The organism is Cellulomonas dongxiuzhuiae (genome assembly GCF_018623035.1).
GTDB lineage: Bacteria > Actinomycetota > Actinomycetes > Actinomycetales > Cellulomonadaceae > Cellulomonas > Cellulomonas dongxiuzhuiae.
Genome location: NZ_CP076023.1, coordinates 2058946 through 2115222 on the forward strand (window position 1 = coordinate 2058946; position 56277 = coordinate 2115222).

The window sequence follows — 56277 nt, forward strand, 5'->3', positions numbered from 1 at the left end:
CCGCGCTCGTGCGCCGGATCTCGGGACGCACGGGGTCGATCGCGGCCGTGTTCGACCGCATCTGCGACGTGCTGCGCACGCTCGGCTACCTCACGACGGACGAGTCCGGGGCGCTGCGCGTCACGCAGGACGGCGGCTGGTTGCGCCGCCTCTACGCCGAGAACGACCTGGTCCTGGCGGAGTGCCTGCGCCGCGGCGTGTGGGAGGAGCTCGACGCCCCCGGGCTCGCGGCCGCCGTCTCCACGATCGTGTACCGCTCGCGGCGCGACGACGACACCGAGGCACGGGTGCCCGGCGGGCCGGACGGCAGGCTGGGGCGCGCGCTCGACGCCGCGGTGCGAGCGTGGTCGGAGCTCGAGGACCTCGAGCACGGTGCGCGCCTCGAGACGATCCAGCCGCTCGACCTGGGTCTCGTCGAGCCGATCCACCGGTGGGCCGCGGGCCGCAGCCTCGACGCCGTGCTGCGGGGGTCGGACCTCGCAGCGGGCGACTTCGTACGCTGGTGCAAGCAGGTCATCGACGTCCTCGACCAGATCTCGGGGGCGGCGCCGACGGCGCGGCTGCGGACCACGGCCGACCGCGCGGTGACCGCGCTGCGGCGCGGGGTGGTGGCGTACTCGGCCGTGTGACCCGCGCTGCGCACAGCCGTGCGGCCCCGTGCGAGCCGGACACCCGTCCGGCGCCGGGGGCGTCACCCGTCCGGGGGCCCTATCGTGGACCGATGTGACCTCGACCCTCTACCGGCACGGTGTCGTGCACTCTCCCGCCGACCCCTTCGCGGAGGCGCTGCTCGTCGAGGACGGTGTCGTCGCCTGGATGGGCTCGGACGACACCGCCGACGGTCTCGTCGCCGGTGTCGACGAGGTCGTCGAGCTGCAGGGCGCCCTCGTGGCCCCGGGGTTCGTCGACGCGCACGTGCACCTGCTCGAGACGGCCCTGGCCGCCGACGGGCTCGACCTGACGCCGGCCGGCGGAGCGGTGAGCATGGCCGCGGTGCTCGACGCGGTCGCGCACGTCGCCGCGGCGCGCGGCGCGGGCGACCGCCGAATCGTGCACGGCACCGGGTGGGACGAGGGCGCGTGGCCCGAGGGACGGCCACCGACCCGTCACGAGCTCGACGCCGCGGGGCAGGGCCTGCCGGTGTACCTCGCGCGCGTCGACGTGCACTCCGCGGTGGTCTCCAGCGCACTGGCCGACCTCGCAGGCCTGCGGGACCTGCCCGGCTGGTCGGACGACGGCCGGGTGACCGGCGGCGCGCACCACGCCGCGCGCGACGTGGCCCGCGCGGTGACCGCGGGGGAGCGCACCGCCCTGTACCGCACCGCGCTGGCGAAGGCGGCCGCGGCCGGCATCGTCTCGGTGCACGAGCAGTCGGCGCCGCACGTCGACACCCGCGACGGCCTGCGCGAGCTCCTGGCCACGACCGCGGACGCCGCGTCCGGTCTGCCGCTGGTCGTCGGCTACCGCGCCGAGGCGTGCGTCACCGTGGACGACGCCCGCGCGCTGCTGGCCGACCTTCCCGGGCTGACGGGCATCGGCGGCGACCTCAACGTCGACGGCTCGATCGGCTCGCGGACCGCCGCCCTGCGCAAGCCGTACGCCGACGCACCGGGCACGTCCGGAACGCTGCACATGTCGGCCGAGCAGATCGCGAACCACGTCACGGCGGTGACACGGGCCGGGAGCCACGCGGGCTTCCACGTCATCGGCGACCGCGCCCTGGACGAGCTGCTGCTGGGCCTGCGGACCGCCGCGGACGTCGAAGGCACCGCGGCGATCGCCGCGGCGGGACACCGCGTCGAGCACGCCGAGATGGTCGACGCCCACTCGCTGGCGCAGATCGTGCTGCTCGGTCTGCGGCTGTCCGTCCAACCGGCGTTCGACATCGCCTGGGGCGGCCCCGACGGGATGTACGCCACCCGGCTGGGTCGCGGCCGCGCGGCGGCGATGAACCCCTTCGCCGACCTCGCCGCCGCCGGGGTGCCCCTCGCGCTGGGGTCCGACGCACCGGTCACGCCGTTCGACCCGTGGGCCGGTGTGCGCGGCGCGTCGGCGCACCACGAGGCCGACCAGCGCATCTCGGTGCGCGCGGCCTTCCGCGCCGCGACGCGCGGCGGGTGGCGCCTCGCGGGGCTCGACCACAGCGGCGCGGGTGAGCTGCGCGTGGGCGCACCCGCGCACCTGGCCGTGTGGCAGGCCGAGCACCTCGTCGTGCAGGCCTCGCGCACGTCGTCGTGGAGCGCCGACCCGCGCGCGGGCAGCCCTCTGCTGCCCGACCTGGGCCCCGACGAGCCCGCCCCGCGCTGCCTGCGCACCACGCGCGCGGGCGTCGTCCTGCACGACGTGCTCGGCTGAGGCGCGCCGCCCGCCGGGCGCGGGCGCGGGGGCGGGTGAAAAACGCCACGTTCCCCGCACCGCGGCGAAACGTCCAAGACGCCCCGAATCGCGACACGCGGGCGACACGCCGGGTGAGGCGATCCCTGAGCGGACGAAGCGGACGCACTGGCCTGCGTCGATCTCGCTGACCAGCCCGGACGCGCCCTTGACAGGGTGGGTGAGCGGGGTAGTTTCGCAGTGGCCCGTCGTTGCGGGCACCGGAGGGGGACCCACACGTACCGCTGACCGGTGTCGCACGGTCCGAGCTCCGACCGGGTCCGCGCGCTCAACAGAAAACGGCAGGCCTCGTCCTCGCCGGTACGAAGGGCGCGCGGGCCGGTCGGTCGGGCCGGCCGTGCGGTCCGGCGGCGACCCGGCAGCGGCGGGAGCGGTAGGTCCACCCTGCTGACGTACCCTGCTGCGGTGCCCCTCCCACCGTCCGCCCGCTGGCTGACGCTCGTCCTCGCCGCCGCGGGGGGCTGGATCACCCGGCTCGCTTTCCCCGATCCGGGGTGGTCGCCCCTGGCCCCCGTCGGCATCGCGCTGCTGTACCTCGCGCTGCGCCGCGACTCCGCCCGCTGGAACGCCCTTGTGGGGCTCGTGTGGGGCCTGACGTGCTTCGGACCCATGATCACCTGGGCCGACGACGCCGTCGGACCCGTGCCCTGGCTCGCGCTGACGGTCCTCGAGGCGTCCTACGTCGCCCTGTTCGGCGCGGCCTGGGCGTGGGCACGCCGCGGGCACGCCGTGTGGCGCAGCGGGTGGTGGCAGCTCCTCGCGTTCGTGCTGCTGTGGGTGGCGGCGGAGGAGCTGCGCTCGGCGTGGCCCTTCGGGGGGTTCCCGTGGGGCAGGCTCGCGTTCTCCCAGGCCGACTCGCCGCTCGGGGCGTTCATGTGGCTGGGCGGCACACCGCTGCTCAGCGCGGTCGTCGCAGCGCTCGGGGTGCTGCTCGCGCGGGCCGCGCTTGCAGCCCGGCAGCTGCGCCTGGGACGCACCGTGGGTGCGCTTGCCGCGGCCGGTGCGCTCGTCGTGGCGTCGCTGCTGATCCCGCTCGACACCGTCGCCCAGAACGGCACGCTGCGCGTCGGCGCCGTGCAGGGCAACGTGCCCGAGCCGGGGCAGCTCGACGCGTTCGGCGAGCGACGCCAGGTCCTCGACAACCACGTGGCCGGGACGCGCGCGCTGCTGGACCGGGTCGGGCCGGGCGAGCTGGACGTCGTCCTGTGGCCCGAGAACGGCACGGACATCGACCCGCAGGTCGACGAGGAGGCCGCCCGCCTCATCGACGGCGTCGCGCAGGAGGTCGCCGCACCGATGCTCGTGGGCACCGTGCAGTACCCGGACACCGGCGGGCGCTACAACACGGCGGTGCTGTGGCAGCCGGGTGTCGGACCGGTGGCGACGTACTCCAAGCAGCGCCCCGCGCCGTTCGCCGAGTACATCCCGATGCGCTCGCTCGTCCGGCACTTCTCCGACGCGGTCGACCTCGTCACGCGCGACATGCTGCCCGGGACGGAGCCGGGGATCGTGCCGGTGGACTCGCCACGGCTGGGCCGCACCGTCGTCCTCGGCGACGTCATCTGCTTCGAGGTGGCCTACGACGCGATCGTGCGCGAGGCGGTCGCCGAGGGCGGCGAGCTGTTGGTCGTGCAGACGAACAACGCGTCCTTCGGCTGGTCGGACGAGTCCACCCAGCAGCTCGCGATGTCACGGCTGCGTGCCATCGAGCACGGCCGGGCAACCGTCCAGATCTCGACCGTCGGTGTCAGCGCGATGATCGCGCCGAACGGGGCCGTCCTGCAGCGCACGGAGCTGTTCACGGCGGACCAGATGGTCGCGACGCTGCCGCTGCGGGAGTCCCTGACCCCGGCGACGCGCGCGGGGGAGTGGCCGGCGCTCACGGTCGACGTGCTCGCGGTGTGGATCGTCCTGGCGGGCATGGTGGGGGCGGCGCGGCGGCCCCGCGACGAGCGTCCCGACGGTCCGGCCTGAGCCGACCGGCCGGACCCGTCCGGCACCGGGCAGCACGACGCCCCGGTGGCGGACCACCAGGGCGTCGTCGCAGCACCAGGAACGTGCGGCAGGGTCAGGCGCTGCGGCGCAGCTTGCCCGCGCGCAGCAGGCCCAGACGCTCGTCCAGCAGCTCCTGCAGCTCGTTGACCGTCCGCCGCTCCAGGAGCATGTCCCAGTGCGTGCGCGGCGGCTTGCCCGCCTTGGCCTCCGGCTGCGCCGCGTCCCGCAGCAGCGCCTCGGCGCCGCACCGGCACTCCCACACCAGGGGGACGTCCGCCTCGACGGAGAACGGCAGGATGATCGTGTGCCCGTTGGGGCAGTCGTAGTGAGCCTGAAGACGAGGGGCGAAGTCGACGCCGTCCTCGGTCTCCATGCTGTGGGACCCGATGCGCATGCCGCGCAGGGACCTGTTGGCCATGGTGGACCTCCGTGCCGTGTCGTCCCGGTGGCTCGAGCGTGCGAGTCCCGCCGGATCGTGAGTCGAATCGTTACTACCTGACAGTCCAACGTGGCCGGGCACCCCGATGTTCCGGCCTGCCGTGAAGGTCTGGTGAACACACACTTTGACAGCAACGCAGGCCCGTCGCGCGCCAGGACGGGGGAGTCGCGGCCGATCCACCCGGATTTGGTCCGCACGGTGGTCCGGTCGGGTGGCGCCGCGCGTCAGGGTCATCACCCGTGCCTAGGGTGGTGCGCATGACCATGACCTTCCGCCGTCTCGGCGACAGCGGCCTGACCGTCTCGACGGCCGGCCTGGGGTGCAACACGTTCGGTGCCACGCTCGCGCCCGAGCAGGTGGGTGACGTCGTCGGGGCGGCGCTCGACGCGGGCGTCACGCTCTTCGACACCGCCGACGTGTACGGGGGAGTGCCCGGGCAGAGCGAGGAGCTCCTGGGGGCCGCGCTCAAGGGCCGGCGCGACGACGTCGTCATCGCGACCAAGTTCGGGCTGGACGTCGGTGGTCTCAACGGTGCCGACTGGGGCGCCCGCGGGTCCCGCCGCTACGTCCGACGCGCGATCGAGGGGTCGCTGCGCAGGCTCGGGACGGACCACGTCGACCTCTACCAGCTCCACAGCCCTGACCTCGCGACCCCCGTCGAGGAGACGCTCGCGGCCCTGCACGAGCTCGTCGTCGAGGGCAAGGTCCGCTACCTCGGGTCGTCCAACCTCGCCGCCTGGCAGGTCGTCGACGCCGACTGGACCGCCCGCACGGCGGGCACGTCCCCGTTCGTCTCCGCGCAGAACCGGTACAACCTGCTGGACCGGGGGATCGAGGCCGACCTCGTCCCTGCCGCCGAGCACGTGGGCGTCGGCATCCTGCCCTACGTGCCGCTCGCCTCCGGTCTGCTGACCGGCAAGTACCGGCGCGGTGCGCAGGCACCCGACGGCAGCCGGCTGTCGCGCATGCCGCACCGGCTCGCCGCCGCCGACTTCGACCGGATCGACGCCCTCGCCGCGCTGGCCGACACGTGGGGCGTCGACCTGCCCACCGTCGCCCTGGGCGGCCTGGCGGCGCAGCCCGCCGTCGCGTCGATCATCTCCGGCGCGCGCACCCCCGAGCAGGTGCGGGCCAACGTCGCGTCCGCCCTGTGGGAGCCGACGCTCGAGCAGCTCGCCGCGATCGACGACGCCGCACCGGGACCCGTCTGACAGGGCTGCGAGCACGTTCACCGCGCGAGCACACGTGCCCGGTGCTCGCCGATCGCGACGACCGCGCAGACACGCACGCCCAGGTCGTCGCACGCCACCCGCAGCGCGTGCTCCCACGCCCGTTCGAACGCACCACGGTCACCGCCCGCGGCGCGCACAACCGCTACGGCGATCGCGCCGCCCGGGGCGTCGTGCGCCAGGATGTCGCCCAGCGCGACGACCACCTGGCGCACCTGCGCCGTGTCGGGCTGCAGCGGGATCCCGACCAGCGGCAGCACGGCCGGGAGCATCATGCCCGCGGCGTCGAGCAGCACGAGCCACAGCGCCGGTGGCCCCGCGCGCTCCGGGCCCACGAGCGACAGCATGACGTCGAGGATGTCGTCGACGTCACGCAGCGGGTGCACCGGCAGCGCCGGCAGGTCGTCGTCCGGCCCCGGGGCGGCCCATCCGGAGGAGTCGTCGCTGTCCATGGTCCGAGCGTGGCGGCGAGCGCTCCGCCGGCGGCGGTCCCGCGGGCGATCTGTGGGTGATGCGTTCCGCCGTCCAGCCTGTGGTCGGCTCATCGCCGGCGACGCGGCGTCAGCGAGGTGCAGGACGCGCGCACGTGCCGGTGCGCGTCGTGCAGGACGCACCCGCGCTGGAGGTCCGACGGACCCCTTCCGGCGCACGTCCGCGGTTTGCCGATAATGTACATTATGTCAGAACACGCCTCGCGCGCCCCCCTTCCGGGTGGCGGGACGCGTGCCGCCACCCCGACGCGCACGGTCGACGCCGCGCCGGGTGAGGCACCCCGCCGACGCACGCGGTCGGCGCCCGCGCGCAGGCACGCGGGCACCGACCCGCCACTGTGGCCCCTCGCCAGGTCCACCCGTACGATCGGGCGAGGTCACGGACGATGACGACCGTCCGGCGCCTGTCAGTCGCCACCCGCACCCGAAGGAGGGCTTCATGCCTGCCCAGTGCTCCCCCGCCCCCCGAGGCCTCGGACGCCTCGCGACGACGACGTCGTCGAGGTAGCCGCCGTGGACATGCAGCACCTGCCGGCGACCGCCGTCCACGAGGGCGCGCGCGTGCGCGAGCGTGTGGTCAGCGACTTCACCGCACTGAGCCGCACCGTCGAGGCCGCGGGCCTCCTGCGACGGCGGCACGCGTACTACTGGACGCGGTTCGTCGTCCTGACGCTGCTGCTGGCGGGCCTCGTCACGGCGCTCGTCGTCGGCGGCCCGTCCTGGTGGCAGCTCGTCACCGCGGCCCTGCTCGCGTTCGTGCTGGGCCAGGTGATGTTCCTCGGTCACGACGCCGCGCACCGGCAGATCTTCGACTCCGGGCGCTGGAACGACTGGGCCAGCCTCGTGATCGCCAACCTCTACGCCGGCATGAGCTACGGCTGGTGGCAGCACAAGCACTCGCGCCACCACGCGAAGCCCAACCAGGTCGGTGCCGACCCCGACATCGGCACCGGCGCCCTGGTCTTCCACACCGAGGACCTCAAGGAGCCGCGCTCCGGGCTCGTGGGGTGGTTCACGCAGCGTCAGGGCTGGCTGTTCTTCCCGCTGCTGCTGCTCGAGGGCCTGAACCTGCACATCTCCGGCGTCAAGACCATCTTCGGGCGAGGGCCGGTCAAGCGGCGCCCGGTCGAGATCGCCTTCGTCACCGCCCGCATCGGCGGCTACCTCGCACTCGTGTTCTGGGTGCTGCCTGTCGGCATGGCGTTCGCGTTCCTCGGTGTGCAGCTCGGTCTGTTCGGCCTGTACATGGGCGCCGTCTTCGCCCCGAACCACAAGGGCATGCCGCTGGTCCCCCGCGACGCCCGCATCGACTTCCTGCGCCGGCAGGTGCTCATGAGCCGCAACGTGCGGGGCGGCCGCCTGACCGACCTGTTCATGGGCGGCCTGAACTACCAGATCGAGCACCACCTGTTCCCGAGCATGCCGCGCCCTCACCTGCGCCGCGTGCAGCCGACGGTCCGGGCGTTCTGCGCCGAGCGCGGCATCCCCTACACCGAGACCTCGCTGCTGGAGTCGTACGGCATCGTCATCCGGCACCTCAACGCCGTCGGCCTCGCGGCCCGCGACCCGTTCCAGTGCCCCCTGACGGAGCAGTACCGCTCCGCGCGATGACGCGCGGGTCGCGGCCGCGCCGACGGCGCGGCCGCGACCGCGCGCCCGGCCTCAGCCGCCGGCCAGGCCGCCGGGGTCGGTGTGGCGCACGTACCGCTCCTCGGTGCGGTCAGGGTCCCGCGGCAGCACCTGACGCTCACCGGTGCGCGTGAACCCCGCTCGCACGTAGAGGTCGACCGCTGACGCGTTGTCGTCCACGACCCACAGCGACACGGTCGCCGCGTCCTGGTCGGCTCCCCCGCGCACCACCGCGTCCAGCAGGGACCAGCCGATCCCCTGACGCCGCACCTCGGGTGCGACCCACAGGGACACGACGTGCCGGTCGTCGTCCGGCGAGCCGGGCTCCTGCACGAGCGAGACCAGGCCGCGCGGCTCCCCCGCCCCGTCCAGGGCGACCCACGTGGTGCTGGTGCGCAGCCGCATCCGCCAGTGCGACTCGGCGAAGCGCTCCTCGCGCGCGAGCGACGACCCGAAGGCGTCCGACGACTCGCGCAGCGCGCGGAGCCTCACGTCACGAACGGTCTGCCAGTCGTCCTCGTCGACACGTCGGATCAGCACCGGCTCAGCATGCCGCATCCGTACGTCGCAGCGGCGGTGGCGCGCCTCAGCCGAGGGCCGCGTCTCCCCCGTGCCCGGCGCGGTCCGGGGTGGCGCGCGCGGCGTCGGCGACCTCCTCCTCGGGGCGCGGCGGGATCGTCTCGTCGTACTCCAGCTCGGGCACCTGCGTGTCGTCGAACGACTCGGTCATCTGGGCCTCCTCACGGCGCGACCACGCTATCCGCACGACCGGCGACCGGCGACCGGTCCCGACCTGCCGGGTGCAGGTCGGGTGAGTGCGACACGGCTCGTCGGGGTGCAGATCAGGGCCCTGTCCCGGCAGCCTTGACCCGTTCGTGGGGCGGGACGCCATCGGGGGCGCGCCGTTTTCGTGACGAGCGCCTCACCCCGCTACGGTTGCCGCGTGCTGGTCCTCGGTGTGTGCAGCCTCAAGGGAGGCGTGGGCAAGACCTCCGTGACGCTGGGGCTCGCCTCGGCCGCTCTGGAGCGTGGTCTACGGACCCTCGTCGTCGATCTCGACCCCCAGGGGGACTCGACGATGGCGCTCGGCACGGTGGCCGGGCAGGGTGACGTGGCGTCCGTGCTGGATGCGCCGTCCCCGCAGTCCGTCGCCGCAGCGACGGTCCCGTCGACGTGGGCCGACCACGGGCTCGACGTGCTCGTCGGGTCCGAGCGCTCCGTGCTGCACGACCGCATCGACGACGCGGACGCCGACCGGCTGCGCTACGCGCTGTCCTGGGTCGACGGGTACGACCTCGTCCTCGTCGACTGCCCGCCGTCCCTGGGTGGGCTCACGCGCACGGGTCTGACGGCGTGCGACCGCGCGGTCGTGGTGACGGAGCCCGGACTGTTCGCCGTCATGGCGGTCGGCCGGGCGATGCGCACGATCGACGAGCTGCGCCGCGGCCCCGCGCCGGCGCTGCAGCCGCTGGGCATCGTGGTCAACCGGGTCCGCGCGCGCTCCGTCGAGCAGGCGTACCGGCTGCAGGAGCTGCAGACGCTGTACGGGCCCCTGGTCCTCACCCCGAGCGTCCCGGAGCGCGCAGCGCTGCAGCAGGCGCAGGGCGCCGCACAGCCGGTCCACGTGTGGCCCGGTGCCGCGGCCGCAGAGCTGGCCGACGTCTTCGACCAGCTGCTCGACCGTGCGGTGCGCGCACCGCGACGCTGAGGTCCCCTGCCCCACCCGCGCGTCCGGGTCGCCCACTGCGGGCGCGCGACGGCCGACCCCGAAGGGCCGCCGGGACGTGAGTCAGCCGGCGGTGCGGGCCTGGCGGCGCAGCGCGAGCTCGTCGGGCGCCGTCGAGGCGACCGGTGCGTCGTCGTCGGCGCGCTCGTTGGGAAGCGAGGCCAGCGTCCCCTCGACCTCGCGCCACACCCGGCCCACCGCGATCCCGAACACGCCCTGACCGCCCTGCACCAGGTCGATGACCTCGTCCGGGGACGTGCACTCGTACACGCTGGCGCCGTCGGACATGAGCGTGATCTGCGCGAGGTCCTCGACACCCCGCTCCCGCAGGTGGCCGACCGCCGCGCGGATCTGCTGCAACGAGACGCCCGTGTCCAGCAGCCGCTTGACGACCTTGAGGACGAGGATGTCGCGGAACGAGTAGAGGCGCTGGGTGCCGGAACCCGTCGCGGGTCGCACGGACGGCTCCACGAGCCCGGTGCGGGCCCAGTAGTCGAGCTGGCGGTACGTGATGCCCGCGGCACGGCACGCGGTCGGGCCACGGTAGCCCGTCGTGACGTCCAGGTCCGGCAGGTCGTCGTCGAACAGCAGGCCCTGCGCGTGCTGCGGGATCGTGCCGGAGTCGTCGGCACTCTCGTTGCGGATCACGGGGCCCTCCCTCGGCGTCGCCGCGAGGCGCCGCACTGTGCTGGTTCTTCCGCCACGCTAGGCCTGCGGGGTCGGGGGCGCAACGAGCGGGCCCCGGCGTGTCGCGCGCGAGCGTCTCACCTTCAGGTGGAGGTCGAGCTTCTTCACCCGATCGGCTCAGACGTCCCGCGCCCCGCCCTCCGTCCCGGGGTCGTGCCCCGTCTCGAAGTCCTCGGCCGACACGTGGTCGAGGAACTCCCGGAACTGCGAGATGTCCTCCTCGCTCGCAGCCGGCCGCATCTCGACCCCGGCCAGCGCGACCACCTCCGCCGAGCACAGCACCGGGCACGCGAAGCGCAGGGCGACCGCGATCGCGTCCGACGCGCGCGCGTCGACGTGCCGACCGGACACCAGCACCAGGGCGGCGTGGAAGACGCCGTCCTCGAGCCCGTTGATCTCGACGTGGTCCACGGGTGCGCCCGCCGCCACCAGCGCGTCGCGCAGCAGGTCGTGCGTCATGGGGCGCGGCGGCACGATCCCGGCCTGGGCCGCGGCGATCGCCGACGCCTCGGCCGGGCCGATGAGGATCGGCACGAGCAGTGCGGCATCGGGGTCGAGCAGCAGCACGACGATCTCGTCGTCGGCCAGGTGCGTACGCACGCCGACGACCTCCACCGGCACCATCTCGGGTTCGACGCCCACGTGGACACGCTACGTCGTGCTGCCCGTGACGTCTGCCCCGGACGGCACGCGTCGGTCTCGAGTGCCGCTCCGGCGTCAGGGGGCGAGGTCGTGCACCGCAGAGCGCACCAGCGCCGTGTGCATCCGGGCGCACAGCTCCCCCACCTCGGCGGCCAGTGTGCCGGCACGCGCCCGCGACGAGACGCTGCGCTGACCGCGCCAGGGGGCCACGACCTGCTCGACGAGATCGGCCTGGCGATCGGCCGCCGCTCGGAACGTCCGCAGGTGACGCGGGTCGATCCCGTGGTCGGCCAGCGAGGCCGCGACCGCGACGACCTCACGCGCCCACGGGTCGAACACGCCGCGGGGGCCGGGCCGCAGCACGCCCTGCGTGACGAGCTCGGTGATGAGCTCGACCGCGACGCCGGCCTCCTGTGCCAGGCGCTCGGCGGTGAGCCGGTCGGCCGCCGGAGCGACCCCGTCGCGCGTCGCGAGGCGCGCACGTACGGGCGACTCCTCCTCCTCACCGGCGTCCAGCGCCGCGAGGCGCTCACCGATGACCCGGAGCGGCATGTAGCGGTCGCGCTGCTGCGCCAGGACGAAGCGCAGCCGCTCGACGTCCGCCGGCGAGTACTGCCGGTACCCGGCAGGTGTGCGGACCGGGTCGACGAGTCCCTGCTCCTCGAGGAAGCGCAGCTTGGACGTGGTCACCGCGGGGAACTCGATGCGCAGGGCCGCCAGGACGTCCGAGATCCGCATCGAGGGGCGGCGCGAGATCCCCCGGGGCCAGGGCTCCGACGCGCCCGCGGCCGGAGCCTGCTCCGGCGCCGCGCTCACCGCGCGCTCAGGAGGCGTCACGGTGAGGGCTGGGGTGGAACGTCATCCGGTACTTGCCGATCTGCACCTCGTCCCCGGGGCGCAGCGTGGCGGCGTCGATGCGCGCCCGGTTCACGTAGGTGCCGTTGAGCGAGCCGATGTCGCGCACGACGAACTGCTGACCGTCACGCACGAACTCGGCGTGCTTGCGCGAGACCGTCACGTCGTCCAGGAAGATGTCGGCGCTGGTGCTGCGGCCCGCGGTCGTCCGCTCGGCGTCGAGCAGGAACCGCGCTCCCGCGCTCGGACCTCGCTGCATGAGCAGGAGGGCGGACGTGGGGGGCAGCGCGTGCACCGCAGCGGCTTCGTCCGCCGTCAGCCCGACCGGGGGCGCCTCGGGGTCGGCCGGTTCCAGCGAGCCGAAGCTGACGGTCGTGTCCGGACCGTCGCCCCGGTAGGCGGGCATGACGCCGTCCGGCGCCCGTCGATCGTCGCTCATGCGCACACCTCCCGTGTCGGTCGCGGGCACACCGTGCGAGCGCGCTCGCCGTCGACCCAGCCTTGCGGGACTCACCCTATGCGGTGTCGGCGCGCACGCGCAGCACGCGGGCAGCGCTGGTCGGGTGACAACCCGCCGCGGGACGACCGCCGGCAGCCTGGGCACCGACCGCCGCGCGGGGTCAGGACCCGTCGGCCACCGGTGAGGCGTGGACGGGCTCCGGCAGCACCCGGACGGCCGTCACCTCGACACGGTCCGACTTCTCGACCGTGCCCCGACCGCCGTCCTTGCGCACCTGAGCCATCGCCCCGCCGGGGATCTCGAGCGCCGGCGCGATCGTGTCGGGGTCGCCGATCACCGTCCACCGGTACGGCGACTCGAGAGTCGCACCGTCGAGCTCGACCGCACCGCGGGTGCCCGTGAACGCGCTGCTGGCGATGATGCGCTGGCCGTTGAGCTCCATCGCCTCCGCGCCCGCGTTCCGCAGCTCCTCAAGCACGTGGAGCATGGTCGCGGGCCGGATCTCGGCGTCCGGCTCCGTCAGGGTGATGCGCACGCCGGGACCCGTCGCCGGCAACCTCCCCGTGAGGATCCCCTGCATGGCCGCGGTGCGGCGCGCGGCGTCCAGCGCGGCCTGCTGCCGGTCCGAGCCCGACAGCAGCTCGTCACGCTCGCGCTGCAGGTCGAGCGACTCGCGCTCGAGCTCGTCGGTGCGCGTGCTCGTCTCGTCGAGCAGCCGCACCAGGTCGTTCTGGCGCAGCGCGCCCAGCTGGGTGTCCGTCGCCTGGCGGACCTGCACGACGAGCGCGAAGCCCAGCAGCGCGCACAGCCCGGCGGTGATGAGCTGGCCCTGCGTGGTCCGGGGCCGCATCGCGTGCCCGAGCCTCGCCCAGCCCGACCGCGGAGGCCGTACGGGCGGCGACCCGGCTGCGGGCGCGACGCGAGGCGCGTGGACGGCGTCGCCGTCCGGGGCCGGCACGTCCGGGGCCGCGACGGGCGACGGTGCAGGCTCGTCGGGGCTCTGCGGGTCGTCGACCTGCTCACGGTCGCCCTGCTCGTCGGCGGGCATCTCGTCGGCGCTCGCCTCGTCGGCGCTCGCCTCGTCGAGGTCCGGCTCGTGAGCCGACGTCGTGACGTCGTGCGCCCCGGCGGGTGAGCTCGCAGGCTCCAGCGCGTCCTGGTCGTCGGCGTGCGTCGGGGAGGCGTCGTCGCTTGAGGGCTCGTCCCCCTCGGGGGCGTCCAGGGGCAGGTCGCCGAGACCCAGCGGGTCGCGCGGGTCGATCTGGGGCCCGTCGTGGGGCGGACCGTCCTGGCCGGCCGGTCCGAGCGGGTCGGGGCGCGTGTCGTCCTCGTTCGTCATGCCTTGAACAGGTGCCGGCGGATCGACGCGGCGTTGGAGAAGATGCGGATGCCGAGCACGACGATCACGGCCGTCGTCATCTGCGACCCGACGCCCAGCTGGTCGCCGAGGAAGACGATGAGCGCCGCGACCACGACGTTCGACAGGAACGAGGTGAGGAACACCCGCTCGTCGAAGATGCCGTCGAGGTACGCGCGCAGTCCCCCGAACAGCGCGTCGAGCGCGGCGACGACGGCGATGGGCAGGTAGGGCTGCAGGTTGGCGGGGACCGTCGGCTCGATGAGCAGCCCCGCGAGCACGCCGAGCACGAGCCCGATCACAGCGATCACCGGGTCTCCTCTCCGCCGCGTCGCCCTGACACTGCCACATGGGCCGACCGCTCCCCAAGGCCCTGGGTCACGGATGTCGTCGTGGTGGAGGCGGACGGCTCCCAGGCGCCGGCCCCGGGACCGGCACCGAGGACGTCGGCGGAGCGCAGCACGATCTGGCCGCGCCCCTCGAGCAGGAGCTCGGGCTGCGCGGTCACGCGGACGTCGATGCCGTACTGCGACAACGACGCCAGGTGCTGCCCCGCGGGCAGCCGCGCCAGCCGCGTCTGCATCGTCGCGGCGTCCCCGATCGCCTCCACGCGGTACGGGCCGCTCAGCGCGGTGCTGTCGACGAGGACCGCTGCGCCGGCGCTGCGGATCGCGGTGGTGGTGGTCAGGCGCTCGTCGTTGACGGTCACGGCCTCGGCACCCGCTGCCCACAGGCCGTTGACGAGCACCTGCAGGTCGTGGTCCTGGACGAGCTCGCTGCCGTCGTCCGGTGCCGTCCCGGTCCCGGGGTCGCCGTCCGTCAGCTCGATGCGCAGGCCGGGGCCGGTGACGGCCACGACACCCGCCGCCACCGCGTCACGCTGCAGCTGGGCGAACAGCTCGGGGTCGTCCGTCGAGGCGGCGTCCCCCTGCAGCTGGGCGATCTCCGCGGACATCGCGGCGTTCGCGCGCCTCAGGTCGTCCGCACGGGAGGTGCCCTCGCGGATCTCCGCCTCCAGCAGGGCCCGCGCCTCCAGCACCGCGGGCGCCGGGCGGCGCAGCGCGACCGCGGCCGTCGTGGCGAACGCGCCCAGCAGCACCGCCAGCACCAGCAGCGCGGCCCCGCCCCGGATCGTCCGCGCCGGCGCCGTCCCCGCGGCGCGCCGCGCCGCGACGTCCTGGTAGCCCGGGTCGAGCGGACGCCGGTACACCTCGTTGATCAGCGTCATCGACTCGTCCGCCGCCCGCTGCGGGGCGGGGACCGCGTGCCGGGGGTTCACGTCACCCGCGCGGTGCGTGCGGCCCGCGCGTCACGCCGCATGATCGACGCCCCCTGGGCGAGGTAGAGCGCACCCGCGAACCAGTACAGGCCGACGCCCCACAGCGCGCACGCCCAGCCCAGGACCCCGGCGACGAGCCCCACCGGGGTGGGCCACTCCGAGAGCAGCAGGAGCGGGAACGCGTACATGATCGCGAAGGTGCCGGCCTTGCCCGCCAGGTGCACGCGCAGCGGCGGGTACCCCGATCGCGCCAGCACGACGAGCATCACGCCGAGCACGACGTCGCGGACGACCAGCACCACCAGGAGCCACAGCGGCACGACGTCTCGCCACGCGAGGCCGACCAGCGTCACGAGGATGAACAGACGGTCCGCCGCGGGGTCGAGCATCTGCCCGAGACGCGTGACCTGCTGCATCCGGCGTGCCAGGACACCGTCGAGCCAGTCGCTGGCGCCCGAGAGCAGCAGCACCGCGAGGGCCCATGCGTCGTGGCCCTGCGCCACCAGCCACGCGAACACCGGCACCATGAGAAGGCGCGCGAAGCTGATCGCGTTGGGCACGGTGAGCACGCGCGTGCTGACCGGTACGTCCTGGCTCACGCCCTCCCCCGTCGTCGTCCTGGTCGCGATCCTATGCGGCAGCGTCCGGCCGCCCGGTCCACGACGCGGACCCCGCGACGGCCTGTCACCCGGACGTGCATCCGGCGGCGGCGCCCGGCGGCGGGTGGCAGGCTCGTGCCGTGGAGGACGCCGACGTCATCGACCAGCTGCTGCGCACGCCCGCCACATGGGCCGTCGTGGGGCTGTCCACCAACCGTGCCCGGGCGGCGCACGGCGTGTCCGCCTACCTCAAGGGGCTGGGGCACACGATCGTGCCGGTGCACCCGACCGCCCCCACCGTCCACGGCGCCCGTGGCTACGCGCGGCTGTCGGACCTCCCCGAGCCGCCGGACGTGGTCGACGTCTTCGTCAACAGCACGCGGGCCGCCGCGGTGGTCGACGAGGCGGTGGGCGTCGGGGCGCGGGCCGTGTGGCTGCAGCTGGGCGTGCACGCCGACGAGGCCGTGGCGCGCGCGCGGGCAGCGGGCCTCGTGGTCGTGCAGGACACGTGCCCGGCGATCGAAGGACGCGCCCGCGGCCTCGGATGACCGGCGGGCCCCGCGCCGCCGTGTGCGGGAGGTCACCCCGGCCCGCCGCCCACCCGGGCCCCGCAGCAGGTACTGTGTCCAGGACATCTGGAGTCGTGTCGCATCCCCCTCTCGTAGGGCGGTCTGCCGGTCGTACGGCAAGCACCACCCTTCTCGTTCACGTGCACGTGCCGCTGACAGCAGCGCGTGGTCTGGTTCGGGGTGAGCGACGTCCGGGTCGTCGTCATGACGCCCGGCTCTCCCCCGCTGCCACCGAACGGTGATCCATGAGCACCCCCATGCCTGCTGCCCTGCCCACGACGACCCCGGCCCCCGCGACGAGCTTCGCGGACCTGGGCATCGAGCCCCGGATCCTCACCGCGGTCGAGCGGCTGGGCTTCACGGCCCCGACGCCGGTCCAGGAGCAGACGATCCCCGCGCTGCTCGCGGGCCGTGACGTCGTCGGTGTCGCCCAGACGGGCACCGGCAAGACGGCCGCCTTCGGGCTGCCGATCCTCCAGTCGATCGACCCCGCCATCGCCGCGGTGCAGGTCATCGTGCTCACCCCGACGCGCGAGCTCGCGATGCAGGTCGCCGACGCCATCACGACGTTCGCCGCCGACATGCCCGGCCTGCAGGTCGTCCCGGTCTACGGCGGCTCCCCGTTCGTCCCGCAGCAGCGGGCGCTGGCGCGCGGCGCACAGGTCGTCGTCGGCACCCCCGGGCGCGTCATCGACCACATCGAGCGCCGCACGCTGCGCCTCGAGGACGTCCGCTTCCTCGTCCTCGACGAGGCCGACGAGATGCTGCGGATGGGCTTCGCCGAGGACGTCGACAAGGTCCTGTCCGGCACGCCGGCCGGCCGTCAGGTCGCCCTCTTCTCCGCGACCATGCCGACCCAGATCCGCCGCGTCGCCGACAAGCACCTGGTGAACCCCGTGTCGGTCGCCGTCACGCGCCAGTCCTCCACGGTCGACTCCGTGCGCCAGACGTTCGCCGTCGTGCCCTACCGCCACAAGGCGGGCGCGCTCGCCCGCGTGCTCGCGGTCAGCGACGCCGATGCGGCCATCGTCTTCGTGCGCACCCGCGAGGCGGCCGAGGAGATCGGCAACGCCCTCGTGCAGCGCGGCATCGCCGCGACCCACATCAGCGGTGACGTCGCCCAGTCCGACCGCGAGCGGATCGTCGAGCGCCTGCGCTCCGGCGCCCTGGACGTGCTGGTCGCGACCGACGTCGCCGCCCGCGGCCTCGACGTCGAGCGCATCGGCCTGGTCGTCAACCTCGACCTGCCGCGCGAGCCCGAGGCCTACGTGCACCGCATCGGCCGCACCGGTCGCGCGGGGCGGTCCGGCGAGGCGCTGACGTTCGTCACGCCGAGCGAGCGTCCCCGCCTGCGCCAGATCGAGCGCACCACCCGCACGCCGCTCATCGAGATCACCATCCCGACGCCCGCGCAGGTCAGCGCCCACCGTGCGGCCGCGCTGCTGACGCGCACCGCGGCGCGCATGGAGGCCGGCCGTCTCGACGTGGTCGGCGAGGCCGTGCGCGAGCACCTCGCCGCGCACCCCGAGCTCGACCCGCTGGACCTGCTCACCGCCGTCACCGCGCTCGCTGTCGGCGACGAGGGGCCGGCCGCGGCAGCCGAGCTCGAGGACCTCGACGACGCGGTGCGCCGCGCCCGCGAGGCCCGCGCCGACGACACCCGCGGTGGCGCGGTCGCCGGCAACCGCCGTCGCCCCGGCACGACGGGCCCGAGCGGACGTGGGCGGTACCGCGTCTCCGTGGGCGAGCGCGACGGCCTGCAGCCGGGTGCGCTCGTGGGCGCGCTGACCGGTGAGGGCGGCCTCACCGGCAAGGACGTCGGCAAGATCGACATCTTCGGCAGCTTCGCGCTCGTCGACATCCCCGACGGCCTGACGCCCGAGGTGGTCGACCGCCTCGGACGCACGCGCGTCGCGGGCCGCCCGCTGCGCATCCGCCTCGACACCGGCCCGCAGGCCACACGCGGCCCGTCGCGCGGTGAGCGCGTGCACCGCGCGCACGCCTGACACTCCCCCGCACGACGAAGGGGCACCACCCTCGCGGTGGTGCCCCTTCGTCGTCCCCCGTGCCGCGTCAGCGCACGGCGGTGTTCCGGGGATCGCTGCGCATCTGGCCGCGCAGCAGCACGATGTCCGCCTCGCGCAGGACCTCGTTGACGTCCCGCATGCCGCGGACCGAGCCGAGCACGCCGATGGAGATGCGGGGACCGATCTCGCGGCGCAGCCTCTCGAGCAGCTCCGTCAGCCGGTCGGGCATCCCACCGGAGCCGACGTCGTCGACGAGGATCGCGAAGTCGTCCTCCCCCGTGCGGGCCGTGGTGTCCCCCTCCCGCAGCGGCCGGCGCAGCTGTCGGACCACCTCCCGGTGCACGTCCGGCGCGTGGTCGTCGTCCCGCGACACGCCCCCACCGTCCACGACACGGACCAGCGCGATCGCGCAGTCGTAGCCGGCGGACCGCCGGCAGCGCAGCAGCGCGGCGCCCAGCCGGTCGAGGAACAGCAGCCGGTTGACCAGGCCCGTCTCCGGGTCGTGCAGCGCATCGCGCTGCAACGCGATCTCCGCCTCCTTGCGCTCCGTCACGTCGACGAGCGTGCCGACCAGGCGGGCGGGGCAGCCGGCGTCGTCGAGCACCGTCACGGCACGGCACATCATCCAGCGGTAGTCGCCCGACTGCGTGCGCACCCGGTGCTCGAGCTCCAGCGGCGTGCCGCAGCCGGCGAGCTGGGCAGCGATCGCCGCCGAGAGCTCGTCCCGGTCCGCCGGGTGGACGCGCTCGAGCCACTCCGACGGCTGGTCGCCGATGACGTCCTCCGCGTAGCCGAGGGTCTGCTTCCAGCGCGGCGAGTAGTACACGGTCCCCGCGGACACGTCCCAGTCCCACGTGCCGTCGTGCGCCGCCATCGAGGCCAGCGCGTAGCGCTCCTCGCTCTCCCGGACCGTGTCGGCCAGCGCACGCTCGCGTGCCGCGGCCTGCTCGAGCGCCTTGCGCTGCTCACGCAGCGAGCCCAGCAGCCGCTCCTGGTCGAGGGCGACGGCGAGCAGGGCCGCCCAGTGGTTGAAGCGGTCACGCGGCTGCGTCGCGCGCGTCTCGACGGTCCCGTCGATCGCCAGCAGGCCCCAGTCGCTGCCGCCGAACGTCACCGGCACGACGAACGTCAGCTCGTTCGAGCCCACGGTGCCCGCACGCGTCAGCGCCGCCGGCGGGAACTGGCTGGCGGTGGTCCGCACCCCGACGAGGCGCGAGAGCGTCCCGCTGGTGTCGTGCACGCCGACGATCTCCATCTCACGGTCGCCGGGTCCGCGGTCGGTGCCCACCCACAGGCCCAGGCAGGCATGCCCCCGCACACCACGCGGCAGCCAGCCCAGGGCGCGCGGGCTCGCGCCGTCGCCCCGCAGCAGGTCCATGTCGACCTCGTACTGGTCGACGATGGTGCGCTCGAGCTGCCCGCTGCGCGCGAGCATCGCCCGCGTGCAGCCCTTGGTGACCGCCAGCAGGACGTCCGTCACGGCACGGCGCACCGCGGTGGCGTTGCCCGCACGGGTCTCACCGAGCGCCTCGACGCGGCGGCCCTCGACCGTGCGCAGCACAGTGACCATCTGCTCCAGGGCCTCCGGGTGCGGCTGCAGCGCGGCCGTGAGGTCGGAGAGCCGCCCGAGCGCGGCCGGGGCGGGTGAGATGCCCCGCTCGGCAGCGACCTCGACGGGCTCCTCCACGGCACGCCACCACGCCTCGCGCGCGTCGGGTCCGGCACGTCGCGACACCGCTGACCCCGCGGGACCGGCGAACGCCGACTCCGCGAGCCGGCGCAGCAGCTCCTCGCCCGCCACGTCGCCGCCGGTGCTGTCCGCACCGGGCGACGTGATCTCGGTGCACCCGCACGACTCACGCACGACGAGCGACGACGGCACGCGGTGCTCCCCCGGCATCACGTCGTCGCCGCGCATGCGGGCCAGCAGCAGGCCGACGGCGTGCTCGCCGACACGCCCGAAGTGCGCGTCGACGGTGGACAGCCGCGGGCTGACCCGGGCACCGGAGTCGGCGTGGTCGAACGCCACCACCGCCTGGTCGCGCGGCAGCACGAGGCCGTGGGAGCGCAGGGCGCGCTGGAAGCCGACCGCGTTGCGGTCGGTCGCCGCGATGACCGCCGTCGTGGGCGTGCCCGCCTGCAGCATGCGCGCCGCCGCGTCGGCGCCACCCTGCTCCTGGTTGTCGGACGCCTCGTACCACCACGAGTCGTCGGACTCGATCCCGTGCTCGGCGAGCGTGGTCCGGTACGCCGCGAAGCGCTCGCGCATGTCCCGCTGACCCAGGTTCCCGAGGAAGCCGATGGCCGTGTGACCGTGCCAGATCAGGTGCTCGACGGCCGCCCGCACGCCGCCGACGTTGTCGGGGACCACGACCGGGTCGTCCGGGTGCGCCGGATCCTCGCTGATGAGCACCACGGGGACGCCCCACTCGCGGACGGCGGCCAGCCGCTCGGGGCTCAGCGCCTTGCCGACGACGACGAGGCCGTCCACCGCGCCCAGCGCCACCGGCGTGTCGAGGACCGACTCCTCCGGGTAGCGCTCGCGGTCGAGGCCCGCGGGGTACGTCTGGACCGCCACCACGCGGTGGCCCACGCCGCGTGCTGCGCGTGCGACGCCCGCGATCACAGCCCCGAAGTAGAAGCCTCCGACGACCGGAGACAGTACGCCGATCGTCCGACGCACCGTGGCGGGCACCCCGCGTCGGACAGTCATCATCTTCCACACCTCGCCCACGCCGTCGGAGTCGAGCTGATGCATTTCACCCACATCGGGCGCAACACTAGGTGATCGTGGTCACTCCTGCACATGACACAGGCAAAGATGCTGTCTCTCCGACGACCGGGGCGCAGCCCGTCCTCGGCGGCCCTGGCGCCCGCCGACCGACGATCACCGACGTCGCCAAGGCCGCGGGGGTGTCCATCGCCGTCGTGTCCTACGCGCTCAACGGTCGCCCCGGCGTCTCCGCGGCGACCCGAGAACGCGTGCTGCGCGTGGCGGACGAGTTCGGCTGGCGGCCGAGCGCGGCCGCGCGCTCGATGCGCAGCGGACCGCGCGCGGTGGGGCTCGTGGTGGACCGGGGGCTGACCGGTGCCGTCGGCTACGGCGCCCACGTCCTGGAGTTCGTCGTCGCGCTCCAGGACGTGCTCGCGACGCGCGGCCTGGCGCTGGTGCTGCAGGTCGTCGACGACCTGCCCGCAGCGGTGGCGCTGTACGGCGAGTGGTGGGCGGAGCGTCGCTTCGACGTGATGGTGGTGACCGACGTCCGGACCGAGGACCCCCGCCTGGACGCGCTGCGTCGCCTGCGGATCCCCGCGGTCGTCGTCGGTGCGGGCGACGTGCCCGGCGAGGTCGCGAACGTCCGGGTCGACGACGAGCAGGCCGCGGAGCGCGTCGGGCGCTACCTCATCGAGCTGGGGCACCGGCACGTCGGCGCGGTCACCGGCCCGGCCTCGCTCCAGCGGACGCGCTCACGCGTCGCGGGCATGGAGCGCGCGCTGGACACGGGCGGGGCCACGCTGGCGCACGAACCGACGGGGGGCTCCCCCGAGGAGGCAGCGGCGGCGTGCCGTCGTCTGCTGACGGGTGACCGGCCGCCGTCGGCCGTGGTCTTCGACACCGACCACATGGCGGTCGCGGCGCTCGACGTGGCGCGTCGCACCGGCCTGGCCGTGCCGTGGGACGTGTCCGTCGTGGCGCTGTCCGACTCGGCGCTGTGCCGGCTCGCGACGCCGTCGATCACCGCACTCCCCTCGGTCCAGGCCGACCTCGGCACAGCCGTGGGCGAGGCGGTCCTGACCATCCTCGACTCGCAGCCGACCCCCGTGCGGCAGATCGAGGTGGGCGGTCTGGCGGTCCGCGGCAGCACCGGCCCGCGGTCGCGCTGAGGCGGCCCGCGCACGTCGACCCTGGGGCGGTCGCATGACCGCCCCCCGGGCTGCGATCCGGACGCGATCGGCCGCTGACCTGCGGATCCACCGCAGGTGGCAGGCCCGTGAGAAGGTCACGATTTGGTAACGGCACCACGCCTAAACGATTTGCGCGGATCCCTCCCGAGCACGCACGTGATGGATTCCGCAGCAGTCGTCGTGGACTGGAGTCCGCGGCGGCTCGCACCCGTCGCCGCCGAGGGCCGGGTGCGACCGACCGACCCCCCGGAGGACACCCGTGTCCACACACGGCAATCGAACGGCCGCACGGCGTTGGCGCGCTGTCGCGACCGCCGCGACGGCAACGGCGCTCGTCGCAGTGCCGCTGACGCTCGCGAGCACGTCCGCGAACGCGGCCGAAGCTCACGTCGACAACCCCTACGCCGGTGCCAAGCAGTACGTGAACCCCACATGGGCAGCGACGGTTGAGAGCGCTGCCACACGTGCCGGTGACGCCACGCTGGCGGCGCAGATGCGCACGGTGGCCAAGCAGCCGACCGCTGTCTGGATGGACCGCATCAGCGCCATCGCGGGCAACGCCGACGGCAACGGCCTGAAGTTCCACCTGGACGAGGCGGTGAAGCAGAAGACCGGCAGCACGCCGCTCGTCTTCAACCTCGTCATCTACAACCTGCCCGGCCGCGACTGCTTCGCGCTCGCGTCCAACGGGGAGCTCCCGGCCTCCGACGCCGGCCTGGCCCGGTACCAGACCGAGTACATCGACCCCATCGTCGACCTGCTCTCGGACCCGAAGTACCAGGACCTGCGGATCGCTGCGACGATCGAGCCCGACTCGCTGCCGAACCTCATCACGAACATCTCCGAGGCCACGTGCCAGCAGTCCGCGCCGTACTACCGCGCGGGCGTGAAGTACGCGCTCGACGAGCTCAAGACGCTCGACAACGTCTACACCTACATCGACGCCGCCCACTCCGGCTGGCTCGGCTGGGACAGCAACGCCGGTCCCGCCGCCACGCTCTTCGCCGACGTCGCCAAGACGACGAAGAAGGGCTTCGCGTCCATCGACGGCTTCGTGACGAACACGGCCAACAGCACCCCGCTGTCCGAGCCGTTCCTCCCCGACCCGAACAAGCAGGTCGGCAGCGGTCAGGTCCGCTCGTCGTCGTACTACGAGTGGAACCCGGACTTCGGTGAGCTGGCCTGGACGCAGCACCTGCACTCGCTGCTCGTCGCGGCGGGCTTCCCCAGCTCGACCGGCATGCTCATCGACACCTCGCGCAACGGCTGGGGCGGCCCGAACCGTCCGACCGCGGTGTCGACCAGCACCGACCTCAACACCTACGTGAACGAGTCGCGCATCGACCGCCGCACGCACCGCGGCGCCTGGTGCAACCCGCTCGGTGCCGGCATCGGCGAGCTGCCGACGGCCTCCCCGGCCGGTGCCCCCGCGGCCTCTCACCTCGACGCGTACGTCTGGATCAAGCCGCCGGGCGAGTCCGACGGCGCCTCGAAGGAGATCGCGAACGACCAGGGCAAGAGCTTCGACCGCATGTGCGACCCGACCTTCGTGTCGCCCAAGCTGGCCAACACGCTGACGGGCGCCACGCCGGACGCCCCGCTCGCCGGACAGTGGTTCGAGGCGCAGTTCAAGACGCTCGTCAAGAACGCCTACCCGGTGATCCCGACCAGCAGCGACCCGGGCCCGACGGCCACCCCGACCCCGACCCCGTCGGTCACGCCGACGCCCTCGGTCACCCCGACGCCGTCGGTCACGCCCACGCCGTCGGTCACCCCGACCCCGTCGGTGACACCGACGCCGTCGGTCAGCCCCACGCCGTCGGCGACGCCCACGCAGAACCCGGGTGCGTCCTGCTCGGTGAGCTACACGGCGAACAGCTGGAACAACGGCTTCACGGCCTCGGTGAAGATCACGAACCGCGGGACCGCCGCCCTCAGCGGCTGGACCCTGAAGTTCAGCTTCGCCAACGGTCAGCAGGTCCAGCAGGGCTGGAGCGCCAAGTGGGCGCAGTCCGGCTCGGCCGTGACGGTCACCAACGAGGCCTGGAACGGCTCGCTGGCGGCCGGTGGCTCGGTGGACATCGGCTTCAACGGTTCGCACTCCGGGACCAACAACGCGCCGACGTCGTTCACGCTGAACGGCGCCACCTGCTCCTGAGGCTGACGAGCCGGGCGGCGTGAACGCCTGACGTGCCGAAGGGGCCCTCCTGGACCAGTCCGGGAGGGCCCCTTCGGCAGCCCCACCCTCAGCTCCCCTTCGCGTCCACCAGGAGAATCGTGTCCAGCTCACGCGTGCGCAGCCTGCGCACCACGCTCGGCGGCGCCCTCGTCGTCGGTGCCCTCGCACTGCCTCTCGCCCTGTCCGCAGCACCCGCGCAGGCCGCGGCCACGCCGGACTGGCTGCACGTGCAGGGCAACAAGATCGTCGACGCGTCCGGCAAGGAGGTGTGGCTGACCGGCGTCAACTGGTTCGGCTTCAACGCCACCGAGCGCGTCTTCCACGGCCTGTGGTCGGCCAACATGCGCACCCTCACCCAGGACATCGCCGCACGCGGCCTCAACGTCGTCCGGGTGCCGATCTCCGCCCAGCTGCTGCTGGAGTGGAAGGCCGGGACGTTCACCAAGCCGAACGTCAACGAGTTCGCCAACCCGGAGCTCGCGGGCCTCAACAGCCTGCAGGTCTTCGAGAAGTGGCTCGACATGTGCGAGGAGTACGGCATCAAGGTGTTCCTCGACGTGCACAGCGCCGAGGCCGACAACTCCGGGCACGTCTACCCCACGTGGTGGAAGGGCGACATCACCACGGAGAAGGTGTACGAGGGGTGGGAGTGGGCCGCGACCCGCTGGAAGAGCGACGACACCATCATCGGTGCCGACATCAAGAACGAGCCGCACGGCACCCAGGGCGACACCGAGCGCGCCAAGTGGGACGGGTCGACCGACAAGGACAACTTCAAGCACTTCGCCGAGACGGCCTCGCGCAAGGTGCTCGCGATCAACCCGAACTGGCTCGTGTTCGTCGAGGGCATCGAGATCTACCCCAAGCCGGGCGTCTCGTGGTCGTCGAAGGGGCTGACGGACTACTACGGGACGTGGTGGGGCGGCAACCTGCGCGGCGTGCGCGACTTCCCGATCGACCTGGGCGCGAACCAGGACCAGCTCGTGTACTCGCCGCACGACTACGGACCGCTCGTGTTCGAGCAGTCGTGGTTCAAGGGCGACTTCGACCGTGCGAGCCTCGAGCGCGACGTGTGGGACCCGAACTGGCTGTACCTGCACAAGGAGAACATCGCGCCCCTCCTCATCGGTGAGTGGGGCGGGTTCATGGACGGCGGCAAGAACGAGAAGTGGATGCTCGCGCTGCGCGACCTCATCGTCGACCGGCGCCTGAGCCACACGTTCTGGGTGCTCAACCCCAACTCCGGCGACACCGGTGGTCTGCTCGGCTACGACTGGGCGACGTGGGACGAGGAGAAGTACGCCCTGCTCAAGCCGGCGCTGTGGCAGCACGGCGGCAAGTTCGTCGGGCTCGACCACGACGTGCCCCTGGGAGGCGCCGGCAGCACGACCGGCACGTCGCTCTCGCAGGTCAACGGCGGGGGCACGACCACCAGCCCCACGGCCACGGTCAGCCCGACGCCCACGCCGTCGGTCACCCCCACGGTCACGCCCACGCCGTCGGTCACGCCCACACCGTCCGTGACACCCACGCCCACGCCCAGCCCGACCGCGGCGACGGGTGCGTGCACCGTCACGTACAGCGCGAGCTCGTGGAGCTCGGGCCTGTCCGGCTCGATCCGTCTGACGAACACCGGGCCCGCGCTGAGCGCGTGGACCCTCACGTTCACCGCCCCCGCGGGGGTCGCCGTCACACAGGGCTGGGGCGGCACGTGGTCCCAGTCCGGCAGCGCCGTCACGGTGACGAGCGCGGCGTGGAACGGCACGCTGGCCGCCGGCGGTACCGCCGAGATCGGGTTCAACGCCTCCCACGGCGGGACGGCCGGCACCCCCGCGGGCTTCGCGCTCAACGGCGCGGCCTGCACGGTGCGCTGACACGCTCGCTCGCAGGTCCGACCACCGCACCCGCCCGGGTGCGGCGGTCGGACCGCGTTCAGGCCCGCGTGGCGCCGGCCCCGTCGCCGTCCGCCAACGCGTGCCGCAGGGCGTCGAGCAGCTCGTCGACGTCCTGCGGTGTGGTGTCGAACGCGCACATGAGACGGACCGTGCCGTCCGTCACGTCCCAGTCGTAGAACCGCCACCGCCGGCGCAACGCCTCCGCGACGGGTGCCGGCAGCCGGACGAAGACGGCGTTCGCCTCGGTGGGCTGCGCGACCTGCAGCGCGCCGAGCGCGTCGATGCCCGCCCGCAGGCGCGCGGCCATCGCGTTGGCGTGCTGGGCCGAGCGCAGCCACAGGTCGCCCTCGTACAGCGCGACGAGCTGTGCCGAGACGAACCGCATCTTCGAGGTGAGCTGCATGTCGCTCTTGCGCAGGTACTCCACGCCGGCGACGGCCTCGGGGTCCAGGACCACGACGGCCTCACCGAGCAGCAGACCGTTCTTCGTGCCGCCGAGCGACAGGACGTCCACCCCGCAGTCCGTCGTGAGGGCGCGCAGCGGCAGGCCGAGGTGCGCGGCCGCGTTGGCGAGGCGGGCGCCGTCCATGTGGACGCGCATCCCGAGCGCGTGCGCCTGGTCGCACAGCTCACGCACGGCCTGCGGCGTGTACACGGTGCCCAGCTCCGTGGCCTGCGTGAGCGACACGACGCCCGGCTGCGCGCGGTGCACGTCCCCGAAGCCCCAGGCCTGCCGTGCCACGAGCTCGGGCGTCAGTCGGCCGTCCGGCGCCGGGACGGTCAGGAGCTTCAGTCCCCCGACACGCTCGGGTGCGCCGTTCTCGTCGGTGTGGACGTGCGCCGCCTCGCTGCAGACCACGGCACCCCACCGGGGCAGCATGGCCTGCAGGGCGACCACGTTCGCGCCGGTCCCGTTGAGGACCGGGTAGGCGACGGCGTGCTCACCGAGCTGCTCGCGCACGACCTCCTGCAGGCGGGCCGTCCACGGGTCGTCCCCGTAGGCCGGCACGTGACCGACGTTCGCCTCGGCCACCGCGGCGAGCACCTCGGGGTGCACACCTGCGTAGTTGTCCGAGGCGAAGTGGCGGACGGCGGGCGCGTGTTCGGTCACGTCCCCAGTCTCGCCGATCCGGCGCCCGCACCGCGGTCGTCGTCGTGCACGTCGGCCCTGCGGGCGGCATGATCCGTGCAGCCGACCGACAGGAGACACCCCACGATGGACCGCACCGCCGACGCCGCCCGGCCCGCAGCACCGCATCCTGCACCGACCGAGGACGGTCGCGACGAGACGTTCATCGAGCGGATGGACCGCAACTGGGAGGAGCTGCTGCAGGAGCTGCGCGTGACGCAGACCGGGGCGCAGATCCTCACCGGGTTCCTGCTGACGCTGCCCTTCCAGGCGCGGTTCTCCGACCTCGACGCCTACCAGCAGGACGTCTACCTCGTCCTGGTGGCGCTCGCGGTCCTGGCGACCGTGCTCATCATCGCGCCCGTCAGCCTCCACCGGCTGCTCTTCCGGCGGCGCCTCAAGCCGCAGCTCGTCGACGCGGGGCACTGGTTCGCCCGTGCCGGGCTCGCGGCGCTGGCACTGGTGCTGACGGGCGCGGCGATGCTGCTGTTCGACGTCGTGCTGGACCGCACGGCGGGGCAGGTGGCGGGAGGGTCCGTGCTGCTGGTGATCGCCGTGATGTGGGTGGTGATCCCCCACCTGATCGCCTACCGGGCGGAACCGGAGGACGGCACGCGCTGAGACCTCGCGCACCCGGTGCCGGGGACGACGACGGCCCCGTGCCGCACCCGGGGGTGCGGCACGGGGCCGTCGGTCGTCTCAGCCCTGGACGGCGCGCTTGAGCGCGCTGCCCGCCGTGATCTTGACGCGGTAGCCCGCGGGGATGTCCAGCTTCTCGCCCGTCTGGGGGTTGACGCCGGTACGCGCCGCACGGTCGGCGCGCGCGACCGCGAGGAAGCCGGGGATCGACACGCTGCCGCCGTCGGCGAGCTGCTCCACGACGACCTCCTGCAGGGCCTTGAGAGCCTTGTCGGTGTCGGCGTTGGTCAGCCCGGCCTTCTCGGCGACTGCCTGGACGAGCTCGGTGCGGTTGACGCTCACGACGGGTGCTCCTCGGTGCTCGGTTCGCAGCCACGGCACGGTACGCGCCGCGGCGGTGCCGCACGACGAGCGTGCGCACGGTCTCCGACCCTAACCGGGCCACCCGGGCGTGGCGCGCCGACGCGCCCCGTGTCGTCGGTCACCGCCGACCACGTTCCCGCACCTCCACGGCGCTGCGGGCCGTCACCACGCGGTCGGGTCCGATGCCGTGGGCGACCGCGCGCTCGCACCCCACGCGCAGCCAGTCGAGCTGACCGGGGGCGTGCGCGTCCGAGTCGATCGTGAACTCGCAGCCCGCGTCGACGGCGACCTGCAGCAGCTCGTGCGGCGGGTCGAGGCGGTCGGGGCGGCAGTTGATCTCGACGGCGACGCCGTGCTCGGCGCACGCGTCGAACACGGCGCGGGCGTCGAACTCGCTCGGGGGCCGGTGCTTGCCGGCCACCTGCCGGCCCGTGCAGTGCCCCAGGACGTCGGTGCGGGGGTTGCGCACCGCCGCGAGCATGCGGCGCGTCATCGCGGCGCGCTCCATCCGCAGCTTCGAGTGCACCGAGGCGACGACGACGTCCAGCTCGTCCAGCAGGTCCGGGTCCTGGTCGAGCGAGCCGTCGTCGAGGATGTCCACCTCGATGCCGCTGAGCACCTCGAAGGGCGCGACGGCGGGACGCAGGGAGTCGAGCTGGGCGAGCTGCGCCCGCAGCCGTGAGGCCGACAGCCCGTTGGCGACCGTCAGCCGCGGCGAGTGGTCGGTGACCGCCAGGTAGTCGCGCCCCAGCTCGAGCTCGGCCAGGACCATCTCCTGGACGGGCGTCGCGCCGTCGCTGGCCTCCGTGTGGCTGTGCAGGTCGCCCCGCAGGGCGGAGTGCAGCTCCACGGCCGCGGGCGTCGTGCGGGCGTCCTGCGCGGCGGCCTGCTCCTCGAGGTCGACCAGTGCGGGCACCGGACGCCCCGACCAGGTGCGCGCGACCACCTCGGCCGTGCTGCTCCCGACCGCCGGCAGGTCCGTCAGCGCGCCGGCGCGCACGAGGGTCCCCAGGCGCGCCTCGTCCTGCCGTTCGACCGTGCGCGCCGCCGCACGGTACGCCTCGGCGCGGTAGCGGCTGGCCTGCCCGCGCTCGAGGAGGAAGGCGATGCGTCGCAGCGTCGCGACGGCCCGGTCCCGGTCCTCCCCAGCGCTCACGACGCCTTGGTGCGGGCCCGGCGACGCGCGGGCGCCGACTCCTCACCCGCGTCGTCGTCCTTGGCGCTCGCCTTGGCGGCGGACGCCTTGCCGGACGAGCCCTTGCCGGACGACCCCTTGCCCGCGGCCGACGTCGTCGCCGGCTTCTTCGCCGCCGTGCCGCTCTTGGTGGAGCTCTTCGGGGGCGTGGCCTCGGGAGCCTCCTCGCCACGCGCCGCGCGCGCCTTGTCGACGGAGCGCTGCAGCGCCGCCAGCAGGTCGACGACCTCGCCGCCGCCCTCGGACGCCTCCTCCTCCGGCGGGGCCGGGGGCGCCTGCGTGTCGCCCGACGACACCTTCGCGGCGATGAGCTGCTCGAGCGCCGCGACGTACGCGTCCTCGTACTGCGACGGGTCGAAGTCGCCCGCGAGGGACTCGACGAGGGACGACGCCATCGTCAGCTCCTGGGGCCGGACCGTGACGTCGTCGTCGAGGACGGGGAAGTCCGCCTCGCGCACCTCGTCGGGCCACAGCAGGGTCTGCAGCACGATGACCTTGTCGCGGACCCGCAGCACCGCCATCGACTCCCGCTGCCGGATCGCGACCTTCACGACCGCGACGCGGTCCGTCTCCTCGAGCGCGCCCCGCAGCAGCGCGTACGGCTTGGCCGCGGTCTTGTCGGGCTCGAGGAAGTAGGTCTTCTGCAGCAGGATCGGGTCGACCTGCTCCGCGGGCACGAACTCCAGGACCTCGATCTCGCGCTCGGTGGACAGCGGCAGCTGCTGGAAGTCCTCGTCCGTCAGCACGACGAGGTCGCCGTCCTGCGTCTCGTACCCCTTGGCGATGTCCGACCACTCGACGCTCTCGCCGTCGATGCTGCAGACCTTGCGGTAGCGGATGCGACCGCCGTCCTCCCGGTGCACCTGGTGCAGCCGGATCTCGTGCTCCCCCGTCGCCGCGTACAGCCGCACCGGCACGTTCACCAGACCGAAGGCCACTGCGCCCTTCCAGATCGCCCGCACGGCCGTCCTCCTTCGTCGTGGCGGTGGCGCCCACCTGGGCCGCCCACGCGACCCGCTGCACCGTCCACGGGCAGGATGGACCCGTGGAGCCCATGCTCGCCACCCCGGCGCCTGCACCCGCGGCGCTCCCGCGCGGCCGCGACTGGGTGTTCGAGGTCAAGTGGGACGGTGTCCGGGTCCTCGCCGACGTGCGGGACGGAGTGCTGCGGCTGACCAGCCGCAACGAGCGGGACGTCACGCCCGCCTACCCCGAGCTCGGCGGGCTCGCGGCCCTCGGTGACGTGCTGCTGGACGGCGAGGTGGTGCTCATGGACGCCGGGCGCCCCTCGTTCGCGGCCCTGGCCGAGCGGATGCACGTGCGGGAGGCACGGCGGGCCGAGGCGCTCGCGGCGGCCCGCCCGGTCACCTACCTCGCCTTCGACGTGCTGCGCCACGACGGGCGTGACCTGACCGGCCTGCCGCTGGAGGCGCGCCGCGCGGTGCTCGACGCTCTGGCGCTCCCGGAGCACGTCCAGCCGTCGCCCTGGTACGACGACGGTGACGACCTGTGGCGGGTCACGGCCGCGCACGGCCTGGAGGGCGTCGTCGCCAAGCGCCGCGACGCGCCGTACCGACCCGGACGGCGGTCGCCCGACTGGGTGAAAGCCGCACACCGGCTTACCCGGACGGCCCTCGTCGGGGGGTGGCGCCCGGAGTCGACCGGCACCGGGCGCCTCGGCGCGCTCCTGCTGGGCGCGCCCGACGAGGACGGCGGCCTGCGCTACCTGGGCCGGGCCGGGTCCGGGCTCGGGGGCGGCGCCGCACGCCTGATGCGCGAGCTCCTCTCGACGCACGAGCGCGACGGCAGCCCCTTCGCCGACGACGTGCCCGCCGTGGACGCGCGCGGCGCCGTCTGGTGTGATCCCGTCGTGGTCGTCGAGGTGCTGTACCTGCTCCGCACACCGTCGGGTCGCCTCCGGCAGCCGGTCGTGCGCGGGGTCCGGACCGACGTGGCCGCCGACCCCTGGGGACAGCCGTGACGCCGCGCGGGGACGCGGGCGGCGCGAGCCCCGAGCGGCAGACCGTCGACGTCGGCGGACGCCCCGTGCGCCTCACCCACCTCGACAAGGTCCTGTACCCCGCGACGGGGACCACCAAGGCCGAGGTCATGGACTACCTCGTCCAGGTGGAGCCGGCGATCCTGCGCCAGCTGCGCGACCGGCCCGTGACGCGCATCCGGTGGCCCGACGGCGTGGGCGGCGAGAAGTTCTTCGAGAAGAACACGCCGCGTGGTGCGCCGTCCTGGCTGCGCCACCAGCGGCTGCCGGCGTCGCCCGGCACCGACGACCAGGGCACGATCCTCGACCTGCCGTTCCTCGACGACCTCGCCGGGCTCATGTGGGCCGCGAACTCCGGCGCCCTCGAGCTCCACACGCCCCAGTGGACCGTCGGCCCCCGCGGAGGGCTGCGCGACGCCGACCGCCTCGTCGTGGACCTCGACCCCGGACCCGGCGCGGGCCTCGACGAGTGCGCGCGCGTCGCCCACCTCGTCGCGGACCGCCTGCGGGACGACGGCCTCGAGCACACCGTTCCGGTCACGTCGGGCTCCAAGGGCCTGCAGCTCTACGCCCCGCTCCCCCGGCCGCGCGCTGCCACCGCGGTCCGCCAGGACGCGCGCACGCTCGCCCTGGCGCTCGCGGCCGAGCACCCGGACCTCGTCGTCGCGGTGCAGCGCAAGGACGTCCGCGGGGGGAAGGTGCTGCTGGACTGGTCGCAGAACCACCCCGCGAAGACGACGATCACGCCCTGGTCCCTGCGCGGGCGCGACCGCCCCACCGTGGCGGCGCCACGCCACTGGGACGAGATCGGGCCGGGTCTGGCGCAGCTCACGGCCGGTGAGGCGGCCGCGCGACTGGTGAGGGACGGCGATCCCTTCGACGTGTGAGCGGGCGCACGCACGGCGCGCCCCGATGGCGGGCACCCGCGGGTCCTGGCAGCGTGGACGTGACCCGGGCCGGACGAGCCCGGCACGTACGCGAAGGAGTGGTCATGGCCCGCGATCTGCCGAAGTACACCGTCCCGTCCCTCACACCGGAGGACGGCGCGAAGGTGGCGGCGATCCTGCAGGAACGTCTGCACGCTCTCAACGACCTGGCGCTCACCCTCAAGCACATCCACTGGAACGTCGTCGGGCCGCACTTCATCGCGGTCCACGAGATGATCGACCCGCAGGTCGACGCCGTGCGGCTGATGGTCGACGCGACCGCCGAGCGCATCGCGACGCTCGGGTCCGTACCGGTCGGCACGCCCGGCGCGCTCGTCGCGGCCCGCACGTGGGACGACTACTCGATCGGGCGCGCGAGCACCGCCGAGCACCTCGGTGCGCTCAACGAGGTGTACGTCGGCGTCATCACCGACCACCGGGCCGCTGCCGCGCAGACCGAGGAGCTCGACACCGTGACCAACGACCTCCTGGTCGGTCACCTGGGCGAGCTCGAGCTCTTCCACTGGTTCGTCCGTGCGCACCTCGAGTCCTCCGGTGGTGCGCTGTCGACGGCCGCCGAGTCGACCGAGAAGGGCGCGGCCCAGGCCGCCGAGGCCGCCGCCTCGCACACGTCGTCGTGACGACCGCGCAGCGCCCCGGCACGCGCCCCGCGCAGCCCGGTCGCGCCGGCCCGTCCGGCGATGAGGACCTGCGTGCGGGCCGCGTCGCGCCGCGGCTCGAGAACCCCGACGGGACCGCGGTGCAGCGCCCGCACGTGGCGGCGCGCCTGGAGGACCGGTTCGACTCGGTGCTCGCGCACGTGCTGCGGCGCCGGGGCTGGACCGTCCGGGTCGTCGGGTACGCCGGGTACGGCTCGCGCGGGAAGGTGCGCGTGCTGGCGCGCACCATGCTCGCGTCGCCGGCCGTGCGGCAGCAGGACCTGCCGGACAGCGGCGCCGACGCCCAGACGGGCGAGCGCCCGGCCGACGCCGTGCGCGGGTGGCGCTCGTTCTTCACCGCGCCGGTCGCCGGCGCGCCCGTCGAGGTCACCATCGGGGGGACGTCCCACCGGTTGACGACGGACCGCGGCGGCTACGTCGACGAGCTCGTCGACGCCGACCTGGCGCCCGGGTGGCACGACCTGACGCTCACCTCGCTCGACGGCGCCCGCACCACGACGCGTGTGGTCGTCGTCGGGCCCGAGCCGACCGTCGGGATCGTCAGCGACATCGACGACACCGTGATGGTCACGCGCCTGCCGCGACCCTTCGTGGCGGCGTGGAACGTCTTCGTCCGTCACGAGAACGCGCGCGAGGCCGTGCCCGGCATGTCGCAGCTGTACCGCGAGCTGAGGTCCGCGCGACCCGACTCCCCGGTGGTCTACCTGTCGACCGGGGCGTGGAACGCGGCGCCGGCGATCGGCCGGTTCCTGCGACGCAACGACTACCCGGCCGGGCCGATGCTGCTGACGGACTGGGGGCCGACGAACACGGGCCTGTTCCGCAGCGGCCAGCGGCACAAGGTCGCCCAGCTGCGCCGGCTGTTCGCCGAGCTGCCGCAGGTGCGCTGGATCCTCGTGGGCGACGACGGCCAGCACGACCCGCAGATCTACGCCGGCGCGGTGGCCCGCCACCCGGAGCGGGTCGAGGCCGTGCTGATCCGCCAGCTCACGGCGGGCGAGCACGTGCTGTCGCGTGGCCTGCCCACCGCCGCCCCCGAGCAGGAGGAGGCGGAGGACGCCGCCGACGAGGCTCCCGGCATCCCGGTGGTGCTCGGCGCGGACGGCGAGGAGCTCCTGGAGCGCGTGCGGGAGACCGGGCTCGTCGGCTGAGCCGGCGGGCGGTCCCCGTCGGCTCAGAGCCGCTCGGGGTCGTCCCAGTCGTCGCTCGAGGCGATCGCCTCGTCGTCGGGGCCCAGCTCCGACGCGCGCAGCGAGCGCGGCGCCCGTGCGGGGTCTCCCCCCGTACGGGCGTCCGCGGCGTCCAGGTCGGCCTGCACCACGGGCTGGTCCGCGAGGCCGTGAGCCGCGGGGTCGGACGTCAGGTCGGGCGTGCGATTCGGACTCATGCACCGGTTCTACCAACACCCGGGCGGTTACCGCACCCGCTCGCGGGCCCGGGTGCGCGTGTCGCGCGCGGACGCCTCGGCGTGTCGCGCGTCACGCCGGGAGGCGGCTCCGGGTCCGTGCCGGACCGGGGCCCTAATCGCTTCGTCGGCTGACGTCCGTCGAAGCGCATCAATAGCGTGCCCCCAGACCCCCGGCCGACCGGCCGCGAACCGGGTCCCCGGCGCCGGCGTCACCGGTGCGGCCGGCGCCGTCGCGGTGCCGGCCGCACCTGCCCCGGCACGGCTCCGTCCCGAAGGAGCAGCTGATGCGTGTCCCCCCTGTGATCGCCCCCCTTGCCGTGGCGGGGGCCGTCGCGGCGCTCGTCCTGGGAGCCGCGAGCGGTGGGTCGGCCACCGCCACTGCCACCGCCTCGACGGCCGCGACCGGCTACACGTGGGGCAACGTCGAGATCGGCGGTGGCGGCTTCGTCCCCGGCATCGTCTACAACCAGGGTGAGCAGGGACTCGTCTACGCGCGCACCGACATCGGCGGCGCCTACCGCCTCGACCCGGCGACCGAGCGGTGGATCCCGCTGCTGGACCACGTCGGGTGGGACGAGTGGAGCTACACCGGGGTCCTGTCGCTCGCGACCGACGCGGTCGACCCGGACCGCGTGTACGCGGCCGTGGGCACCTACACCAACGACTGGGACCCCCTGAACGGCGCCGTCCTGCGGTCCTCCGACCGCGGGGAGACGTGGCAGCGCACCGTCCTGCCGTTCAAGGTGGGCGGCAACATGCCCGGACGCGGCATGGGTGAGCGCCTGCAGATCGACCCCCACGACAACCGTGTGCTGTACCTCGGCACCGAGAACGGCCACGGCCTGTGGCGCTCGACCGACCGCGGTGTCAGCTGGTCGCAGGTCGCCGGCTTCCCCAACCCCGGGACCTACGCGCAGGACCCCACGTCGGACAACTCCTACCTCACGCAGAACCAGGGCGTCGTGTGGGTGACGTTCGACCCGATGTCCGGGACCGCCGGATCGCCCACGCGGACCATCTACGTCGGCGTCGCCGACAAGGAGAACAACGTCTACCGCTCGACCGACGCGGGAGCGACGTGGCAGCGCGTTCCGGGTCAGCCGACCGGCTTCATCCCTCACAAGGGCGTGTACGACGCGCAGGGAGGCCAGCTGTACGTCGCGACGTCCGACACCGGCGGCCCGTACGACGGCGCCAAGGGTCAGGTGCACCGCCTCGACGCCGCGACCGGCACGTGGACGGACGTCTCGCCGCTGCCGCTGGCGTCCGAGGACCTGTACTACGGCTTCTCCGGGCTCACCGTCGACCGGCAGGACCCCGACACGATCATGGTCGCCTCGCAGGTGTCGTGGTGGCCCGACGTCGTCGTCTTCCGCTCGACGGACCGGGGTGCCACGTGGACGCGCATCTGGGACTGGGCCGGGTATCCCGCGCGCTCGTTGCGCTACACGATGGACTACTCCGCCACGCCGTGGATCACGATGGGCGCGACCACCGCGACCGAGCCGGAGCCGCTGGTCAAGCTCGGGTGGATGACCGAGTCGCTCGAGATCGACCCGTTCGACTCCGACGCCATGCTGTACGGGACCGGCGCGACCGTGTGGGGCACGGACAACCTCACCGACTGGGATACGGGCGGGAAGATCGACCTCACGATCCGCGCTCGCGGGATCGAGGAGACCGCGGTGCTCGACCTCGCGGCACCGCCCGGTGAGGTCGAGCTGTACTCCGGCCTCGGCGACCTGGGCGGCTTCGTGCACACCGACATCACCCGGGTGCCCGAGAGCATCTACACCCAGCCCGTGCACGGGTCGGTCACGGGCGTGGACTTCGCGCAGAGCAAGCCCGCGACGGTCGTGCGCGTCGGGCACGCGGTCGACGGTGAGGTCGAGTCTCACGTCGCGGTGTCGACGACGTCGGGCGCTTCGTGGTGGGCCGGTCAGGAGCCGGCAGGCGTCACCAGCTCGGGCACGGTCGCGATGTCCGCCGACGGCGGCAGGATCGTGTGGAGCCCGCAGGGCACGGGCGTGCACGTCTCGACGACCCTGGGCTCGTCGTGGACACCGTCCACGGGTGTGCCTGCGCAGGCGCAGGTCGAGTCGGACCGCGTCAGCCCGACGACGTTCTACGCCTACGCGGCCGGCCGGTTCTACACCTCGACGGACGGCGGTGCGTCGTTCGCGGCGTCGGCGGCGACCGGGTTCCCGACGGAGGGCAACGTGCGGTTCGGCGCCGTCCCCGGCCACGAGGGCCACGTCTGGCTGGCGGCGGAGAACGGGCTGTACCGCTCGACCGACAGCGGGACGAGCTTCACGAAGCTCCCGGGGTTCGATGACGGCGGTGCCGTCGGGTTCGGCAAGGCCGCGCCCGGCGCGACGTACCCGGCCGTCTACACGACGTCGCAGCGGGACGGCGTGCGCGGGTTCTTCCGCTCGACCGACGGCGGCTCCACGTGGCTGCGCATCAACGACGACGAGCACCGGTACGCCTGGACGGGAGCGGCGATCACGGGTGACCCGGACGTCTTCGGTCGGGTGTACGTCGGCACGAACGGTCGCGGCATCGTCGTGGGGACGTCGGACGGGGCGGCCCCCACGCCCACGCCGAGCACGACCGCCGGACCCACGCCCACGCCGACGGTGACCACGGACCCGACGCCCGGACCCACCGTGACGCCGACCGCCCCGCCGACGCCCACGCCCGGTGCGTCGCCGACCTCCACCCCGCCACCGGGTGCCGCGTGCAGCGTGCGGTACACGGCGAACAGCTGGAGCACGGGCTTCACGGCCGCGGTGCGTCTCACCCACGGGGACAACGCGACGCTGGACGGCTGGACGCTGCGTCTGACCTACGCCGACGGGCAGCGGCTGCAGCAGGGCTGGAGCGCGGACTGGTCCCAGAGGGGGCCGGTCGTCACGGCGACGAACGCGCCCTGGAACGGGCGCCTGACGCCGGGGGCGAGCGTCGACGTGGGCTTCAACGGGACTCACACGGGCACGTCCACGCCCCCGACGTCGGCGACGCTCGACGGGACTCCCTGCGCGCTGTCCTGACCTCGCACGACGTCGGATGCGGTGCCCCGGCCGGCTTGCTGCCGGGGCACCGCCGCGCGTCCTGCCAGGTCAGGGGCACAATGTGTGACGTAGGTCCCAGGAGACAAACATCACATGACTTCACCTGGGGTGTTCTGTCGACGTCGACCTAGCATCGCGATCGTGGCACCTCGGACGAAGGACTCCGCAACAGACGTCGACGTTCTCCTGGTGGGCGGGGGCATCATGAGCGCGACCCTGGCGTCGCTGCTCGGCACCCTCGAGCCCAGCTGGAGCATCGAGATCCACGAGCGCCTCGACGCGCCGGCTCTCGAGAGCTCGAACCCGTGGAACAACGCGGGCACCGGGCACGCCGCGCTGTGCGAGCTGAACTACACGCCGCAGCGCGCCGACGGCACCGTCGACGTCACCAAGGCCGTGACGATCAACGAGCAGTACGAGCTGTCGCGCGAGCTGTGGCACCACCTGGCCGCCGCCGGGCGCCTGCCGGGCGCCGAGAACGCCGTGACGACCACACCGCACATGACCTTCGTCCGCGGCGCCGCGGACGTCGAGTTCCTCCGCCGCCGCTGGGAGGCCCTGCGCCGGCACCCCCTGTTCGCGGACCTCGAGTTCACGACCGACCCGGCCGTCATCGGCCGGTGGGCGCCGCTCCTCGTGGCCGACCGGACCGACGACGAGCCCATCGCCGCCACGCGCGCCGCCTGGGGCACCGACGTCGACTTCGGCTCCCTGACGCGCGCCATGCTCGCGGACGCCGCCACGCGCGGCGCCGAGCTCCACACCAGCAGCGAGGTCACGCACCTCAAGCGCCTGCGGGACGGTCGCTGGCGCGTCACGGTCGCCGACCGCCGGTGGAACGGACGTCCGCCGCGCACCCTGACGGCGCGCTTCGTGTTCGTCGGTGCGGGCGGTGGCGCGCTGCACCTGCTGCAGCGCTCGCGGATCAAGGAGATCCGCGGCTACGCCGGGTTCCCGATCAGCGGCCAGTTCCTGCGCACCACGAACCCCGAGATCGTCGAGGCGCACCGCGCGAAGGTGTACGGCAAGGCCGCCATCGGTGCGCCGCCCATGTCGGTGCCGCACCTCGACGCACGTGCGGTCGACGGCGGCAGCGCCCTGATGTTCGGCCCGTACGCCGGCTGGAGCATGAAGTTCCTCAAGCGCGGCTCCTGGACGGACCTGCTGCGCTCGATCCGCCCTGGCAACCTCGTGCCGATGATCGCGGTCGGACTGCGCAACATGAGTCTCGTGACCTACCTGCTCAAGGAGGTCACGGCGAGCGACACCGCCCGTCTGCGGTCGCTGCGCGCCTACATGCCGTCCGCGCACCCGCGCGACTGGGAGCTCATCACCGCCGGGCAGCGCGTGCAGGTCATCAAGCGTGGCAAGGGCGGGGGCGTCCTGGAGTTCGGCACGGAGCTCGTGACGTCCGCCGACGGCTCGATCGCCGGGCTGCTCGGTGCGTCGCCCGGCGCGTCGACCGCCGTCGCGACCATGCTCGACCTGCTGGACCGGTGCTTCCCCGAGCAGGCCGACACGTGGCGTCCGCAGCTGCAGCGTCTGATGCCCAGCCTCGGGGGCGGCGAGTGGGACGAGGCGTTCGAGCTGCACCAGCTCGTGGACGACGGGACGCTGACGGGCGGACACTGATCCTCGTGCACCACGAGGAGACCGCCGAACCGCCGACCGAGGACCTCCCCGTCCCCGTCAGCGCGCCCATGCGGCACGCCAAGGTCCGGGCGTACACCGACCACACGACGGTCGGTCAGGTCGTCGTGGACGCCGACGGCGGCGTGACGATCGGCTGCGCGTGCGGCATGACGCTCACCAACGGCCCGGGCTGGTCGCTCGACGAGCACATCCGGCTGCACCGGGCCGAGGCGAGGTTCCTCGCGCTGTCGGCCGTGGCACCGCCGGGCATCCCCCGGCTGATCGGCCGCCCGGGGACCGCGAGCACCGCCGGGTCCTGACGCCGCTCAGCCGGCCTCGCGGGCGGCGATGCGTGCGGCGACCTCCGGGCGGCGCAGCGGCGGCACGGTCGCCGGTGGGCGTCGGCGATCGGGCAGCTCGTCCAGCAGGTGCGCCGTGATGTGGGCGATCTGCGCGACGGCCCGCTCGAACGGCTCGCGGGTCGCGTCGGAGAGCTGCTGGACGCCCGTCACCTTGCGCACGTACTGCCGGGCGGCCGCCTCGATCTCGTCGTCGGTGGCGTGCGGCTCCAGGCCGCGCAGCGTCGTGATGTTCCTGCACATGCCAGCCGAACCTACGCCCCGTGGGCGGGCGGGGCCAGAGCCCCCGCGCTCGCGCGCTCGAGCGCGAGCAGCGTGCGCTTGGCCTCGTCGCCGCCCGCGTACCGTCCGCTCGACCCGTCCGACCGCACGACGCGGTGGCAGGGCACGAGCAGCGGCACCGGGTTGAGGGCGCACGCGGTCCCCACCGCGCGCACGGCCGCCGGTCGGCCGACCGCGGCCGCGACCTGCGCGTAGGACGCCGTGGTGCCGTAGCCGATGCGCGGCAGGGTCGCGACCACGTCGCGCCGGAAGCCGCGTGCCAGCCGCAGGTCGAGGGGCACGTCGAACGCGGTCCGCCGGCCGGCGAAGTACTCGTCGAGCTCGCGCACCACGGGGTCGAGCCGCGGGCCGCCCTCGAGCACCCGCGGGCTCACGCGGGTCGCGAGGTCCTCGAGCGCGGCCTCGTGGCCCTGGACCTCGAACGCGACGCGCAGGACGCCGCTGTCGGACGCGGCCACGAGCACGCGGCCGACGGGCGAGTCGACGACGCGGTAGGACACGTCGAGCAGCCCCTCGTCCTGCGCCTGTGCCACCAGGCGTCCGTGCAGGACCTGGAGCAGCTCCTCGGTGCGTGCGTCGTACGCGGTCTCGCCGTGCAGGTCCTGTCCGGTGCTCATCGCTCGTCCGCCTCCTGGGTTGCGTAGGTCCGGCGCAGGGCGGCGACCCCGTCCGCGCCCGCGCGACGCGCTGCGGCGTCCGTGCCGCCCACGAGGCCCGCGACCTGGGCGTAGGGCAGCCCACCGAGGTGGTGCAGCACCACCACCCGCCGCTGCTTGTCCGGCAGCGCGCGCACCGCGCGCCACAGGTCGAGGTCCCGGTCCCCCGGTCCGTCGACGCTGCCGAGCAGCGGGACGCCGACCGTCGCGCCGGAAGCGTCGACGGGTACCGCGTGCCGGGCGCGGCGACGCAGCTCGTCGATCGCCTTGCGGCGCGCGACCGTGACGAGCCACGCCTCCACGTTCACGCCGGCGGGCAGGTCCGGCCAGGCGCGCAGCGCCGCGAGGAAGGTCTCCGACCACGCGTCCTCGGCGTCGGGCCCGCGCAGCACCGCGCGGCACACGCGCAGCACGGTGCCGCCGTGCGTGCGCACGACCTCCTCGAACGGTCCGTTCATCCCCACAGTGTGCAGACGCGCGCCCCGCCCCGGACGTGAGGTCCGGGACGGGGCGTCGTGGTGCGTCGTGGTGGCGGCGGCCGCCGCGCGCCCTCGTGCGGCGTCAGCGCATCTGCGAGAACGCGGCCGTCGCCGGGTCGGCGCCGGTGCGCTCGTCGGTGTCGAGCGCGTCGATGGCAGCCACGTCCTCGGCCGTGAGGTCGAACGAGAACAGGTCGAGGTTGGACCGGATGCGCGCGGGGGTCACCGACTTCGGGATGACGACCCGGCCGGCCTGGACGTGCCAGCGCAGCGCGACCTGACCGGTCGTGACGCCGAGACGCTCCGCGACGGCGGTGACGGCGTCGGCCTGGAGGTCCTTGCCACGACCGAGCGGCGAGTACGCCTCGACCGCGATGCCGTGACCCGTCGACGCGTCCTGGGTGGGGCGCTGCTGGAACGTCGGGTGGATCTCCACCTGGTTGACGGCCGGCACGACGTCCGTCTCGCGGACCAGTCGGTCGAGGTGCTCGGGCAGGAAGTTGGAGACGCCGATCGACCGGACGGCACCGTCCGCGAGCAGCTTCTCGAACGCGCGCCACGTCTCGACGTACAGGTCCTTGCTCGGCACGGGCCAGTGGATGAGGTACAGGTCCACGACGTCGAGCCCGAGCTCGCGGCGGCTGTCCTCGAAGGCACGCAGCGCCTGCTCGTAGCCCTGGTCGCCGTTGCGGAGCTTCGTCGTCACGAAGACCTCGTCGCGCGGCAGCCCGCACGCCCGGACGGCAGCTCCGACGCCCGCCTCGTTGTAGTAGCCCGCCGCCGTGTCGATGTGCCGGTACCCGACCGCCAGCGCGTCCTCGACGGTCGCCTGGGTGTCCTCGGCGTCGACCTGGAAGGTCCCGAAGCCGACCTGCGGGATCTCGACGCCGTTGTTGAGAGTGATCGTGGGAATGGTCATGGCCCCACCTTCGCACCGCCGACCGGACCGCGCCCGTAGGTGCGCGCAGGGCGCACCACCGCACGGCCGGTCAGGTCGCCGACACCGCCCGGCCGGCCCGGCGCGACACGACGAGCACGACCACCGCCGCGAGCACCCCCACCGCGGCCGACACCGCGTTGAGGCCGGCGTACCCCACGCTCGCGAGCACGACACCGGCCAGCGCACCGCCACCCGCCCCCGCGAGCGACATCGCCGCGTCGGACAGCCCCTGGACCGCGATGCGTTCGGGCCCGGGGACGTCACCGGCCACGATGGCCGAGCCCGCGACCGTCGCGGCGGACCAGCCGAGCCCCAGCAGGCCGAGCCCCACCGTCACGAGCACGTGGTCGCCCCCCGCGACGCCGCACACGGCCGCGGCGAGCACCACCAGCACCATGCCGGCGACGAGCACGCGCAAGGGTCCCGCCGCGTCGGCGACCAGACCGACGAGAGGAGAGAACGCGAACATGGCCGCGAGGTGCAGGCTCACCGTCAGGCCGACCAGGTTCACACCCGCGCCGTGGCCCTGCATGTGCACCGGCGTCATCGACATCACGGCCACCATCACCGCGTGCGCTGCCAGCATGCCGAGGACGGCCCCCGCGGACCGCGGGTGGCGGCGCAGGGTCGCCAGGGCGACACGCAGCGGCACGTGCCGCCGCTCCCCCGCCGCGCCGTCCCGCCGCCCCGCGACGTCGAGCGGGTCGGGCCGCAGCCCCACCTGGACGACCACGAGCGCGGCGAGCAGCCCGACGGCCGCGAACGCGAAGACGCTCGCGAGCTCCGGGAGCCCGGTGAGCCGCATCGCCGAGGCGTCCAGGTGGACGAGGTTCGGTCCGACGACGGCGCCGATGGTGCTGGTCCAGACGACCAGGGACAGGTCCCGCGACCGCGTGGCCGACGTGGACAGGTCGGTGGCGGCGAACCGGGACTGCAGGTTCACGGCCCCGCCCACGCCCATGAGCACGCCGCCCACCAGGAGCAGGGGGAAGCTCGCGAGCACGGCCGCAGCCACGACGGCCACGGCGCCCGCCGCCGCCAGCGCCAGCCCGGTCGACAGCGCGCGCCGACGGCCGCGCGCGACCGCCAGGCGCGCGAGCCCGAGCGCCGCCAGCGCGGCACCGAGCGTCGACGCCGTCGTCACCGAGCCGGCCCACGCCTCGGTGCCCGACAGGCGGACGGCGAGCAGCGAACCGACCGTCACGACCGAACCGGCCGCCAGCCCGCCGAGCACCTGTGCCGCCGCGAGCACCGCCACCGTGCGGCGCCGCAGCGCGTCCAGGTCGGCGGGGACGCCCGCCGACGGCCCGGTCGGCTCGGGCACCGAGGGCACCCTGTCGGTCGGCGAGGTCACGCCGCGACGCTAACGCACCCGGCGGCGCGGGTCCCCACGCCTTCGCCGGTCGCGCACGTCAGGTCGCGCGTCCCCGCAGGAACGCCCGCATGCGCTCCTTGCCGACCGCCGCGATCGCACTCAGCGGGATGCCCGCCGGGCACACGACCGCGCACTCGCCGTACGTCGAGCACGGACCGAAGTCGTGCTCCATCTGGTCCACCATCGCGACCGCACGCCGCCCGCGCTCGGCGCGGGTCTGCGGCAGCGACGCCAGGTGCGTGAGCCTGGCACCCGTGAAGAGCGAGGCCGAGCCGTTCGGGCACGCCGCCACGCACGCACCGCAGCCGATGCACGCGGCGAAGTCCAGCGCCATCTCGGCCGTCGCGTGGTCGATCCGCGTGCTGTCCGCGTCGGGGGCGGTGCCCGCGTCCACGGCCACGTGGCCGCCCGCCTGGATCACACGGTCCAGCGCCGACCGGTCGACGACGAGGTCCTTGATGACCGGGAACGCCGCCGAGCGCAGCGGCTCGAGGACCACGTGGTCGCCGTCCGCGAACGATCGCACGTGCTGCTCGCACGACGGCGTGTTCGCCTGCGGCCCGTGCGGGCGACCGTCCACGTCCACGCCGCAGCACCCGCAGATGCCCTCACGGCAGTCCGACTCGAACGCGACGGGCTCGCGTCCCTCTTCCACGAGCTGGTCGTTGAGCCGGTCCAGCAGCTCCAGGAGCGTCATCTCCGCGGTCGCGTCGCTCACCACGTACGTCTCGAACGCACCCGCCGACGTCGCGTCCGGCTGGCGCCACACCTCCAGCGTGAGCCTCATGCGTAGTTCCTCGTCTGCAGGGGCACGGCCCGGAACGTGAGCGGTTCGTCGTGCCGGACGAACCGTCCGTCCGCCGCACCAGGGGCGGGTGACTCCCACGCGGAGACGCGGCACCACGTCGCGTCGTCGCGCAGCGCCTCGCCGTCGGGCGTCTGGTGGTCGGCACGGAAGTGCGCGCCGCAGCTCTCGTCCCGGTCGAGCCCGTCGACGCACAGCAGCTCGGCCATCTCGAGGTAGTCGGCCACCCGGCCCGCCCGTTCGAGCTCCTGGTTGAGCGCCGCACCCTCGCCGAGGACCCGGACGTCGCGCCAGAACTCCTCGCGCAGGGCGCGGATCTCCGTGATTCCCTGCGCCAGCCCCTCCGGCGTGCGGGTCACCCCGGCGCACCGGTAGAGGATCTCCCCCAGCCGCCGGTGGAACCGGTCCGGACCCTGCGTGCCGTCGTTCTTCAGGAGGCGCTCGGTCCGCGCGCGGACCGCCTCGAGCGCGTCCAGCACGGCCTCGTCGTCCTGCCCCAGGACCGACGACCCCAGCAGGGGTGCCAGGTACCCGGGGACGGCGTACGGCAACGTGAACCACCCGTCGACGCACGCCGAGAGCAGCGAGTTCGCCCCCAGGCGGTTGGCACCGTGGTAGCCCCAGCCGACCTCTCCCCCGACGAAGAGCCCGGGGACCGACGTCATGAGGTCGTAGTCCGACCACAGCCCACCCATCGCGAAGTGGGCACCGGGGGCGATCCGCATCGGCGTGCGCAGCGGGTCGTCCCCCGTCGCCTGCTCGTACATGTGGAACAGGTTGGAGTAGCGCGTCATGACGGCGTCGCGACCGAGCCGTCCCACGGCGTCCGCGAAGTCGAGGTACACGGCGTTCTTCAGCGGACCGACCCCGTGGCCGGCGTCGATGCGCTCGCGGGCGGCGCGGGACGCGACGTCGCGCGGCGTGAGGTGCCGAACGCCGGGTAGCGACGCTCGAGGTAGTAGTCGCGCTCGGCCTCCGGGATGTCGGCGGGCGCGCGGTCGTCGTCGGCCCGCAGCGGCACCCAGATGCGTCCGTCGTTGCGCAGCGACTCGGACATGAGGATCGTCTTGGACTGCCACTGGCTCGTCAGGGGCAGCGCCGTAGGGTGGAACTGGACGAACGCGGGGTTCGCGAAGTGCGCACCGCGCCGGTGGGCCCGCCAGGCGGCGGTCGCGTTCGAGTTCCGGGCGAGCGTCGACTTGCAGTAGATGTTGCCGTAGCCGCCGGTGGCCAGGACCACGGCGTGCCCGGTGACCGCACGCACCTCGCCCGTGACGAGGTCACGCACGACGATGCCCTGGGCCCGCCCGTCGGCGACGACGAGGTCGAGCATCTCCTGACGCGTGTGCAGCGTGACCGCACCGCGGGCCACCTGGCGCAGGAGCGCGTTCGCCCCCGCGACCTGCAGCTGCTGACCCGTCTGCCCGCGCGTGTAGTACGTGCGGGAGACCTGGACGCCGCCGAACGACCGCGTCGCCAGCTCGCCGCCGTACTCGCGTGCGAAGGGTGCGCCGATCGCGTTCATGTGGTCGATGACGCGGACCGACTCCTGGCCGAGCCGGTACGCGTCGGCCTCGCGCCCGCGGAAGTCCCCGCCCTTGACCGTGTCCTTGACGAACCGGTGCACGGAGTCGTTGTCGACCTTGCGGGCGCGTGCGGCGTTGATGCCGCCCTGCGCCGCGACCGAGTGCGCGCGGCGCGCCGCGTCGTGGATGGTGAAGCACTCCACCTGGTACCCGAGCTCCCCGAGCGCCGCCGCTGCTCCCGCGCCCGCCAGCCCCGTGCCGACGACGATCACGGTGAACCGGCGGCGGTTGGCGGGTGCGACGAGGTCGTAGTGCAGGCGCCGGTCGTCCCACGCCTGCTCGGGCGGCACCTCGGGCACGTGGCCGTCGAGCGGGCTGCCGACCACGCGCACGTCGTCGGGCGTGAGGGCGGGGCCCGTGCCCCGTCCGTCCGACCCGGGGTTCACGCGACGACTCCCGTCAGGACCGCGACCGGGATGAGCAGGTTGCCGACGAGGACGAGCAGCCCGACCACGCCGGCGACCGCCGCGCCCGTCGCCCGCAGCCGTCGACCCGTGGCGCCGAGGTCGTTCACCACGCTCCACAGACCGTGGGCGAGGTGCAGCGTCAGGACGCCGATCGCCAGCACGTAGAACGCGGCCACGGCGGGCCGCTGGAACGAGCTCACGATGTTCGCGTAGGCCTGGCCGGGCGTGAACGCGTCGGTGGCCGCAGGACGTGTGCCGGTCGTGAGGTCGAGCACGTGGAAGATGACGAAGAGCAGCAGGACGGTCCCCGTCGCGAGCATGCTGCGTGCCTGGAAGCTGCGCAGACCGCGCAGGCCCCGGCGCCGGTGGGGACCGCGTGCGACGCGAGCCCGGTGCCGCAGGACGACCCCCGCGGCGACGTGCGCCAGCAGCGCCGCCAGCATGACGGCCCGGAAGACCCAGATGAACCAGCCGTGCGGCACGAGCGGTGCCAGCAGGTCCTCGTGCAGCCAGTGCGCGTACCCGTCGAGCTGCTCGGGTCCCAGGAAGATCTTGAGGTTCCCGACGAGGTGGACGACCGCGAAGGCCACCAGGACGGTCCCCGTCACGGCCATCACCGCCTTGAGGACCCAGGTGGCGGGTCGTGGCGGCGGACCGGTCGCCGGTCGCTCGACCGCAGGGACGGGGTCCGTCCCTGGACGTGTGCTGGTCGGTACTGCCACCGCTGCTCGACCTCCGTGTCGGTCGGCGCCCGAGGTACGGGCGTCCGGCAGCCCGACACTCCCACCGCAGCCGGCTCCGGACGTGGGACCGGAGTCCCGCCACAGCACACCGTTCCCCCGGCGGTCCGTGCCCCCGCCCGTCAGGGCGGGGGTTGTCGTGGTGGTGGCGTCGCTCTCGGCGCTAGGTTCCGTTATCTTCTGCGTCGTCGTGACCGGCAGGTCACCGTCCTGCGGACACGGACGACCCGTGAGACGCTCGACGGCGACCAGGCACCGTCGCCGACACGGAGGTCCCGATGACCCGCACCGACGACCAGTCCCCCGCGCTGCGAGCGGTCCGCGCGCTCCAGGACAGCCCCGCCCTCGACCCCGTCGTCGAGCGCGTCCGCCCGGTGGTGACACAGCTGCTCGAGCGCCGCCCCCGGCTCGCGGCGCTCCTGCACGGGCGCCCCCTGGGGCACGCGCTGCACCCGCTCATGACCGATGCGCCGATCGCGCTGTGGTCCAGCGCCGTCGTCCTCGACCTCACCGGGGGCGCGTCGGCCCGCCCGCACGCCGACCGCCTCCTCGGGCTGGGCGTCCTGGCGGCGCTGCCGACGTCCCTGACCGGTCTCGCCGACTGGTCCGCGTCGGGCCGGCGGACGCAACGGGTCGGGGCGGCCCACGCCGTCCTGAACTCCGCCGCGCTGGCGCTGTACGCCACCTCCTGGGTGCTGCGCCGGCGCGGGTCGCGCGGCGCGGGCGTCGCCGCCTCGCTCGCGGCCACCGGCGCGGTGGGTGTGAGCGGCTACCTCGGCGGGCACATGACCTCACGTCTCGGCGCCCCGCCGCGCGGGCTCAGCGGGCCGCCGACGACCCGCCCCACGCCCGACGGCGACGAGGTCGAGGTCGGTGCGAACCCCGAGGACGGTGGCGTGACGACTGCCTGACGGCGCGAGCCGGCCCATCACACCCGGCCCGTCACACCCGGTCCGGGGCCCCCGCTCCCCCGCCGCCGCCGGCCAGCAGCGCGCGGACGGCGTCGTCCGTCGGCGGGTCGAAGTCGACGTACGCCTGCCCGACCGCACGGAACGGCGACGGGCGCCGGACGCACACCACCTCGTCGGCGACCCGTGCGACCGCCGCGCAGCCGTCGTCGGACCCCACGGGGACCGCGACGACCACACGTGCCGGTGCGCGGCTCCGCACGGCCGCGACCGCGGCACGCATCGTCGCACCCGTGGCCAGCCCGTCGTCGACCAGCAGGACGACACGTCCGCCCAGGCGCGGGGCGGGGCGCGCGCCGCGGTACGCGACCTCCCGGCGGTGCAGCTCGGCCAGCTCCCGGCGACGCACGCGGTCGAGGTCGTCGGGCGTGACGCGGGCGCGGGCCTGGACCCGGTCCTCGTGCACCAGCTCGACGGCGGGGCCGATGCCCGCGATCGCGCCCATGGCGACCTCGGGATGCCCCGGCACGCCCAGCTTGCGCACGACGAGCACGTCCAGCGGGGCGCGCAGCCCCGCCGCGACCGGCGCCGCGACGGGCACGCCGCCCCGCGGGAGCGCCAGCACGACGACGCGCGGGTCGTCCTCGTACGCCGTCAGATGGCGTACGAGGACGACCCCGGCCGCAGCCCGGTCGGCGAACGGGGCGACCCCGGTCGACACGCCCCGCGCTCCCCCGGTGCGCCCCCCGCGGGCGTCAGCCCGGGATCGGGCCGTACAGCGGCTGCACCTCCGCCATCTCGAGGTCGGCGGTCGCCTGGATGAGCGCGAGCAGCTCGGTGTCGAGACCGGGCGAGAACTCCTCGTACCGCTCCTCGGCGATCGTCAGGGGCGCGCCGGCGGGTGCCTGCTCGCTCGCGTCCAGCTGTGTCCCGTCCTTCGACGGCGACATGCCCTGGAAGATCTTGCCGGCCTCCGACGCCGCCGTGAGGTCGAACGAGTACTGCTTGCTCTGGAGCCCCAGGTCGACGAGCTTCTTCACCTCGGGGAACTTCTCGGCGTTCGTCTTGGGGATCGGCAGCACCTTCGCCCAGTCGACGCCGAGGGTCTCCAGGGCGCGCGCGTACGCGTTCTCGTGCGCCTGGTCGCGCACGATGAGGTACGAGATCGTCGAGCGGGCCGTCTTGTTGTCGGTCATCTCGTAGATCCGGCACTTCTGCAGGCGGCCCGTCGACTCGAGCATGAGGTTGTACAGCAGGTCGAGGACGAGGTTGCCGGAGTTGTACACGTACGACCCGCTCCACGGGTTGCCGGCGGCGTCGACCGGCAGGGCTCCCTGCGCGGCCACGAGGTAGTGGTGGATGTTGCTCTCGTCGAGCGCGACGCGCAGCGGCGTGTCACCCCCGGCGCCGGGGGTGTCCAACGGGTCCGTCTTCTTGCCCTGGTAGCGCGGCGAGCCGTCGAGCAGGCGCGCGATGGTCGTGCCGATGAGCTCGACGTGGCTGATCTCCTCGGTGCCGATGCCCTGCAGCAGGTCGCGGTACGGCTTCCCGGCGGGCCCGCGGAAGTTCATGCTCTGGAACAGGTACTGCATCATCGTGCGCATCTCGCCGAACTGACCGCCGAGCCCCTCCTGGAGCGCGTTGGCTGCGGCCGGGTCCGGCTCGTCGGGGATGATCTCGTGGATCAGGCGCTGGACGTGCAGGTACATGGTTGTCCTACTTCCTGTGGCGGTCGTGGGACCTCCACGGTGCACCCGTAAGCCCACGTCGGCATCTCGAGGCGTCAGTGGTGATGGCCGCGACGGCCGAGCGTCTCGACCGGGCGGGCCCCCGCACGCGTCCACTGCGGGACCGGTCGACCGGTCGGGCCCCAGGTGGCCTCGCCCTCGGCGTCCGTACGCCAGTACCAGCACGGCCCGTTGCCCTCGGGCCATCCCTCGGGGTTCTCCTGCCAGGCCTCGCCCCGGCCGTACGGGGTCAGGTCGAGCAGCGCGAACGACGGCCCGGCGACCTCGGTGCCGCGTCCGGTCGTGGTGTACGTGAGGTAGGCGCGGTCGCCGTCGCGCAGGAAGCACGTGAGCCGGCCCATGTCCCCGCCGATCGGCGGCGCCACGTCACGCACCGAGTACCACGGCTGGGTGTACCCCATGAAGTCGAGGTACGGCGCGACCTCGTCCCACCGACCGGTCGTCAGGATCGCGAACGAGACCCCCCGGGCATGGAGGTAGACGGCGTCCTTCTGCTGCCACGCCGTGACGGTGCAGCCTTCGCACTGCCCCTGGTGAGGTGCCCCGTCGTGCCACATGTGCTGGTAGACGAGGAGCTCGTCGCGGCCCTCGAAGAGGTCGAGGAACGGCACGGGGCCCTGCGCCCCGACGACCTCGACGCCGCCGTCAACCTCCACCATCGGCAGGCGCCGACGTGCGGCCGCGAGCGCGTCGCCCGCTCGGGTGTGCGCCTTCTCGCGGACGAGGAGCTCGTCGCGCGCGGCCTGCCAGGTGGCGAGGTCGACGACGGGTGGACGCCCGGACGCGGGCGCGGTCGGGTTCTCGTGCGTGGTGGTCATGGTCTCTCCGCGACGTGGCGCGGGCGCCGGGGTCCGGCGTCCTGGGTCACCCGTACTGACGCGGCGCGGCGTCCGAACTCATCGCGCGGCACCCCGCCCAGGAGTCGGCAGGGCGACACACGCCGGACACCATGTGCGCAAGACGTCACGAGAACGTCTTCCGGCCGGAACCAGGACGAAAGAGACGCCCACTTCACTGGTGGCATGTCACCGACCGACCAGCTCTCGACCCGCGTGAGCATCGCGCTCCTCGGGGTGCGCAGCGAGGCCCCCGTCCGCCGCCAGGGCGGCGCGGGGCCGAGCGACGACGGACACTTCGTCATCGGTGGTGCCGGGGCCGCGATCCCGATCGACCCGACCAGCCCCTACGTCGTCCGCGACGGGCGGCTGACGCTCGACGGCGCCGACCTGGGGATGGACGTGGCACCCGTGGCCCGCCCGCGGTTCTACGACCTGTCGACGGCCGACGGGACGCCGTACGACAGGATCGCCAAGCTGCACGGCAAGGACGTCCTGGCCACGACCGTCGTCCAGACGTGCGTCCGGTACGACGCGAGCGAGCGCTGCCGGTTCTGCGCGATCGAGGCGTCCCTGGCGTCGGGGAGCACGGTCGCGGTCAAGACGCCCGCGATGCTCGCCGAGGTGGCACGCGCGGCGCGGGACCTGGACGGCGTGTCGCAGATGGTCATGACGACCGGCACGTCCAACGGTCGCGATCGCGGCGCCACCCACCTGGCGCGGTGCGTGCGGGCCGTCAAGGAGGCCGTCCCCGAGCTCGAGATCCAGGTCCAGTGCGAGCCCCCCGCGGACCTGCGGGCCCTGGCGGACCTGTACGACGCGGGTGCGCGCTCGATCGGCATCCACGTCGAGTCGATGGACGACGACGTGCGACGGCAGTGGATGCCGGGCAAGTCGACCGTGCCGCTCGACGAGTACCGCGCGGCGTGGCGCGAGGCCGTGCGGGTGTTCGGCCGCAACCAGGTCTCGACGTACCTGCTCGTGGGCCTCGGTGAGGACCCCGACGAGCTGGTCTCGGGGGCTGCGGAGCTCGTCGAGCTGGGCGTGTACCCGTTCGTCGTGCCGTTCCGGCCGCTCGCCGGCACCCTCGCCACCGACGTCGACCACGTGGCGGCACCGTCCCGGGGGGTCGTCGCCGACGTCACCGCCCGCGTCGCGGCGCTGCTGCGGGCCGCGGGCATGCGGGGCTCCGACCAGGCGGCCGGGTGCGCCGCGTGCGGCGCGTGCAGCGCCCTGTCGACGGCGGGGGGCTGACGTGCTCGACGTCCCCACGCTCTCCGGGTCCGTGCTCTCGCGGTCCGTCCCTGCCGCTCCGTGGACCGTGCGCCGGGCCGCGGCGCGGCACGTCACGGCCTACCGCGCGCTGCGCCGCGACGTCTTCGTCGACGAGCAGGGCCTGTTCGCCGTCGACGACGCGGACCGCGTCGACGACGACCCGCGCACCGAGGTGCTGGTCGCCGTCGACGACGTGGGGCGGGTCCTCGGCGGCGTGCGCCTGGCGTCGGCGGTCGAGGCGCTCGACGCGTCGGGTCGCGACCTGGGCTGGTGGACCGGCAGCCGGCTGGTCGTGGCACGCGACGCGCGCGGGGCCGGCGGGATCGGCGCGGCCCTCGTGCGCGCCGCCTGCGCGCGTGCCACCGAGCTCGGGGTCCTGCGGTTCGAGGCGACGGTGCAGGTGCGCAACCGCGTCCTGTTCGAGCGCCTGGGCTGGCAGGCCTGGGCGACGTGCGACGTGCAGGGCAGCCCGCACGTGCGGATGAGGTGGCCCGTCACGCGGGTCGCCGACCTGGTCCGCTCGACGAAGTCGGCGCTGGCGTCGCTGCTCGGCCCGCTGGCCGCCGACGTCGGCACCGTCCTGCCGGTCGGCACGCTCGGCGGTGCCGGCTTCCGCGGCGACGACGGTGCGCCCGTTCCCGGCACGGACCTGGTCGCCGCGTGCGACGCGATCCTGCCCGCGCTGCTCGAGCGCGACCCGGAGTGGGCCGGCTGGTGCGCGGTGCTCGTCAACGTCAACGACCTCACGGCGATGGGGGCGTACCCCGTGGGTCTGCTGGACGCGCTCGCAGCCCCCACCGAGTCGTTCGCGCACCGCGTCATGAACGGTGTGCGCAGCGCCGCCCAGGCGTGGGGGGTGCCCGTCCTCGGCGGGCACACCCAGCTCGGCGTGCCGGCCGCGCTGTCGGTGACGGCGCTGGGACGGACCGACCGTCCGGTGCCCGGCGGCGGTGGCCGCCCCGGTGACGCGCTGTCGCTGACGGCGGACCTGACCGGCCGGTGGCGTCGCGGGTTCGAGGGGCGGCAGTGGGACTCCACGTCCGCCCGCGGCGCCGCCGACCTGCGGCACCTGGCCACGGCCGTCGCCCGGGCCGCTCCGCGTGCGGCCAAGGACGTGTCCATGGCCGGCGTCGTGGGGACCACCGCGATGCTCGCCGAGGCGTCGGGCACGGGCGCCGAGATCGAGGTCGGCCACGTCCCGACGCCCGCGAGCGCCGCGACGGGCGACTGGCTGACCTGCTTCCCCGGCTTCGGGATGCTCACGGCCGACGAGCCGGGCACCTCACGCATGCCGGTCGCCACCGCACCGCTCGCGGCGTCCGCCGAGTGCGGGCGCCTGACCGTGGAGCCCGGCGTGCGGCTGCGCTGGCCCGACGGCGCCGTCACGGCGGCCGTGCCCGGCGTCGCCACGGGCCTGGGCGCCGCCTGAGCGCCACCCCCCATCCACCCGCCGGTGGCGTCCGCCGCCGGTCCAGCCCCCGCCAGTCCCCCCAGGAGGAGCAGCATGCCGTTCGACGAGCAGATCCAGGCCAACATCGAGGCGTCGCTCGCGGAGATCCCGCACCCGTCGCTGCCGAAGGGCACGAACCTGTACGGCTCGACCAAGATCTTCCCGGACTACCAGGCGCAGGAGGGCGAGTCCTACCTCACGCTCGTGCACGGCATCCCGCACGAGTCCTCGGTGAGCTTCGTCGCGATCCTGCAGGCGACGCGTGCGCTGCGCAAGGGCTTCGAGTCGGCCATCTACTTCTACGGGCCGGGCACGCTGGCGTGTGCGGCGAACCGCGGCTTCCCGACGACGGGCGACGCGGGGTTCCCCGGCGAGCTCAACATGAACGGGTCGCTGGAGACGTTCATCGCCGAGGGGGGCACGGTGTTCTGCTGCCGCTTCGGGATGGCGCTGCACGGGATGCGCGAGGAGGACCTGCTCGCAGGTGTCGTCCCGGCGCACCCGCTGGACGTCCAGGACGCGCTGATCCACTACGCGCGCAAGGGTGCCGTCATCAACTCGACCTACAACCTGTGAGGGGCGCGTCGTGACGCTCACGGTCGCCGCGGTGTCGGCGAACTTCACACGGGACCTCGAGCAGAACTTCGCGGTGGTGGAGCAGACGCTGGCCGACGCGCGCGCGGCCGGTGCTCGTCTGGTGGTCTTCCCGGAGGCGTCGATCGGCGGCTACCTGTCGTCGTTGGGCAACCACGGGGACACGGCGGGCGCGGGGCCACGGTCGCTGCCGCCGGCGGTCCGGCTGGACGGGCCCGAGATCGCCCGCGTGCAGGCGCTGGCCGGGGACACGGTCGTGGTCATCGGGTTCTGCGAGCTCGGCGAGGACGGCGTGACCCGCTACAACGCGGCGGTCTGCCTGGACGGGACGCGCGTGTACGGCTCGTACCGCAAGGTGCACCAGCCGCTGGGCGAGGGGGCGTCGTACGCGGCGGGTGGGGGCTACGAGGCGTTCGACACCCCGGTGGGTCGGCTCGGGATGCAGATCTGCTACGACAAGGCGTTCCCGGAGGCCGCACGCGTGCTGGCCCTGGACGGTGCGGAGATCATCGTCTCGCTGTCGGCGTGGCCGGCGGCGCGCACCGCGACGGCCCAGAACCTGCAGGAGGACCGGTGGACGTACCGGTTCAACCTGTTCGACAGCGCACGTGCGCTGGACAACCAGGTGTTCTGGATCGCGTCGAACCAGTCGGGCACGTTCGGCTCGCTGCGCTACGTGGCCAACAGCAAGGTCGTGGACCCGGGCGGCAACGTGCTCGCCACGACGCTGCTCGGTGCGGGGCTGGCGGTCGCGGAGATCGACGTGGAGGGCACGTTCCGCGCGATGCGGGCGGGGATGTTCCACCTGCGTGACCGGCGGCCGGACGCGTACGGCCCGGTCACGGCCCTCGCGTCCCCGACCACCGTCCGGCGGGAGCACGCTCATGCCTGAGATGACGTTCGAGGTGCGGTGGCCCGACGGCACCGCGACCGCGTGCTACTCCCCCAGCCTCGTCGTGTGGGACCACCTCGAGGTGGGCGCCGACTACCCGGTCGCCGAGCTCGTGGCGCGCACGTCGCGGGCGCTCGCGGAGGCGAGCGACCGGGTCCGCGAGCGCTACGGCCTGCGGTGCACGTCGGCGGCGCGGCAGCAGGCGCAGATCGAGGAGCTGGCGGCGCGGTTCGACCCGGGGGCGCCGGTGCGGGTGGTGCGGATGGCGCCGCCGCCGCCGGGTCCGGTCGGGGGCGCCGTCGCGGGGACACGGGCAGGTGCGGCGTGATCCGGGCGCGGGTCCGCGGGGACGCGCACCACCGGGTGGTGGTGGTCGGCGCCGGTCAGGCGGGTCTGGCGCTGTCGCACGAGCTGGTGGCCCGTGGGGTGGACCACCTGGTGCTCGAGCGTGAGAGCGTCGCGCACGAGTGGCGTGACGGCCGGTGGGACGCGTTCACGCTGGTGACGCCGAACTGGCACTGCCGGCTGCCGGGCTACGCGTACGACGGGCCGGACCCGGACGGGTTCATGCGCCGGGACGAGGTGTACCGGTGGGTGCGGCGGTACGCGGACACGTTCGACGCGCCGGTGGCCGAGGGGGTGGCCGTGACGCGGCTCGCGCGGCGCGAGCGCGGCGGGTTCGTCGTGTCGACGTCGGCGGGGGTCGTCACCGCGGACGTCGTGGTCGCCGCCGTCGGCGGGTACCACCGGCCGGTGACGCCGGGGTGGGCGGGCGCGCTGCCGCGGCGGGTGGTGCAGGTGCACTCCCACCGGTACCGCAGCGCGGACCGGCTGCCCCCGGGGCCGGTGCTCGTGGTGGGCACGGGGCAGTCGGGGACGCAGATCGCGGAGGACCTGCTGCTCGCGGGGCGCGAGGTGCACCTGGCGGCGGGGCGCGCGCCGCGGGTGGCTCGTCGTTACCGGGGCCGCGACTGCATGACGTGGCTGGCCGAGATGGGCGTGTACGACGTGCCCGTCGCGGCGCGGGGCCTGGCCAAGCGCGAGTCGACGAACCACTACGTGACGGGGCGTGACGGCGGGCGGGACATCGACCTGCGGGACTTCGCGCGCCGCGGCATGCACCTGTACGGGCGGGCGACGGGTGTGGGGGTCGACGCGTCGGGTGCGGCGGCGGTCACGTTCGCGCCGACGCTCGCGGCGGACCTGGACCACGCCGACGCGGTGGCGGAGTCGATCAAGGACGACATCGACCGCCACATCGCGGCCCGCGGCATCAGCGCGCCGGTCGAGCCGCGGTACACCCCGGTGTGGCGTCCGGACGGGGAGCCCACGTCGCTGCCGGTCGACCGGCTCGCCGCGGTGGTGTGGTCCGTCGGGTTCCGTGCCGACTGGTCCTGGCTCGGTCCGCTGGTGGGTGCGGTGCTGGACGACGAGGGGCACCCGCGGCACGTCCGCGGCCTGAGCCCGGAGCCGGGCCTGGCGTTCCTGGGGCTGCCGTGGCAGCACACCTGGGGGTCGGGCCGGTTCCTGGGGGTGGCGCAG

General features: G+C 74.2%; 54 protein-coding genes and 1 pseudogene (2 of these 55 cut by a window edge). 26 read left to right on the top strand and 29 right to left on the bottom strand.

Annotation, left to right across the window (positions count from 1 at the left end; translation table 11 throughout):
• The 3 genes from KKR89_RS09265 to lnt form a co-directional block, all read left to right on the top strand.
• Positions 1 to 629, top strand: the final stretch of a protein-coding gene (locus KKR89_RS09265) for a DEAD/DEAH box helicase (RefSeq protein ID WP_208195093.1). It extends 2242 nt beyond the left edge of the window; 629 of the gene's 2871 nt are visible here — the last part of the coding sequence; its start codon lies off the left edge, out of view; its stop codon occupies positions 627 to 629.
• 94 nt (positions 630 to 723) lie between these two features.
• Positions 724 to 2355 (top strand): amidohydrolase, encoded by a 1632-nt coding sequence (locus KKR89_RS09270; RefSeq protein WP_208195094.1) that lies wholly within the window; start codon positions 724 to 726, stop codon positions 2353 to 2355.
• Between the two features lie 444 nt (positions 2356 to 2799).
• The gene (lnt, locus tag KKR89_RS09275; RefSeq protein ID WP_208195095.1) at positions 2800 to 4368 is read left to right on the top strand and encodes an apolipoprotein N-acyltransferase; all 1569 of its coding nucleotides are present in this window, start codon (positions 2800 to 2802) and stop codon (positions 4366 to 4368) included.
• 94 nt (positions 4369 to 4462) lie between these two features.
• Here the strand turns inward: lnt and KKR89_RS09280 are convergent, their stop codons facing one another.
• Entirely contained in the window at positions 4463 to 4807 is a 345-nt protein-coding gene (locus KKR89_RS09280; protein ID WP_208195096.1) for an RNA polymerase-binding protein RbpA, read from the bottom strand.
• A 284-nt stretch (positions 4808 to 5091) separates the two neighbouring features.
• Between KKR89_RS09280 and KKR89_RS09285 the strand changes: the two genes are divergently transcribed.
• Positions 5092 to 6039 (top strand): aldo/keto reductase, encoded by a 948-nt coding sequence (locus KKR89_RS09285; RefSeq protein WP_208195709.1) that lies wholly within the window; start codon positions 5092 to 5094, stop codon positions 6037 to 6039.
• A gap of 17 nt (positions 6040 to 6056) precedes the next feature.
• On the opposite strand, the gene KKR89_RS09290 is transcribed toward KKR89_RS09285, so the two are convergent.
• Entirely contained in the window at positions 6057 to 6509 is a 453-nt protein-coding gene (locus KKR89_RS09290) for a hypothetical protein (RefSeq protein ID WP_208195097.1), read from the bottom strand.
• Positions 6510 to 7067: 558 nt separating this feature from the next.
• On the opposite strand from KKR89_RS09290, the gene KKR89_RS09295 reads away from it, so the two are divergent.
• A complete protein-coding gene (locus KKR89_RS09295) occupies positions 7068 to 8159 on the top strand; it encodes a fatty acid desaturase family protein (RefSeq protein WP_208286084.1) in 1092 nt (363 codons plus the stop codon).
• A 51-nt stretch (positions 8160 to 8210) separates the two neighbouring features.
• On the opposite strand, the gene KKR89_RS09300 is transcribed toward KKR89_RS09295, so the two are convergent.
• On the bottom strand, positions 8211 to 8717 hold the full coding sequence (locus tag KKR89_RS09300) for a GNAT family N-acetyltransferase (protein WP_251140833.1): 507 nt from the start codon (positions 8715 to 8717) through the stop codon (positions 8211 to 8213).
• A 46-nt stretch (positions 8718 to 8763) separates the two neighbouring features.
• Positions 8764 to 8907: a hypothetical protein gene (locus KKR89_RS09305; protein ID WP_208195098.1), complete on the bottom strand. Its 144-nt coding sequence runs from the start codon at positions 8905 to 8907 to the stop codon at positions 8764 to 8766.
• 213 nt (positions 8908 to 9120) lie between these two features.
• Between KKR89_RS09305 and KKR89_RS09310 the strand changes: the two genes are divergently transcribed.
• The gene (locus KKR89_RS09310) at positions 9121 to 9885 is read left to right on the top strand and encodes a ParA family protein (protein WP_208195099.1); all 765 of its coding nucleotides are present in this window, start codon (positions 9121 to 9123) and stop codon (positions 9883 to 9885) included.
• Positions 9886 to 9966: 81 nt separating this feature from the next.
• On the opposite strand, the gene KKR89_RS09315 is transcribed toward KKR89_RS09310, so the two are convergent.
• The 8 genes from KKR89_RS09315 to KKR89_RS09350 form a co-directional block, all read right to left on the bottom strand.
• The gene (locus KKR89_RS09315; RefSeq protein WP_208195100.1) at positions 9967 to 10551 is read right to left on the bottom strand and encodes a MerR family transcriptional regulator; all 585 of its coding nucleotides are present in this window, start codon (positions 10549 to 10551) and stop codon (positions 9967 to 9969) included.
• A gap of 156 nt (positions 10552 to 10707) precedes the next feature.
• On the bottom strand, positions 10708 to 11214 hold the full coding sequence (locus KKR89_RS09320; protein WP_208195711.1) for a bifunctional nuclease family protein: 507 nt from the start codon (positions 11212 to 11214) through the stop codon (positions 10708 to 10710).
• A gap of 93 nt (positions 11215 to 11307) precedes the next feature.
• The gene (gene ftsR / locus KKR89_RS09325) at positions 11308 to 12048 is read right to left on the bottom strand and encodes a transcriptional regulator FtsR (RefSeq protein WP_251140834.1); all 741 of its coding nucleotides are present in this window, start codon (positions 12046 to 12048) and stop codon (positions 11308 to 11310) included.
• Between the two features lie 7 nt (positions 12049 to 12055).
• A complete protein-coding gene (locus KKR89_RS09330; RefSeq protein WP_208195101.1) occupies positions 12056 to 12526 on the bottom strand; it encodes an FHA domain-containing protein in 471 nt (156 codons plus the stop codon).
• A 181-nt stretch (positions 12527 to 12707) separates the two neighbouring features.
• Positions 12708 to 13886, bottom strand: coding sequence for a DUF881 domain-containing protein (locus KKR89_RS09335; RefSeq protein WP_208195102.1), 1179 nt, complete (start codon positions 13884 to 13886; stop codon positions 12708 to 12710).
• Entirely contained in the window at positions 13883 to 14215 is a 333-nt protein-coding gene (locus KKR89_RS09340; protein WP_191779508.1) for a small basic family protein, read from the bottom strand. The genes KKR89_RS09335 and KKR89_RS09340 overlap by 4 nt, the downstream gene beginning before the upstream one ends.
• On the bottom strand, positions 14212 to 15132 hold the full coding sequence (locus KKR89_RS09345; RefSeq protein WP_208195103.1) for a DUF881 domain-containing protein: 921 nt from the start codon (positions 15130 to 15132) through the stop codon (positions 14212 to 14214). Before KKR89_RS09345 ends, KKR89_RS09340 begins: the two co-directional genes overlap by 4 nt.
• 47 nt (positions 15133 to 15179) lie before the next feature.
• Positions 15180 to 15782 (bottom strand): CDP-alcohol phosphatidyltransferase family protein, encoded by a 603-nt coding sequence (locus tag KKR89_RS09350; RefSeq protein WP_208195104.1) that lies wholly within the window; start codon positions 15780 to 15782, stop codon positions 15180 to 15182.
• A 140-nt stretch (positions 15783 to 15922) separates the two neighbouring features.
• On the opposite strand from KKR89_RS09350, the gene KKR89_RS09355 reads away from it, so the two are divergent.
• Positions 15923 to 16330 (top strand): CoA-binding protein, encoded by a 408-nt coding sequence (locus KKR89_RS09355; protein WP_208195105.1) that lies wholly within the window; start codon positions 15923 to 15925, stop codon positions 16328 to 16330.
• A 266-nt stretch (positions 16331 to 16596) separates the two neighbouring features.
• Complete coding sequence (locus tag KKR89_RS09360) at positions 16597 to 18357, top strand: DEAD/DEAH box helicase (protein ID WP_208195106.1); 1761 nt, start codon at positions 16597 to 16599, stop codon at positions 18355 to 18357.
• Between the two features lie 67 nt (positions 18358 to 18424).
• On the opposite strand, the gene KKR89_RS09365 is transcribed toward KKR89_RS09360, so the two are convergent.
• On the bottom strand, positions 18425 to 21136 hold the full coding sequence (locus tag KKR89_RS09365) for a substrate-binding domain-containing protein (protein WP_243882213.1): 2712 nt from the start codon (positions 21134 to 21136) through the stop codon (positions 18425 to 18427).
• A gap of 32 nt (positions 21137 to 21168) precedes the next feature.
• Here KKR89_RS09365 and KKR89_RS09370 point away from each other — a divergent pair, with 32 nt between their 5' ends.
• The 3 genes from KKR89_RS09370 to KKR89_RS09380 all read left to right on the top strand — a co-directional run bounded on the left by KKR89_RS09370 (position 21169) and on the right by KKR89_RS09380 (position 26337).
• Entirely contained in the window at positions 21169 to 22263 is a 1095-nt protein-coding gene (locus KKR89_RS09370; RefSeq protein ID WP_208195107.1) for a LacI family DNA-binding transcriptional regulator, read from the top strand.
• A 280-nt stretch (positions 22264 to 22543) separates the two neighbouring features.
• Complete coding sequence (locus tag KKR89_RS09375; protein ID WP_208195108.1) at positions 22544 to 24442, top strand: glycoside hydrolase family 6 protein; 1899 nt, start codon at positions 22544 to 22546, stop codon at positions 24440 to 24442.
• A 119-nt stretch (positions 24443 to 24561) separates the two neighbouring features.
• Entirely contained in the window at positions 24562 to 26337 is a 1776-nt protein-coding gene (locus KKR89_RS09380) for a cellulase family glycosylhydrolase (RefSeq protein WP_251140836.1), read from the top strand.
• 58 nt (positions 26338 to 26395) lie between these two features.
• On the opposite strand, the gene KKR89_RS09385 is transcribed toward KKR89_RS09380, so the two are convergent.
• Complete coding sequence (locus KKR89_RS09385) at positions 26396 to 27469, bottom strand: threonine aldolase family protein (protein WP_251140837.1); 1074 nt, start codon at positions 27467 to 27469, stop codon at positions 26396 to 26398.
• A 105-nt stretch (positions 27470 to 27574) separates the two neighbouring features.
• Between KKR89_RS09385 and KKR89_RS09390 the strand changes: the two genes are divergently transcribed.
• Entirely contained in the window at positions 27575 to 28108 is a 534-nt protein-coding gene (locus KKR89_RS09390) for a DUF6328 family protein (RefSeq protein WP_208195110.1), read from the top strand.
• A gap of 78 nt (positions 28109 to 28186) precedes the next feature.
• Here the strand turns inward: KKR89_RS09390 and KKR89_RS09395 are convergent, their stop codons facing one another.
• From KKR89_RS09395 to ku, 3 genes are all read right to left on the bottom strand, one after another.
• Entirely contained in the window at positions 28187 to 28468 is a 282-nt protein-coding gene (locus tag KKR89_RS09395) for an HU family DNA-binding protein (RefSeq protein WP_208195111.1), read from the bottom strand.
• Positions 28469 to 28607: 139 nt separating this feature from the next.
• Positions 28608 to 29645, bottom strand: coding sequence for a PHP domain-containing protein (locus KKR89_RS09400; protein WP_208195112.1), 1038 nt, complete (start codon positions 29643 to 29645; stop codon positions 28608 to 28610).
• On the bottom strand, positions 29642 to 30646 hold the full coding sequence (gene ku / locus KKR89_RS09405) for a non-homologous end joining protein Ku (protein WP_208195113.1): 1005 nt from the start codon (positions 30644 to 30646) through the stop codon (positions 29642 to 29644). Before ku ends, KKR89_RS09400 begins: the two co-directional genes overlap by 4 nt.
• Before the next feature lie 92 nt (positions 30647 to 30738).
• Here ku and ligD (KKR89_RS09410) point away from each other — a divergent pair, with 92 nt between their 5' ends.
• The 4 genes from ligD (KKR89_RS09410) to KKR89_RS09425 all read left to right on the top strand — a co-directional run bounded on the left by ligD (KKR89_RS09410) (position 30739) and on the right by KKR89_RS09425 (position 34440).
• Positions 30739 to 31665: a non-homologous end-joining DNA ligase gene (gene ligD, locus KKR89_RS09410; RefSeq protein ID WP_243882336.1), complete on the top strand. Its 927-nt coding sequence runs from the start codon at positions 30739 to 30741 to the stop codon at positions 31663 to 31665.
• Positions 31662 to 32570 (top strand): non-homologous end-joining DNA ligase, encoded by a 909-nt coding sequence (gene ligD / locus KKR89_RS09415; RefSeq protein ID WP_208195115.1) that lies wholly within the window; start codon positions 31662 to 31664, stop codon positions 32568 to 32570. Before ligD (KKR89_RS09410) ends, ligD (KKR89_RS09415) begins: the two co-directional genes overlap by 4 nt.
• A gap of 104 nt (positions 32571 to 32674) precedes the next feature.
• Complete coding sequence (locus KKR89_RS09420) at positions 32675 to 33250, top strand: Dps family protein (protein WP_208195116.1); 576 nt, start codon at positions 32675 to 32677, stop codon at positions 33248 to 33250.
• Positions 33247 to 34440 carry an App1 family protein gene (locus tag KKR89_RS09425; protein WP_208195117.1) on the top strand — a complete coding sequence of 398 codons (1194 nt, stop codon included), beginning with the start codon at positions 33247 to 33249 and terminating at the stop codon, positions 34438 to 34440. The genes KKR89_RS09420 and KKR89_RS09425 overlap by 4 nt, the downstream gene beginning before the upstream one ends.
• A 23-nt stretch (positions 34441 to 34463) precedes the next feature.
• Here KKR89_RS09425 and KKR89_RS09430 read toward each other — a convergent pair whose 3' ends face one another.
• A complete protein-coding gene (locus KKR89_RS09430) occupies positions 34464 to 34676 on the bottom strand; it encodes a hypothetical protein (protein ID WP_191779539.1) in 213 nt (70 codons plus the stop codon).
• Positions 34677 to 34981: 305 nt separating this feature from the next.
• On the opposite strand from KKR89_RS09430, the gene KKR89_RS09435 reads away from it, so the two are divergent.
• The 3 genes from KKR89_RS09435 to KKR89_RS09445 all read left to right on the top strand — a co-directional run bounded on the left by KKR89_RS09435 (position 34982) and on the right by KKR89_RS09445 (position 39723).
• Entirely contained in the window at positions 34982 to 37750 is a 2769-nt protein-coding gene (locus KKR89_RS09435; protein WP_208195118.1) for a cellulose-binding domain-containing protein, read from the top strand.
• 114 nt (positions 37751 to 37864) lie between these two features.
• A complete protein-coding gene (gene mqo / locus KKR89_RS09440; RefSeq protein ID WP_208195119.1) occupies positions 37865 to 39403 on the top strand; it encodes a malate dehydrogenase (quinone) in 1539 nt (512 codons plus the stop codon).
• Positions 39404 to 39408: 5 nt separating this feature from the next.
• A complete protein-coding gene (locus tag KKR89_RS09445; protein ID WP_372438470.1) occupies positions 39409 to 39723 on the top strand; it encodes a hypothetical protein in 315 nt (104 codons plus the stop codon).
• 6 nt (positions 39724 to 39729) lie between these two features.
• Here KKR89_RS09445 and KKR89_RS09450 read toward each other — a convergent pair whose 3' ends face one another.
• The 8 genes and pseudogenes from KKR89_RS09450 to KKR89_RS09485 all read right to left on the bottom strand — a co-directional run bounded on the left by KKR89_RS09450 (position 39730) and on the right by KKR89_RS09485 (position 46906).
• Positions 39730 to 40005 (bottom strand): DUF2277 domain-containing protein, encoded by a 276-nt coding sequence (locus KKR89_RS09450; protein ID WP_208195120.1) that lies wholly within the window; start codon positions 40003 to 40005, stop codon positions 39730 to 39732.
• A gap of 11 nt (positions 40006 to 40016) precedes the next feature.
• Positions 40017 to 40661, bottom strand: coding sequence for a methylated-DNA--[protein]-cysteine S-methyltransferase (locus KKR89_RS09455; RefSeq protein WP_208195121.1), 645 nt, complete (start codon positions 40659 to 40661; stop codon positions 40017 to 40019).
• Positions 40658 to 41158, bottom strand: coding sequence for an RNA polymerase sigma factor (locus tag KKR89_RS09460; protein WP_208195122.1), 501 nt, complete (start codon positions 41156 to 41158; stop codon positions 40658 to 40660). The genes KKR89_RS09455 and KKR89_RS09460 overlap by 4 nt, the downstream gene beginning before the upstream one ends.
• 103 nt (positions 41159 to 41261) lie before the next feature.
• Entirely contained in the window at positions 41262 to 42098 is an 837-nt protein-coding gene (locus tag KKR89_RS09465; RefSeq protein ID WP_208195123.1) for an aldo/keto reductase, read from the bottom strand.
• A 70-nt stretch (positions 42099 to 42168) separates the two neighbouring features.
• Positions 42169 to 43473: an MFS transporter gene (locus tag KKR89_RS09470; RefSeq protein WP_251140838.1), complete on the bottom strand. Its 1305-nt coding sequence runs from the start codon at positions 43471 to 43473 to the stop codon at positions 42169 to 42171.
• 58 nt (positions 43474 to 43531) lie between these two features.
• Positions 43532 to 44281 (bottom strand): succinate dehydrogenase/fumarate reductase iron-sulfur subunit, encoded by a 750-nt coding sequence (locus KKR89_RS09475; protein WP_208195124.1) that lies wholly within the window; start codon positions 44279 to 44281, stop codon positions 43532 to 43534.
• Positions 44278 to 46271 (bottom strand): annotated as a pseudogene (locus KKR89_RS18620) (fumarate reductase/succinate dehydrogenase flavoprotein subunit). The gene KKR89_RS09475 and the pseudogene KKR89_RS18620 overlap by 4 nt, the downstream one beginning before the upstream one ends.
• Entirely contained in the window at positions 46268 to 46906 is a 639-nt protein-coding gene (locus KKR89_RS09485; RefSeq protein ID WP_243882214.1) for a succinate dehydrogenase cytochrome b subunit, read from the bottom strand. Before KKR89_RS09485 ends, KKR89_RS18620 begins: the two are co-directional and overlap by 4 nt.
• Positions 46907 to 47310: 404 nt before the next feature.
• On the opposite strand from KKR89_RS09485, the gene KKR89_RS09490 reads away from it, so the two are divergent.
• The gene (locus KKR89_RS09490; RefSeq protein WP_208195126.1) at positions 47311 to 47943 is read left to right on the top strand and encodes a DUF2231 domain-containing protein; all 633 of its coding nucleotides are present in this window, start codon (positions 47311 to 47313) and stop codon (positions 47941 to 47943) included.
• A 31-nt stretch (positions 47944 to 47974) separates the two neighbouring features.
• Here the strand turns inward: KKR89_RS09490 and KKR89_RS09495 are convergent, their stop codons facing one another.
• The 3 genes from KKR89_RS09495 to KKR89_RS09505 all read right to left on the bottom strand — a co-directional run bounded on the left by KKR89_RS09495 (position 47975) and on the right by KKR89_RS09505 (position 50506).
• Positions 47975 to 48661: a phosphoribosyltransferase gene (locus KKR89_RS09495; RefSeq protein ID WP_251140839.1), complete on the bottom strand. Its 687-nt coding sequence runs from the start codon at positions 48659 to 48661 to the stop codon at positions 47975 to 47977.
• Positions 48662 to 48695: 34 nt separating this feature from the next.
• Complete coding sequence (locus KKR89_RS09500) at positions 48696 to 49649, bottom strand: manganese catalase family protein (protein ID WP_208195127.1); 954 nt, start codon at positions 49647 to 49649, stop codon at positions 48696 to 48698.
• A gap of 74 nt (positions 49650 to 49723) precedes the next feature.
• Positions 49724 to 50506, bottom strand: coding sequence for a DUF899 family protein (locus tag KKR89_RS09505; protein ID WP_208195128.1), 783 nt, complete (start codon positions 50504 to 50506; stop codon positions 49724 to 49726).
• 204 nt (positions 50507 to 50710) lie between these two features.
• On the opposite strand from KKR89_RS09505, the gene KKR89_RS09510 reads away from it, so the two are divergent.
• The 6 genes from KKR89_RS09510 to KKR89_RS09535 all read left to right on the top strand — a co-directional run.
• Positions 50711 to 51778 (top strand): MSMEG_0568 family radical SAM protein, encoded by a 1068-nt coding sequence (locus tag KKR89_RS09510; RefSeq protein ID WP_208195129.1) that lies wholly within the window; start codon positions 50711 to 50713, stop codon positions 51776 to 51778.
• 1 nt (position 51779) lies between these two features.
• Positions 51780 to 53228: an MSMEG_0567/sll0787 family protein gene (locus tag KKR89_RS09515; RefSeq protein WP_208195130.1), complete on the top strand. Its 1449-nt coding sequence runs from the start codon at positions 51780 to 51782 to the stop codon at positions 53226 to 53228.
• A gap of 75 nt (positions 53229 to 53303) precedes the next feature.
• Positions 53304 to 53825: an MSMEG_0572/Sll0783 family nitrogen starvation response protein gene (locus KKR89_RS09520; RefSeq protein ID WP_208195131.1), complete on the top strand. Its 522-nt coding sequence runs from the start codon at positions 53304 to 53306 to the stop codon at positions 53823 to 53825.
• A 10-nt stretch (positions 53826 to 53835) separates the two neighbouring features.
• Positions 53836 to 54735 carry a carbon-nitrogen hydrolase family protein gene (locus KKR89_RS09525; protein WP_251140840.1) on the top strand — a complete coding sequence of 300 codons (900 nt, stop codon included), beginning with the start codon at positions 53836 to 53838 and terminating at the stop codon, positions 54733 to 54735.
• Positions 54728 to 55063, top strand: a complete 336-nt coding sequence (locus tag KKR89_RS09530) for an MSMEG_0570 family nitrogen starvation response protein (RefSeq protein WP_208195132.1) — start codon at positions 54728 to 54730, stop codon at positions 55061 to 55063. Before KKR89_RS09525 ends, KKR89_RS09530 begins: the two co-directional genes overlap by 8 nt.
• Positions 55060 to 56277 carry the 5' portion of an MSMEG_0569 family flavin-dependent oxidoreductase gene (locus tag KKR89_RS09535; protein WP_208195133.1) on the top strand. Its footprint extends 99 nt past the window's final position, so the window shows 1218 of its 1317 coding nt (coding positions 1–1218); its start codon is at positions 55060 to 55062; the stop codon falls past the right edge of the window. The genes KKR89_RS09530 and KKR89_RS09535 overlap by 4 nt, the downstream gene beginning before the upstream one ends.

What these genes read in the sequence shown, in the direction of transcription:
- KKR89_RS09420 (WP_208195116.1), top strand. Translation starts at nt 32,675, where the DNA reads ATGGCCCGCGATCTGCCGAAGTACACCGTCCCGTCCCTCACACCGGAG.
- KKR89_RS09455 (WP_208195121.1), bottom strand. Translation starts at nt 40,661, where the DNA reads ATGAGCACCGGACAGGACCTGCACGGCGAGACCGCGTACGACGCACGC.
- KKR89_RS09490 (WP_208195126.1), top strand. Translation starts at nt 47,311, where the DNA reads ATGACCCGCACCGACGACCAGTCCCCCGCGCTGCGAGCGGTCCGCGCG.
- KKR89_RS09430 (WP_191779539.1), bottom strand. Translation starts at nt 34,676, where the DNA reads ATGAGTCCGAATCGCACGCCCGACCTGACGTCCGACCCCGCGGCTCAC.
- KKR89_RS09295 (WP_208286084.1), top strand. Translation starts at nt 7,068, where the DNA reads ATGCAGCACCTGCCGGCGACCGCCGTCCACGAGGGCGCGCGCGTGCGC.
- KKR89_RS09305 (WP_208195098.1), bottom strand. Translation starts at nt 8,907, where the DNA reads ATGACCGAGTCGTTCGACGACACGCAGGTGCCCGAGCTGGAGTACGAC.
- KKR89_RS09465 (WP_208195123.1), bottom strand. Translation starts at nt 42,098, where the DNA reads ATGACCATTCCCACGATCACTCTCAACAACGGCGTCGAGATCCCGCAG.
- KKR89_RS09530 (WP_208195132.1), top strand. Translation starts at nt 54,728, where the DNA reads ATGCCTGAGATGACGTTCGAGGTGCGGTGGCCCGACGGCACCGCGACC.
- KKR89_RS09280 (WP_208195096.1), bottom strand. Translation starts at nt 4,807, where the DNA reads ATGGCCAACAGGTCCCTGCGCGGCATGCGCATCGGGTCCCACAGCATG.
- KKR89_RS09520 (WP_208195131.1), top strand. Translation starts at nt 53,304, where the DNA reads ATGCCGTTCGACGAGCAGATCCAGGCCAACATCGAGGCGTCGCTCGCG.
- KKR89_RS09290 (WP_208195097.1), bottom strand. Translation starts at nt 6,509, where the DNA reads ATGGACAGCGACGACTCCTCCGGATGGGCCGCCCCGGGGCCGGACGAC.
- KKR89_RS09510 (WP_208195129.1), top strand. Translation starts at nt 50,711, where the DNA reads ATGTCACCGACCGACCAGCTCTCGACCCGCGTGAGCATCGCGCTCCTC.
- KKR89_RS09505 (WP_208195128.1), bottom strand. Translation starts at nt 50,506, where the DNA reads ATGACCACCACGCACGAGAACCCGACCGCGCCCGCGTCCGGGCGTCCA.
- KKR89_RS09360 (WP_208195106.1), top strand. Translation starts at nt 16,597, where the DNA reads ATGAGCACCCCCATGCCTGCTGCCCTGCCCACGACGACCCCGGCCCCC.
- KKR89_RS09320 (WP_208195711.1), bottom strand. Translation starts at nt 11,214, where the DNA reads ATGGTGCCGGTGGAGGTCGTCGGCGTGCGTACGCACCTGGCCGACGAC.
- KKR89_RS09460 (WP_208195122.1), bottom strand. Translation starts at nt 41,158, where the DNA reads ATGAACGGACCGTTCGAGGAGGTCGTGCGCACGCACGGCGGCACCGTG.
- KKR89_RS09345 (WP_208195103.1), bottom strand. Translation starts at nt 15,132, where the DNA reads ATGACGCTGATCAACGAGGTGTACCGGCGTCCGCTCGACCCGGGCTAC.
- KKR89_RS09485 (WP_243882214.1), bottom strand. Translation starts at nt 46,906, where the DNA reads ATGGCCGTGACGGGGACCGTCCTGGTGGCCTTCGCGGTCGTCCACCTC.
- KKR89_RS09475 (WP_208195124.1), bottom strand. Translation starts at nt 44,281, where the DNA reads ATGAGGCTCACGCTGGAGGTGTGGCGCCAGCCGGACGCGACGTCGGCG.
- KKR89_RS09330 (WP_208195101.1), bottom strand. Translation starts at nt 12,526, where the DNA reads ATGAGCGACGATCGACGGGCGCCGGACGGCGTCATGCCCGCCTACCGG.
- KKR89_RS09390 (WP_208195110.1), top strand. Translation starts at nt 27,575, where the DNA reads ATGGACCGCACCGCCGACGCCGCCCGGCCCGCAGCACCGCATCCTGCA.
- KKR89_RS09500 (WP_208195127.1), bottom strand. Translation starts at nt 49,649, where the DNA reads ATGTACCTGCACGTCCAGCGCCTGATCCACGAGATCATCCCCGACGAG.
- KKR89_RS09450 (WP_208195120.1), bottom strand. Translation starts at nt 40,005, where the DNA reads ATGTGCAGGAACATCACGACGCTGCGCGGCCTGGAGCCGCACGCCACC.
- KKR89_RS09435 (WP_208195118.1), top strand. Translation starts at nt 34,982, where the DNA reads ATGCGTGTCCCCCCTGTGATCGCCCCCCTTGCCGTGGCGGGGGCCGTC.
- ligD (WP_243882336.1), top strand. Translation starts at nt 30,739, where the DNA reads ATGCTCGCCACCCCGGCGCCTGCACCCGCGGCGCTCCCGCGCGGCCGC.
- KKR89_RS09365 (WP_243882213.1), bottom strand. Translation starts at nt 21,136, where the DNA reads ATGCATCAGCTCGACTCCGACGGCGTGGGCGAGGTGTGGAAGATGATG.
- KKR89_RS09335 (WP_208195102.1), bottom strand. Translation starts at nt 13,886, where the DNA reads ATGACGAACGAGGACGACACGCGCCCCGACCCGCTCGGACCGGCCGGC.
- mqo (WP_208195119.1), top strand. Translation starts at nt 37,865, where the DNA reads ATGACTTCACCTGGGGTGTTCTGTCGACGTCGACCTAGCATCGCGATC.
- KKR89_RS09285 (WP_208195709.1), top strand. Translation starts at nt 5,092, where the DNA reads ATGACCTTCCGCCGTCTCGGCGACAGCGGCCTGACCGTCTCGACGGCC.